At 35.3% G+C, this 57671-nt stretch carries 47 protein-coding genes and 1 pseudogene (1 of these 48 running past the window's edge); 18 read left to right on the top strand and 30 right to left on the bottom strand.

Annotated features, from left to right (window positions below; all coding sequences use genetic code 11):
* The 14 genes from OCL94_RS07325 to OCL94_RS07260 form a co-directional block, all read right to left on the bottom strand.
* Nucleotides 1–511 carry the 5' portion of a glycosyltransferase family 2 protein gene (locus tag OCL94_RS07325; protein WP_262996049.1) on the bottom strand. The gene continues 287 nt to the left of window position 1, outside the view, so the window shows 511 of its 798 coding nt (coding positions 1–511); the start codon lies at nucleotides 509–511; its stop codon lies beyond the left edge, outside the window.
* Nucleotides 501–1373, bottom strand: coding sequence for a UTP--glucose-1-phosphate uridylyltransferase GalU (gene galU, locus OCL94_RS07320; protein WP_262996047.1), 873 nt, complete (start codon nucleotides 1371–1373; stop codon nucleotides 501–503). The genes OCL94_RS07325 and galU (OCL94_RS07320) overlap by 11 nt, the downstream gene beginning before the upstream one ends.
* Before the next feature lie 18 nt (nucleotides 1374–1391).
* Nucleotides 1392–3227, bottom strand: coding sequence for a polysaccharide biosynthesis protein (locus OCL94_RS07315; RefSeq protein WP_262996045.1), 1836 nt, complete (start codon nucleotides 3225–3227; stop codon nucleotides 1392–1394).
* Between the two features lie 16 nt (nucleotides 3228–3243).
* The gene (locus tag OCL94_RS07310; protein WP_262996043.1) at nucleotides 3244–3963 is read right to left on the bottom strand and encodes a CpsD/CapB family tyrosine-protein kinase; all 720 of its coding nucleotides are present in this window, start codon (nucleotides 3961–3963) and stop codon (nucleotides 3244–3246) included.
* A 17-nt stretch (nucleotides 3964–3980) separates the two neighbouring features.
* Entirely contained in the window at nucleotides 3981–4661 is a 681-nt protein-coding gene (locus tag OCL94_RS07305; RefSeq protein WP_262996041.1) for a YveK family protein, read from the bottom strand.
* A 259-nt stretch (nucleotides 4662–4920) separates the two neighbouring features.
* The gene (locus OCL94_RS07300; RefSeq protein ID WP_262996039.1) at nucleotides 4921–6027 is read right to left on the bottom strand and encodes a serine hydrolase domain-containing protein; all 1107 of its coding nucleotides are present in this window, start codon (nucleotides 6025–6027) and stop codon (nucleotides 4921–4923) included.
* Nucleotides 6028–6310: 283 nt separating this feature from the next.
* Nucleotides 6311–7927, bottom strand: a complete 1617-nt coding sequence (locus tag OCL94_RS07295) for a glycosyltransferase (protein WP_262996037.1) — start codon at nucleotides 7925–7927, stop codon at nucleotides 6311–6313.
* Nucleotides 7927–8313 carry a hypothetical protein gene (locus OCL94_RS07290; RefSeq protein ID WP_262996035.1) on the bottom strand — a complete coding sequence of 129 codons (387 nt, stop codon included), beginning with the start codon at nucleotides 8311–8313 and terminating at the stop codon, nucleotides 7927–7929. Before OCL94_RS07290 ends, OCL94_RS07295 begins: the two co-directional genes overlap by 1 nt.
* Nucleotides 8306–9460 carry a glycosyltransferase family 4 protein gene (locus tag OCL94_RS07285; protein WP_262996033.1) on the bottom strand — a complete coding sequence of 385 codons (1155 nt, stop codon included), beginning with the start codon at nucleotides 9458–9460 and terminating at the stop codon, nucleotides 8306–8308. Before OCL94_RS07285 ends, OCL94_RS07290 begins: the two co-directional genes overlap by 8 nt.
* 17 nt (nucleotides 9461–9477) lie before the next feature.
* Nucleotides 9478–10386: an ABC transporter ATP-binding protein gene (locus tag OCL94_RS07280; protein ID WP_262996031.1), complete on the bottom strand. Its 909-nt coding sequence runs from the start codon at nucleotides 10384–10386 to the stop codon at nucleotides 9478–9480.
* Nucleotides 10379–11728 carry a glycosyltransferase gene (locus OCL94_RS07275; protein WP_262996029.1) on the bottom strand — a complete coding sequence of 450 codons (1350 nt, stop codon included), beginning with the start codon at nucleotides 11726–11728 and terminating at the stop codon, nucleotides 10379–10381. Before OCL94_RS07275 ends, OCL94_RS07280 begins: the two co-directional genes overlap by 8 nt.
* Before the next feature lie 13 nt (nucleotides 11729–11741).
* Entirely contained in the window at nucleotides 11742–12929 is a 1188-nt protein-coding gene (locus OCL94_RS07270) for a glycosyltransferase family 4 protein (protein WP_262996027.1), read from the bottom strand.
* Between the two features lie 9 nt (nucleotides 12930–12938).
* On the bottom strand, nucleotides 12939–13748 hold the full coding sequence (locus tag OCL94_RS07265; RefSeq protein ID WP_262996025.1) for an ABC transporter permease: 810 nt from the start codon (nucleotides 13746–13748) through the stop codon (nucleotides 12939–12941).
* 86 nt (nucleotides 13749–13834) lie between these two features.
* Nucleotides 13835–15094 (bottom strand): nucleotide sugar dehydrogenase, encoded by a 1260-nt coding sequence (locus tag OCL94_RS07260; RefSeq protein WP_411268491.1) that lies wholly within the window; start codon nucleotides 15092–15094, stop codon nucleotides 13835–13837.
* 413 nt (nucleotides 15095–15507) lie between these two features.
* On the opposite strand from OCL94_RS07260, the gene OCL94_RS07255 reads away from it, so the two are divergent.
* Nucleotides 15508–17526 (top strand): CDP-glycerol glycerophosphotransferase family protein, encoded by a 2019-nt coding sequence (locus OCL94_RS07255; RefSeq protein ID WP_262996021.1) that lies wholly within the window; start codon nucleotides 15508–15510, stop codon nucleotides 17524–17526.
* 81 nt (nucleotides 17527–17607) lie between these two features.
* Here OCL94_RS07255 and OCL94_RS07250 read toward each other — a convergent pair whose 3' ends face one another.
* Both OCL94_RS07250 and OCL94_RS07245 read right to left on the bottom strand, forming a co-directional pair.
* Nucleotides 17608–19062, bottom strand: a complete 1455-nt coding sequence (locus OCL94_RS07250; protein ID WP_262996019.1) for a DUF6056 family protein — start codon at nucleotides 19060–19062, stop codon at nucleotides 17608–17610.
* Nucleotides 19059–22322: a CDP-glycerol glycerophosphotransferase family protein gene (locus OCL94_RS07245; RefSeq protein ID WP_262996017.1), complete on the bottom strand. Its 3264-nt coding sequence runs from the start codon at nucleotides 22320–22322 to the stop codon at nucleotides 19059–19061. The genes OCL94_RS07250 and OCL94_RS07245 overlap by 4 nt, the downstream gene beginning before the upstream one ends.
* A gap of 107 nt (nucleotides 22323–22429) precedes the next feature.
* Here OCL94_RS07245 and tagD point away from each other — a divergent pair, with 107 nt between their 5' ends.
* Nucleotides 22430–22828, top strand: coding sequence for a glycerol-3-phosphate cytidylyltransferase (gene tagD, locus OCL94_RS07240; protein ID WP_262996015.1), 399 nt, complete (start codon nucleotides 22430–22432; stop codon nucleotides 22826–22828).
* A 198-nt stretch (nucleotides 22829–23026) separates the two neighbouring features.
* Nucleotides 23027–24718, top strand: coding sequence for a CDP-glycerol glycerophosphotransferase family protein (locus tag OCL94_RS07235; RefSeq protein ID WP_262996013.1), 1692 nt, complete (start codon nucleotides 23027–23029; stop codon nucleotides 24716–24718).
* 90 nt (nucleotides 24719–24808) lie between these two features.
* Here the strand turns inward: OCL94_RS07235 and OCL94_RS07230 are convergent, their stop codons facing one another.
* On the bottom strand, nucleotides 24809–25843 hold the full coding sequence (locus tag OCL94_RS07230; protein ID WP_262996011.1) for a glycosyltransferase family 2 protein: 1035 nt from the start codon (nucleotides 25841–25843) through the stop codon (nucleotides 24809–24811).
* Nucleotides 25840–26922, bottom strand: a complete 1083-nt coding sequence (locus OCL94_RS07225) for a CDP-glycerol glycerophosphotransferase family protein (protein ID WP_262996009.1) — start codon at nucleotides 26920–26922, stop codon at nucleotides 25840–25842. Before OCL94_RS07225 ends, OCL94_RS07230 begins: the two co-directional genes overlap by 4 nt.
* 28 nt (nucleotides 26923–26950) lie before the next feature.
* Here OCL94_RS07225 and OCL94_RS07220 point away from each other — a divergent pair, with 28 nt between their 5' ends.
* A complete protein-coding gene (locus tag OCL94_RS07220) occupies nucleotides 26951–28111 on the top strand; it encodes a glycosyltransferase (protein ID WP_262996007.1) in 1161 nt (386 codons plus the stop codon).
* A gap of 53 nt (nucleotides 28112–28164) precedes the next feature.
* Here the strand turns inward: OCL94_RS07220 and OCL94_RS07215 are convergent, their stop codons facing one another.
* Entirely contained in the window at nucleotides 28165–28983 is an 819-nt protein-coding gene (locus OCL94_RS07215; RefSeq protein WP_262996005.1) for an ABC transporter permease, read from the bottom strand.
* A 20-nt stretch (nucleotides 28984–29003) separates the two neighbouring features.
* Nucleotides 29004–29831: a WecB/TagA/CpsF family glycosyltransferase gene (locus OCL94_RS07210; RefSeq protein WP_411268490.1), complete on the bottom strand. Its 828-nt coding sequence runs from the start codon at nucleotides 29829–29831 to the stop codon at nucleotides 29004–29006.
* 256 nt (nucleotides 29832–30087) lie between these two features.
* On the opposite strand from OCL94_RS07210, the gene tagH reads away from it, so the two are divergent.
* From tagH to OCL94_RS07190, 4 genes are all read left to right on the top strand, one after another.
* A complete protein-coding gene (tagH, locus tag OCL94_RS07205) occupies nucleotides 30088–30876 on the top strand; it encodes a teichoic acids export ABC transporter ATP-binding subunit TagH (RefSeq protein WP_262996003.1) in 789 nt (262 codons plus the stop codon).
* A 71-nt stretch (nucleotides 30877–30947) separates the two neighbouring features.
* Nucleotides 30948–32156, top strand: coding sequence for an LCP family protein (locus tag OCL94_RS07200; protein ID WP_262996001.1), 1209 nt, complete (start codon nucleotides 30948–30950; stop codon nucleotides 32154–32156).
* Nucleotides 32157–32172: 16 nt separating this feature from the next.
* The gene (locus OCL94_RS07195) at nucleotides 32173–32640 is read left to right on the top strand and encodes a DUF2538 family protein (protein ID WP_262995999.1); all 468 of its coding nucleotides are present in this window, start codon (nucleotides 32173–32175) and stop codon (nucleotides 32638–32640) included.
* Between the two features lie 343 nt (nucleotides 32641–32983).
* On the top strand, nucleotides 32984–36721 hold the full coding sequence (locus OCL94_RS07190; RefSeq protein WP_262995996.1) for an N-acetylmuramoyl-L-alanine amidase: 3738 nt from the start codon (nucleotides 32984–32986) through the stop codon (nucleotides 36719–36721).
* 86 nt (nucleotides 36722–36807) lie between these two features.
* On the opposite strand, the gene OCL94_RS07185 is transcribed toward OCL94_RS07190, so the two are convergent.
* Complete coding sequence (locus tag OCL94_RS07185; protein WP_262995994.1) at nucleotides 36808–37254, bottom strand: MarR family winged helix-turn-helix transcriptional regulator; 447 nt, start codon at nucleotides 37252–37254, stop codon at nucleotides 36808–36810.
* A 191-nt stretch (nucleotides 37255–37445) separates the two neighbouring features.
* Here OCL94_RS07185 and OCL94_RS07180 point away from each other — a divergent pair, with 191 nt between their 5' ends.
* Together OCL94_RS07180 and OCL94_RS07175 are read left to right on the top strand one after the other, a co-directional pair.
* Nucleotides 37446–38435, top strand: coding sequence for an acyltransferase family protein (locus tag OCL94_RS07180; protein WP_262995992.1), 990 nt, complete (start codon nucleotides 37446–37448; stop codon nucleotides 38433–38435).
* 175 nt (nucleotides 38436–38610) lie between these two features.
* Nucleotides 38611–40194: a M20/M25/M40 family metallo-hydrolase gene (locus OCL94_RS07175; RefSeq protein ID WP_262995990.1), complete on the top strand. Its 1584-nt coding sequence runs from the start codon at nucleotides 38611–38613 to the stop codon at nucleotides 40192–40194.
* Here the strand turns inward: OCL94_RS07175 and OCL94_RS07170 are convergent.
* The gene (locus OCL94_RS07170) at nucleotides 40181–40678 is read right to left on the bottom strand and encodes a competence protein ComK (RefSeq protein WP_262995987.1); all 498 of its coding nucleotides are present in this window, start codon (nucleotides 40676–40678) and stop codon (nucleotides 40181–40183) included. The genes OCL94_RS07175 and OCL94_RS07170 overlap by 14 nt on opposite strands.
* Before the next feature lie 213 nt (nucleotides 40679–40891).
* Between OCL94_RS07170 and OCL94_RS07165 the strand changes: the two genes are divergently transcribed.
* From OCL94_RS07165 to OCL94_RS07155, 3 genes are all read left to right on the top strand, one after another.
* On the top strand, nucleotides 40892–41368 hold the full coding sequence (locus OCL94_RS07165; RefSeq protein WP_262995985.1) for a sigma-70 family RNA polymerase sigma factor: 477 nt from the start codon (nucleotides 40892–40894) through the stop codon (nucleotides 41366–41368).
* 99 nt (nucleotides 41369–41467) lie between these two features.
* Nucleotides 41468–41650 carry a YkvS family protein gene (locus OCL94_RS07160; RefSeq protein WP_262996183.1) on the top strand — a complete coding sequence of 61 codons (183 nt, stop codon included), beginning with the start codon at nucleotides 41468–41470 and terminating at the stop codon, nucleotides 41648–41650.
* 4 nt (nucleotides 41651–41654) lie between these two features.
* Nucleotides 41655–42254 (top strand): CPBP family glutamic-type intramembrane protease, encoded by a 600-nt coding sequence (locus OCL94_RS07155; protein WP_262995983.1) that lies wholly within the window; start codon nucleotides 41655–41657, stop codon nucleotides 42252–42254.
* A 56-nt stretch (nucleotides 42255–42310) separates the two neighbouring features.
* Here OCL94_RS07155 and OCL94_RS07150 read toward each other — a convergent pair whose 3' ends face one another.
* Nucleotides 42311–43168: a metallophosphoesterase family protein gene (locus OCL94_RS07150; protein ID WP_262995981.1), complete on the bottom strand. Its 858-nt coding sequence runs from the start codon at nucleotides 43166–43168 to the stop codon at nucleotides 42311–42313.
* 63 nt (nucleotides 43169–43231) lie between these two features.
* Between OCL94_RS07150 and OCL94_RS07145 the strand changes: the two genes are divergently transcribed.
* The gene (locus OCL94_RS07145) at nucleotides 43232–44725 is read left to right on the top strand and encodes an ATP-binding protein (protein WP_262995979.1); all 1494 of its coding nucleotides are present in this window, start codon (nucleotides 43232–43234) and stop codon (nucleotides 44723–44725) included.
* 276 nt (nucleotides 44726–45001) lie between these two features.
* On the opposite strand, the gene OCL94_RS07140 is transcribed toward OCL94_RS07145, so the two are convergent.
* From OCL94_RS07140 to OCL94_RS07115, 6 genes are all read right to left on the bottom strand, one after another.
* On the bottom strand, nucleotides 45002–46345 hold the full coding sequence (locus OCL94_RS07140) for a TrkH family potassium uptake protein (protein ID WP_262995977.1): 1344 nt from the start codon (nucleotides 46343–46345) through the stop codon (nucleotides 45002–45004).
* 25 nt (nucleotides 46346–46370) lie between these two features.
* Nucleotides 46371–47939, bottom strand: a complete 1569-nt coding sequence (locus tag OCL94_RS07135; RefSeq protein WP_262995975.1) for a S1C family serine protease — start codon at nucleotides 47937–47939, stop codon at nucleotides 46371–46373.
* Nucleotides 47940–48016: 77 nt separating this feature from the next.
* Nucleotides 48017–48790 (bottom strand): TerC family protein, encoded by a 774-nt coding sequence (locus OCL94_RS07130; protein WP_262995973.1) that lies wholly within the window; start codon nucleotides 48788–48790, stop codon nucleotides 48017–48019.
* A gap of 79 nt (nucleotides 48791–48869) precedes the next feature.
* Nucleotides 48870–50432 carry a peptide chain release factor 3 gene (locus OCL94_RS07125; protein ID WP_262995971.1) on the bottom strand — a complete coding sequence of 521 codons (1563 nt, stop codon included), beginning with the start codon at nucleotides 50430–50432 and terminating at the stop codon, nucleotides 48870–48872.
* Between the two features lie 10 nt (nucleotides 50433–50442).
* Complete coding sequence (locus OCL94_RS07120) at nucleotides 50443–50682, bottom strand: YueH family protein (protein ID WP_262995969.1); 240 nt, start codon at nucleotides 50680–50682, stop codon at nucleotides 50443–50445.
* Nucleotides 50672–52159, bottom strand: coding sequence for a UDP-N-acetylmuramoyl-L-alanyl-D-glutamate--L-lysine ligase (locus OCL94_RS07115; RefSeq protein WP_262995967.1), 1488 nt, complete (start codon nucleotides 52157–52159; stop codon nucleotides 50672–50674). Before OCL94_RS07115 ends, OCL94_RS07120 begins: the two co-directional genes overlap by 11 nt.
* Before the next feature lie 182 nt (nucleotides 52160–52341).
* On the opposite strand from OCL94_RS07115, the pseudogene OCL94_RS07110 reads away from it, so the two are divergent.
* The 4 genes and pseudogenes from OCL94_RS07110 to ltaA form a co-directional block, all read left to right on the top strand.
* Nucleotides 52342–53004 (top strand): annotated as a pseudogene (locus tag OCL94_RS07110) (ABC transporter ATP-binding protein); the annotation flags it as partial.
* Nucleotides 53001–54188 (top strand): ABC transporter permease, encoded by a 1188-nt coding sequence (locus OCL94_RS07105; protein ID WP_262995963.1) that lies wholly within the window; start codon nucleotides 53001–53003, stop codon nucleotides 54186–54188. The pseudogene OCL94_RS07110 and the gene OCL94_RS07105, both read left to right, overlap by 4 nt.
* Before the next feature lie 152 nt (nucleotides 54189–54340).
* Nucleotides 54341–55510 carry a diglucosyl diacylglycerol synthase gene (locus OCL94_RS07100; protein WP_262995961.1) on the top strand — a complete coding sequence of 390 codons (1170 nt, stop codon included), beginning with the start codon at nucleotides 54341–54343 and terminating at the stop codon, nucleotides 55508–55510.
* Complete coding sequence (gene ltaA, locus OCL94_RS07095; protein WP_262995960.1) at nucleotides 55488–56687, top strand: lipoteichoic acid biosynthesis MFS flippase LtaA; 1200 nt, start codon at nucleotides 55488–55490, stop codon at nucleotides 56685–56687. Before OCL94_RS07100 ends, ltaA begins: the two co-directional genes overlap by 23 nt.
* Before the next feature lie 19 nt (nucleotides 56688–56706).
* Here the strand turns inward: ltaA and galU (OCL94_RS07090) are convergent, their stop codons facing one another.
* Nucleotides 56707–57579, bottom strand: coding sequence for a UTP--glucose-1-phosphate uridylyltransferase GalU (galU, locus tag OCL94_RS07090; protein ID WP_262995958.1), 873 nt, complete (start codon nucleotides 57577–57579; stop codon nucleotides 56707–56709).
* Nucleotides 57580–57671: the final 92 nt, after the last annotated feature.

Genomic DNA, 57671 nt, shown 5'->3' with positions numbered 1-57671 from the left:
AATCAATAATAAATTTTGAATCTTCTCCCGATCCAAATTTTGTACCGCCACCAAATAATTCTGAAAATTTAATTTCACCCTTTATTATTGCTTCTTTTTTGAAAGTAATATTTACAGCTCCATATTTCAAAGCATTTTTATAATTTACTTGATGCACTTCTTTTATTTTATCCGGATCATCGTTTCTTTTAACATTAAATAAAATCAAATCAGCATATGGATATTTTTCATATGCTGATTTAATGATTTCTAAATAATTATCTAGAAATACTTCGTCGTCATCTGCTAGCACACATATTTCAGCATTACTATTTTTTAATGCCTCATTTCTAGATTTTCCTATACCACGATTAGTATTAGTATATATTGTTATATTTGATTTTTTTGTATCTATATTTTTTACATCATTATAATCATCTTGATTAATGACTATAACTTCACCTGATAAGTTTTGTTTTATCAAATTATCTTCATTTAAATATAATGCGGAAATTAATGTATTAATTTTCATATCGATATCCACAATTCATCAAATATTTTTCAATTGCATCTTTATATTTTTCATCTTGAAGAGCAAATTCTAAAGTAGTTAATATAAAGCCTGTTACTTCTCCAACGTCATACCTTTTTCCATCAAAATTATAAGCCAATACTTTTTGCACTTTATTTAACTCTTCAATTGAGTCAGTAAGCTGAATTTCTTGACCCGCACCTACTTTTTGCTCTGATAGAAATTTAAATAGTTCAGGGTTAAAGATATATCTACCCATAATAGCTAAATTTGAAGGGGGATTTGATTTTGGTTTTTCAACGAACTTTTTCACTTCATATGTGTTGCCATTTTTATTATAAAAATCTACTATCCCATAACGCTTTGTTTCTTCTAATGGTACTTCTTGTACCCCAACAACAGATTGCCCTGTTTGGTCATATACATCCATTAATTGTTTAAGACACGGTGTTTCAGACTTTACAATATCATCACCCAATAATACTGCAAATGGCTCATTGCCAATAAACTTTCTTGCACTCCACACTGCATGACCTAATCCTAATGGTTCTTTTTGACGAATATAGTGTATATTAACACTAGAAGATTGCTTAACTTTGTCTAGAATCTCTAGTTTATTGCTTTTTTTCAAGTGATGTTCTAACTCGAAATTATTATCAAAGTGATCTTCAATCGCTCTTTTTCCTTTACCAGTCACAATAATAATATCTTCTATACCAGAATTTATTGCTTCTTCAACAATATACTCAATAGTAGGTTTATCTATTATAGGTAACATCTCTTTTGGCATCGCTTTAGTAGCCGGTAAAAATCTTGTACCTAATCCTGCTGCAGGGATGATCGCTTTTTTTATTTTAGACATTTAAATAACTCCCATCGTTTATTTAGAATCAAATTGATTACCTAATCTAACAATTTCAAGTAATTTTTCTTTTAACTTACTGTCATCATATAAAACTTTGTTATCCTCTGATATTATGTCTTCTAATAATTTAAAAACGTATTCAGGTGAATGTGTTGAAACTTTTCCTACATAAATTTTTTCAAAAATTTGTTCTTCATGAATCTCATCTTCATTTAATAATTCTTCAAATAATTTTTCCCCTGGTCTTACTCCAGTAAAATCAATTCCAATTTCCTCTTCATCAAACCCACTTAAACGAATCATATTTCTCGCTAAGTCCACAATCTTAACGGGTTCTCCCATATCCAAAACGAATACTTCACCACCATTAGCTAAAGTACCAGCTTGAATAACAAGTCGTGAAGCTTCTGGAATAGTCATGAAATATCTTGTCATTTCAGGGTGAGTTACTGTAACTGGTCCACCCTCTTCAATCTGTTTCTTAAATTTAGGAATTACTGAACCTCGTGATCCTAAAACATTCCCAAACCTTACAGCGACTAATCTTGTTTCGTTAGATGTTTTATCTAATGATTGTATAATCATTTCAGCAATTCTTTTTGTTGCACCCATTACATTTGGTGGGTTTACCGCTTTATCAGTAGATACCAATACGAATCGTTTAACTTTTGCATTTATTGAAGCTTCTGCAGTATTTTTAGTTCCAATAATATTATTCTTAACTGCTTCAGCCGGATTGTACTCCATAAGCGGTACATGTTTATGAGCGGCAGCATGATAAACCACATCTGGACTATATTTTGCCATGACTTTGAACATTCTATCTCTATCCTGTACATCTGCAATAATTGGGATTAGTTCTACACTACCTAACAATCTACTTTTTAATTCTTCATGAATTAAATAAATAGAATTTTCACCGTGTCCAAGTAATATCAGTTTTTTAGGTTTAAATTTTATGACTTGTCTACAAATTTCAGAACCAATTGATCCTCCAGCACCAGTAACTAAAATAGTTTGAGCTTCAATAACATCTTTAATACCATCATCGTCTAAATGTATCGGTTCTCTTCCTAACAAATCTTCAACTTCAACCTTTTTTAATTGGGAAACTTCTAACTTTCCTGCCATTACATCATCTATATTTGGCATGATCATTACAGTAGCACCCGTTTTAATCGCGTCATCATATATTTGACGTAATTTATTTTTGTTTAAACTAGGAATTGCAATTACAATTTTTTTAATCCCATATTTTTTCACATTATTTTCAATTTCTTTAGTTGTTCCTACTACTTTTACACCATCAGAAATTTCAATTCTTTGTTTATTAACATCATCATCAATTGCAACTATAGGTTTCATTCCCATTGATGGTGTATCTACCATCTGATGGATAAGTAAATTTCCACCCTTACCTGCACCTACTATCATTGTTGGCGTTAATTTATAATCTCTTTTAAGAATATAAGTTCTTAATACACGCCAACTAATTCTTGATCCACCAATTAATATTAAATGCATCATCCAAGTTACAAACATTAATCGTAAAAACACTTCACCATTTAGTAATAATGTTATAATCAATGTAGTTATAATACTAGCAGTAACACCTTTAACTATTGCAACCATTTCTTTAATACTTGCGTATTCCCATGCTCGATGATAAAGATTAAAAATATATGCAAACACGTGATGACTAATCAATAAAGTAATTGAGGAAGTAATTAATAACTTTGATTGATAAGTACTAAAAAATGGTTGTAAGATTGAATAACAAAAGAAAATTGAAATAGATACTATAATAGAATCTAGTATTAATAACAAAAACGTTCTATTTTTTGCTGACATCAACTACACTTCCAAACTATTCGTTATTTTTTTCACCATAATAATTGTAATAGTAATAATCATCTTTATCGCTATTTTTAACGTTATTTAAAATAATCCCTAAAATATTTGCGTTAGCTTTAACTAAAATATCTTTCGTTTTTATTAAATGATTTCTATTATTATTTGCAACATTTGTAACTAGGATTGTCCCATCAGTGATTTGTGAGAGAATTGCAGCATCTGTAACTGCTAGTACTGGAGGAGTATCAATAATAATCACGTCATAGTTTACTAATAGTTCTTTAATAATCTGTTCCATATTATTTGATCCAAGTAATTCACTAGGATTTGGAGGAATTGGACCGGATGTAATAATATCTAAGTTTTCAATTTCAGTTTTTTTAATCGCTTGAATATATTCTGCTTGTTTTGTTATTAAGCTTGATAACCCAATAACATTGTTTGTTTCAAAAGTATAGTGCACTGTCGGTTTACGTAAATCTCCATCAATTAATAATACTTTTTTGTCAGCTTGTGCATATGTAATAGCAATATTCGCTGCAGAAGTTGATTTACCTGCTGATGGTGCAGCAGATGTTACAACAATCGTTCTAATTGTTTTATCAACAGTTGAGAAATCAATATTAGAACGGATCATTCGATATTGTTCACTAATTGTAGACTTCGGATATTCATGCGTAATTAATAATCTTTTTTTATTTTGTTTATCAACTTTTGATTTTTTTCTAAACATTTGAGACTCCCTCTAAACTAATTTTTTAATGATTTTTCATCAAAATGTGGTATCGAACCGATAACAGGAATATTTAAGACGTTTTGTACATCTTCATCATTTTGAATTCTCTTATCAAATACTTCTTTTAAGAATCCAATTAATATCGCTAATATAGCACCTGCAAAAAGTCCAATAATAATATTAAGAATAGGTTGTGGTTTTACTGGCAAAGCTTTATCATTTTTGATTGCCTTATTTAAAACAGTTACATTATCAACTTTCATAATTTTATTAATTTTATTTTTAAATACTTGAGTAATTTCATTTGCAATTTTTACAGCTTTCTCGTTTGAAGTCTCACTAACAGTTAGTGTAATTACTTTAGATTGCGTTGTATTTGTAACTGCGACTTTACCTATTAAATTATCTTTTAATTTAAGATTTTCTTTAACCTCATCTAAAATTACTGGTGACTTAATAATCTCGCTATACGTATTGATTAATTGAAGATCCGTTTGGTTTGCCTGAAACTCCATTTGCGAAGGTCCTTCACTCTTATTCACTAAGATTTGCGTTGAAGCAGTATAAATCGGTGTAATTAAGAAGAAACTAATTAAAGCTGCGATAATTGCACCTAAAACAGCCAGTCCAATAATAGACATCAAATTCTTCTTCAGTAAAATAAAAATCTTCTCTAAATCTAAAACCTCTTCCATAACTTCCTCCTAGGACTAATAATAATATTAGATTATTTTTTTAATCTACTCAGATTAATTATATCATAAAATATTTTCTCAACTTAGAAAAATTCCAAAATTCTATACTAATTAAGCATATTTTTGACAGATTAATTGTTTACAATAATTCTACTTAATAAACACTATTTAGTATATGCTTGTAACACTAATGTCTAAAAATTTACAATATATTTACAAAAAAATAGCCCATGCAATATAAATGCATGAGCTAACTATTTTACTTAATCTTACTCTTCAACAGAATTTTCTTGATTCCTTCCATCATCTGCGAGTTACTCAGCTTCCCTTTCACCCCAACCTTATTCGTCGCTATAACAATCGTATAATCCTTATTAAACAAACACAACAAATCCTGCGCGTACAAATACCCACGCGTTCTATAGTACCCACGCTTCACATGCATGCCGTATCGATATCTCTGCTTAATCTCCGTATAGTTCAACATTTTAAGCGTCGTCGCGCGATCAAACACATGATACGTCTTAAACGCATTCACTACTTTCGCGTAATCACTCGGTGACATATACAAATCACCAGCACCATAAAATGCACTCGGTTGCGTCGCTTCAACCTTATTCAACTTTCCATTCTTAAATTGCATCCCTTCAGCGAAATGCGATTGTAACACCGTATTTTTAGACGTCCCTGTATGCTCCAAATGATACGGCTTCACAATCATATTCTCTAAATTCGTCTCATACGGTACATGCGTTACAACTTCCAATATTTTCGCAAGCGTAATATAATTCGCATCATTATATTTATATATTCCTATTTTACTTGCGTCCAATCCTACTTGATTAATTTGCGCAATCGATTGTTCCAGTGAATTCACAGTCGGTGCCGGTTCATAAGGCTTCAACCCTGATTTATGTAACAATAAATCCATCACCGTCGCTTGTTTATTCGGAAACGCAGGTATATAATTCACAACTAAATCATTTAATGATATCTTATGCTGTTTCTCTAACTTTTTAATCATCAACGCTGTAATAAACTTATTCGCTGATCCTACTAAATACATCGTATCATTGTCATTTCTTATTTTCCCGTCAATATTTTGAAACCCATATGCATTTTTATATTCTTTACCTTTGTAATTGATATAGATTGTACCGCTATACTGATTATCAACAATCAGACGATTAATTCTTTCCGATATATTCTTCGGCAATTCACTTTCCATTTGTTTACGTGCTGATTTATAATCTTTAAACCACATATCTCTTATATTAATATGCGCACACCCACTTAACATTACCGTAAAGATGAGTAGTACGTATATTAATTTTTTGATTTTGAATTTCTTATTTAATTTCATCATTCTCTTCACTTCTTAATTTTATTATTTTTAATACATTGAACATGTATGATTATATGCATTTTTCACAATGATTGCTATTGTTTTGATAAAGAAATTATGTTCATGTTGATATGTATACAAATAGCAAATACCGAACAAAGATAATTTTAACGTTGTAACGTGTTATCAATCCCTTTGTTCGGTATTTTATTAATGTTTCAGCTTGTAATCATTGAAATAGCTGACTATGGTAATTTTTTTTAGTATGTTAATTACTTACTCAATTAATTACTCGCTACGTTAATTACTTACTACGATATTTCCAGTATTTCTTTTGAATTGATCCTAGTTTAGAATTTGCTAAATTATTGTATTTCGTACGAATACGTTTTAAATCTTTTCTTAGTCGGCGATTCTCTTTCACTAACTTATCTACATTAATATCAACTTTATTATATTGTTTCTGCACTTGATTAATTGAGAAACCTGTCTTCGATTTCGCTTGTGTCTTCGGTTTAGCCGCTTCCACTTGCTGTAATATATCAAGCAGTTGTGTCGTATCACTCGCCTCATCACTCAATGTAAAGACTGCTTTCTCACCAACGACTTTCACATCGACAATGCTGTAATGTGCGATAATATCTTTTATCGAATTCATATATTGCTGCGTTAAATACACCGCTGCTTTATTGTCTGTCTTATCGATATACACTGGCTTTTGTCTGCTCACTTGTGATATTAAATTAAATTCCTGTTCTACCTCAAATGGTAGGAACGGTAATAATCGGTTGAATGTCGCTGTAAACGAGTAGTGTGTCGCTACATCATACACATGTTTCGCCGTTGCTTCATATTGTTCAGGATTTAATATCACTTGTTCCATCACTTGATAAAATTCTGCATTGTTATTCGCAAAGTAAGGATAATCATGACCAAATATTCTTTCATGCATCGGTGTACGGTTTAATACTGGCGGCACACCTAAACTACAATATTCAAGTAACTTCGTTGATAACTCTAACGAATCATTTAAATCATCATGGCGATACGTTAACCCGACATCACATGCATTGATTAAATTCAATGTATCCTGGCGTGCTAATCCACCGACCCAGTAAACGTTCTTACTGTTCTCAATTAAATAGCGCGCATACGGTACAAACTGTTCATATTTCGGCGATTGTTTAAACTGGTCACCGGCAATATACAATTTCGCATCGGGATACAATTCAGTGATTTCTCTAAACTGCGCAATCATATCGATAATGTTCCATTCATAGGCAAACTTACCTGTATAGCAGAATGTATCGTATTTATCTTTCTTCACAAACAACGCTTCAAATGATTCCTGTTGATTCGGAATCATCGGATTTAAGTCGATAATTCGGTCTTGCTGAATGGATGTCTGACTTAATATATGTTGTTTCATTTCTTCAGTCTGACATAACAAATAACCTTGGTTACTTGTTATCTGTGTAAGTAACGCTATCAGCTGTTCATCAAGTTGTTGCGTACTTACCGTCACGCCCGTAATATACGCAAATAATTTATGTGCAATTTGTGGCTGTTGTTGTAACAAGTATTCTACAACTTCTAATGAACGAATAAAGATGGCTTCATAGTGCTCCATTTGATCAATTACATGAATTAATTCCCCATATTGTGGTTTCGTTAATTTATTGTGCTTTAAATATTCAAACTGGCTAAATCGTTCATCCGAGAATGGATCAATAATTTTCACATTGTTTAGTCGTTCAATATCCCCTAACACGATATCGCGTTCATTCGGTACAGCGAGTAACACTTCAATTTGTGCCTGTGGGTGCATCGCAAGCACTTGTGTTAAACTCGACATAAAGATTGCAGAGCCATCCAGTACGTTCGTATTAATAAATCCTGATACTAATATTTTTTTCGTCATTAATAAGCACTCTCCTCATTGAGAATATGCGTTTCATAAAAACTCGTAAAGCTCTCACTCGTATCATTTTTGATACTGATTTTAATTTTAAATGGCTCTTTAAATAATAGCTGATTAATTTTTATAGAGTTTTTATATTTCGTATGTTTTCGATATAACACTTTTTCTTTTTCATTGATAACTTCAAATAAAAATTGCGGTTTATTCCCCACAGCAATCGCTACGATTTCAAGTGTGTCGTCGATTTGATTAATTACCGTTTTATTAACATATACGTTTTGATGATTGCGTTCATCAATGATGAGACGTTGTGTCATCTTCATCATATCTAACATTTGTGATTCTAACTCAAGATATCGTTCTTTCCAGTTAATATGATCAGTCATTTAAAATCACCTTCAATTCTTTTTCAATTACGACAGATTCACTCGCGATATCACGAATCGATTGCGCAGCCTGTGCTGAAATCTTATTGAATAACACGTCATTAAAGTACAGACGTTCAATTTGATATGCAAGGGAAGCTGGAGATTCTTTATCCGCCAGTAAGCCAGTTTCATTATGCGTTACAAACTCCGGAATCGCAGTAACGTTTGACGAAACAACAACAAGTCCACTACTCATTGCTTCACACATTGAAACGCCTTGTGAGTCTAAACGCGTCGGACATAAAAAGACATCAAATTGTTTATGAATTTTTGCGATATCTTTTTGTTCTAAGAATGTATTATGTAATTTCACGTTGTCATATTTAATGAATGAATCAGTAATAGTATTGTACAGCTTCCCTTCACCATATATATGAAATTCTAAATCATTAAAGAATGGTTTCTTTGATAATAGATGAATCGCATCGGCTGTCTGATCATTCGCATATTTATATGATGCAAACGGGCGGATTGATAATACTTTCAGTTTCCCTTTACGTTCTTTCTTCACATAGTTAAACACGTTAGAATCAACGATATTTGGAATGATTTCATAGTTCAGCGGTGAGAATTTCGCATCAACGTCTGCGATATGTGTCTTAAACCACTCAGATACGTGAATAAATGTAATATCATAGTTTGTTTCTTTATACAGTTGGTTCATAAATTCAAGTTGCGTCGGATAATAATCTTCTGCTTTATCAAGAATTTGTTTCAGTTCAGCAGCACTTGATAAGAAGTTAAACCATCTTCTGTGCCATGCTTCCGCTTCAAACCCATGAATCCAGATCACAAATTTCGGATTTTTAATCGTTTCAATGATTGGATAGTACATATGTGGATTAATGAAATGGATTAAGAACGTTTGATAAATGTGCTGATTGTCCAATAAAAATTGTTTGTAATGCAACTCATTACCGAAAGTGACGTTCACGCCATCATATTGATACACTTCAACTTCAGTTGCGTTCACATGCAAATAGAATACATCTACTGTTAATCCTTTTTGTTGGTAAGCTTTCACACGGCGGTGGATAAAGCCATTGCGGTATATCGCATCTTTCGATGGATACGCGTTACATACGACTAAAAATCTTTTATTCACAATAGTACCTCCAGCTTTTATTGTATAAATTGTAACCAGGTAGCAATCATCGTAATGATGCCGAATAGTGCAATAAAGATAAAGCTTAGTTGATTTTCATTTTTCTCCTGTACTTCATATATTGGTGTGTCAGGTGTTGCTCTTTGCTTTAAATGCATTTCTGATTTATATTGCATCTGTTCTTCTTTCGTCTTCTTCTTATACTGGTTAATGTGATGAATATAATGCTCAACGACGCGGTTACACTCTCCGTATTCACGCACTTCTCCGAAATGAATCCATAGCGCCTTATCACATAACTTTCTGATTTGGCCAGCTGAATGCGATACGAAGAAGATCGTCTTGTTATTACGTTGAAATTCTTTCATCTTGTCGATACATTTATTTGAGAATGTTTCATCTCCAACTGATAAAGCTTCATCGACAATTAACACATCAGGATCAGTATGAATGGCGATCGCAAATCCTAAACGTGAGCGCATCCCACTTGAATACGATTTAATCGGTTGTTTAATAAATTCCCCTAACTCTGAGAATGCAACGATGTCATCATATTTCGCATTAACTTCCTGTTCTGTCATCCCGTGCATTAAACATTTCATACGAATATTCTCTTCACCGGTAAATTCATTGTTCAATCCAGCTGATATAGCAATGAGTGAACTTCGTCCATCAATCTCAATTGAACCGGTCGTCGGTTGTGTGACTTCTGCTAACAAGTTAGATAATGTTGATTTCCCAGAACCATTTAAACCGATAATACCGACAGATTCTCCTGCTTTCACTTTAAACGATACATTGCGAAGTGCGTAGTAAGGTTTCGCATTGGCACGTAATCGGAATGAGAATAAATCTTTAAGTTTATCTGACTTTTTATGATTTAAATCATATACTTTACTGACATTTTCAACGATAACTTTATCCATGGACTGACGCCTCACTTGTAAAGTGTGTGAAATCCTGCCACACATGTTTTTCAGGCTGTTCAGCAATTGCCTGATAATATTGTTTTAATTTTTCTTTTTCGACTTCCCAGTTATATTGCAACTTCACTTGTTTACATTGTTCACTGTATTGATTTCTCAGTGCTGGATTGTCGATTAGTGTATTCGCTGCTTCAGCTATTGCATCAACGTTATGGCTATCGACTGCAATCCCAACATTTTGATCGACGACTTTTTTAATTTCAGGGAAGTTACAGCTGACTACCGGTACGTGTGCCATAATATATTCAAACAATTTATTTGAGCTAGCTGAATAATGGTTAAAGCAAATATTTTGTAACACCTGGAAGCCGAGATATGCACCTTTCGTATACGACGGTAAATCTTTAAAGTGCACTTTATCAATAAATTTAATTCGGCCTTTCTCCGTACTATTCGCTGCCATCGTTTTTAATGTTTTTTCTAATTTGCCGTTACCGATAAAGACAAGCGTTCCTTCTTTAATCTTCGGCATTGCTTCAATTAATAGTTCCAAACCACGACCTGCCTGTAAACCACCTTGATACAGTAATATCTTCTCATCTTGCGGTAAGTTCAGTAATGCATGTAATCCTGCACTCGGTTTATCGTCTATGTTATATAACTCTGAATAGTTATATAACGTCTTTGGATAGAAACCATAAATCTTTTCGTTATGTGCTGCACGTGTATGATTCTCTACAATCATTTCGTCAACAAACTTTAATAAACACTTTTCGATGACTTTAATTGTCTTCTCATTATAGCCAGTACGTGATGTTTGCACTTCATGTGAGTCGTACACTAACTTCTTAGGCTTTAATCTGAATTTCGAACATACTATCCCTTGTGGTAATGTATTTAAATCATTCGAGTGATAAATATCTGCATTGTCTTTATAACCTTTTATAATCATACGTAATATAATCATACTGTTTACGAAATATTTCGTGAGCTTGCCGAATTTAGCACCTAATAAAGCGACAAGTAATAAACTCGCTAAATAAATTAGTAGCATCCAGTTGTAAAAGAATAATCCAGCACCGATAACAGTCGTTACGGCACCCACGGTTATCGCAAAGTTACGTTTATCTTTTTGATAGCATTCAATAATAAATGGATAACGTTTCACTCGTGATACGTTGAAATGTGGATTGATTGTTTCGCTGCGTAATACTTTATCGTCTTTCGGATCATCAATCGCAATTAAATGTACATCGAAATCTTCACTTAACGTTGTACATTCTCTATTCACACGCGCATCATTCGTAAAATGATTCCATACAAACATCGTAATTTTTTTCATTGTTTCCTCCACTTTACGCTTCAATAAAGTTTATCAGTTTATGAATATTTTTCTCCCAGATAAAATCTCTATTTTTTATTTTAATCGTATTATTTCTATGCTCTTGATACAGTTGTCTATTATGCTTGTATTCTAGTATCGCGGTCATTAATTCATCCGTTGTAGCACTTTCACGGGCGTATCCAATCTGTTCTTCGTTAATTAATTGATTCGTATCGCCACCTAAATTCGTAACGATTAATACGTTTGAGCAAATCGCATCGATCACTTTGCCAGGCATGACGTTTAAGAAGACGTCTGTGTCTTTCAATATCGATAATGCGATATGGCTTTTCGCCATGAGTTGCAAGCATTCTTGACGCGGCATCGGATCAAATACGTTAACATATTTCAATTGTCTTTCTTTCACATACGCTTTAAATTGATTCGCATTCACGCCGTAAATTATCGCATTGAACGTAATTTGTGCTTCATTTAAACGCTCAGCAATTTCGATGAGCTGGTCAATATTTTGGGCTAAACCGACATTCCCGGAATAGACAACACTAAACGATGATGATTGTGCTGGCAGTTGATTCTCTTTACTATTGATCGCATTCGGTAAATACAACATCGGCTTATTTGCGCTTAACATCTGCTTAATATGCGGTATAAACGCCGTATTATTAACGACTATCTTGTCTGCATTGTTATACATCTGGCGTTCGAGTTGTACAAGCATAGGTAGTACGGGTTTAATATTCATCGTATCCAGCGCTACGACACTATCCGGCCATAAATCACGTATTTCTAGTATGCGCTGCGTATTTGTCTTTTGAAAAAATAAAGTCCCCCAGGCTGTAAAAATGTTTGGGCTTGAGACATATATGTAATCAAACAAGTGACTTGTTTTTCGTACGAAATAATGTACTTTTAACATAAACTCTGTGTAATGGTATATGCGTGATGTCATCGAATGTTTATGTTTTTCATGACGCATGCTAATACGTGTAATTTTTGTACCTTCCAGTGCATTGATCGTTTCATCATAGTAATATTTTTTATTTTTGTACATATTTCGATTGGGATATGACGGTTCTGTCGTAAAGACGTGGACATCATAACCATTCGCTTTTAAATGCAGAAATAGATTTTTCATGCGGTTCGCTGCTGAACCGATTTCCGGATAAAAATTTTGTGTGACGAGTAATATTTTCGGCATTGTCTACTCCTATAAATAATCTACTAATTTATTTCTAAATTTAAAATGAATATGAGCACCGAGCGTTAAAATAAATAACGTAACCGCCCAGAAATAAAAATGATCATATATATTACCGTACATATGCGTTGTTCCCCTAATGAAACTGAGTCGGTATATTCCTATTAAATAGCTGAATGGATTTAAATCTGAAATCTTTGTTAATAAATGATTGGCATGTTCAACTGTCCAGAAAATTGGCGTTAAGAAGAATGCCATACGCATCACGTTCTGTAATAAATTCTTTGTATCTCTTACTAAGATGACCATCGTACTCATCACAAGAGATATCCCGAAGATGAGCATATAGCTGCTAAAGATAAAATAAATAAAGAATAAATAATGCCATGCTGGGACGAGATGCATCCACAGTGAAATAATAAATAAAATGGACGTTGTAATGATTAAATTGATTAATGCGTTCGTAAATGAAATTGATAACAACGTACTTGACGGAAACTTCATCTTTGTGACTAAGCCAAGCTTAGACTGAATCGCGCTTGCACCGGCATTGATGGATTGTGAAATAAATAACCATGGGAATAATCCACTGATGAGCATGACGATATATAGAATACCGTCAATTTCATTATGCGTACCACGCAGTCCTAATCCGAAGACGACATAGTATAAACCGACTTGCATCATCGGTTGCAGGAAATTCCAGAAGACGCCTAAATAATGGTTCGTATATTCACTTTTAATGTTATAAATGGCTAATTTGTAGATTAATTCTACATGTGTTAACTGCTCTTCTATGAGTTTGAATAATGCTTTCATAATAAACTCCTAATACACTCGATTTTTATTGTAATTTAAAAAATTTCAAACCAAATGAGGCTGGAATATAGTATCCCAACCTTAACTTATTCGTATTGATATAAATTTCCATAGTTATAGTATGCCACATCATTAAATTGTGATTTAATGACATGCTTCGTATCAAATATTACTTGATGACGCATTCCTGCGAAGTCTTTATCTGTTAACGTTTTAAACTCTGAATGATCACTTAATACAAGCACTAAATCGCTATCTTTCACAGCTACAGTTAAATCTTTCTCTACAAATGGTTTATCAACGTGTGGATCATATGCGACAACTTCCACTTGTTCTGCCTTTAACATTTCATAAATATCAAATGCTGGTGATTCACGAATATCATCAACGTCACCTTTATATGTTAAACCAAAGATCGTTACTTTTTGGCCATCGACCTTTTTAAGCATCGCTTTCACTGTGCTCACGACATAGTGAGGCATACCATTATTAATGCTGCGTGCCATCTGAATCATTTGTGAATTAATTGGATCTTTCGCAATGATGAAATACGGGTCAACTGCTAAACAATGCCCACCAACACCAGGACCTGGCGTATGTAAATTCACACGTGGATGTTTATTCGCCATCGCAATAACGTCTAATGCATTAATATCTAACGTGTTACAAATCTTAGCAAGCTCATTCGCTAATGCAATATTAACGTCACGGTACGTGTTCTCCATTAACTTACTCATTTCAGCTGTCTTCGCATCCGTTTCAATCATTTCACCTTGTACAAATAAACCGTAAATCTTCTTACCCGCTTCAATACATGCAGGCGTTACCCCACCGATAATACGGTTGTTATGAATTAATTCATGCATAATTTGACCTGGTAATACTCGTTCCGGACAGTGAACTAAATAAACATCTTCACCAATCACAAATCCTTTTGATTCGACTAACGGTTTAACGAAATCGTCCATCGTTCTTGGCGCGATTGTTGATTCAACGATAATCGTGTTGCCTTTTTCAACTAAAGGTAAGATGGATTCAACGGCGCTCATTACCATTGAAATATCACAAGACTTGAATTGATCTGCATTATTTGGTGTTGGTACTGCAATAATGAAACAATCCGCTTTCTCAGGCGTTGTCGTTGCTTTGAACTTCCCTTTCTTTAATACTGCTTCAAATGCTTCCTGTAAGCCAGGTTCTTCTATATGAATTTGACCGCTATTTAATAAGTCAACTGCTTTCTGATTAATGTCGACACCTACAACATTCGCATCATATTTACTAAACATAATTGATGTGGGTAGACCGATGTAACCTAAACCGATTGTTGTAATATTCAAAATCATTACCGTCCTTTTAATAGATGTTGTCAACAATGTTGTAATGCTTATTTGTATTAACATTTCTGTATATGTGTACTACATTTATATCTTTGAAATGATATATAAATTAATCAATTGATGCATTCATACGTACAACAATGCTGCTATTCATCAATCATAACCTATTAAAAGAAGGGTTAATATTGATTTACAAAGGTTTTACATATTCTTAATTAACCGTTTACAGTCGGTTAAAATGGTCATTAATTTATTAATATACTTTACATTAAATTTACATAATCGCGATGACTATCCTATAATAAGTTTATACGTAACAGAACATGTAGTACCATCAACACCCATAGCATCATCCTTTGTTATTACACGATCATTCACTATAATTAAGACTGAACTCTAATAGAAAGCACGTGATACGAATGCAACTTAAAAATATATTATTATTCAATGAGCCACTCCTTCAAGTAATACCAAGTGCAACAACGCTTGAACAATACATTCATACAATAGAAGAGAAACAGAAAGTGACACAAAAAGCGAAACAGAAAGAGAATCAGCAACAAGACTTCACTTCCGTACACACTGTATTAATACTGCCAGCGCAATATAACACAGTTCAAACACCATTCGAAACGTATTATTATCATCACTTTGCTGAAATGATTGATCTGTTGAATACCCTCATTACAGCAGATGATTATACGCATGTCTACTTTCCTAATGCATATCAACTGGATATGCCGTTTCATTGGCCTGTTCAATCAAGCAAAGCACTATCAAATGATTTATCTCAATATGTATTCTCTAAAGCACAAATTAAACAACACCGTTTCAATGCAAACAGTCTTTATTATTATCCGTTAGCGTTCATTTATGACATCTTGTATCCTGATATAACAGATACGGCACAGCATAATCTATACAACGATTTATTAAGTTCTCGTGATATTCCGACGTCTTATAAATGTAAGTATTTAAAGGCGTTATTACAATACGGTAGTCGTGTCATAAGCGAGCAAACGAATCAACAATGCAATCCAATCGAACTGTATATCGACCGCATATTAAAGATTCAGATGGATCCATCCAACGATGAATTATTGACGATCATTAACGTATGTAAAGAAGATTTAATAGCGTATTACCGAATAAAGCACTATCAACGTCGCTTCAACGCATTCATCCCGGCGATGTTACAACAATTGCCGGCCGTTGCGTTAATCAATGAAACCCGCACTGCATTACGTGCAGTTAAGCGCATCATAAAAGACCGTACGAAATTAGACTATACAACGTATGAAATGATCCAGCTACATTTACCAGTTCGAAATAATACATTTATCTTTGAATCTTTCAACGGACGTGGTTATTCGGATAACCCGAAATATATATATGAATATATGTATCAGCATTACCCGGACTATCAATATTACTGGGTTGTGAATGATTTAAACTCTGAAATACCCGGTCCTGCCATTAAAGTCGAGCGTCTTTCTAAAGCTTATTACGAGGCCTATGCAACGTGTGAATACTGGATTAGCAATACGAGATTACCGTCTAATTTGAAGAAAAGAGCAAATCAAACATACATTCAAACGTGGCACGGTACACCGTTAAAGAAACTTGTGCTTGATATGGAAAGTGTAAAGCTGCCGAATACGACAACTTTAGAATATAAACTGAAGTTTATGAAAGAAGCTGAACGATGGGATTATCTCATTTCACCGAATGACTATTCATCTGCAATATTTACACGTTGCTTTAACGTACCGACAGATAAAATATTAACGACCGGTTATCCGAGAAACGAAATGTTAGCGTTGCGTCAAGATGATCAGCATTATTGTACGTCCATCAGACATCGTGTCGGTATAGCAGATCATAAGAACGTCATTCTGTATGCGCCGACATGGCGAGATGCAGACTATAATGAAGATGGTGATTATGCGTTTAATTTGAAACTGGATATTGATGCATTTCTAAAACATACCGATGACGATACCGTATTGCTGCTCAGACTTCACTATTTAATCGCAGCACAACTGGATTTACCGGAACATCCACGCATTATAAACGTATCGGATTACGATGACATTGCGGACCTATATTTAATTAGCGATGTACTCATTACAGATTATTCAAGTGTGTTCTTCGATTACAGCATATTAAACCGACCGGTTATATTCTTTAGCTATGATTTAGAATTTTATAAAGATGAATTACGCGGTTTTTACATGGATTATTACACACAACTCCCAGGCCCGATCTGCACGACAAATGAAGAGCTTTTCCAGCAAATCAATACGGTGCTGAATAAAGATTATGATAATGCATTCAACCAAAAAGCCTTTTATACTGATATGAACCGCTTTGAAGATGGTCACGCCAGCAGTAGAATAATTGATGCAATATTGAAGCATAATAATCAGCATGAATAAGAGCTAAATGATTGAAAAAAAAGAAACGGAAATCAACGATCGACGTTGTTTCCGTTTCTTTTTATATTACATTTATCTTTTTTACTTATTATTTTCTGGCACTAACTTCACCGATTGAGGAATGTTTAAATTCTCTTTATAAAACTGCGTCATATACACGCTTTCAATTGGATCTGGCATTTGATGATATTCCGGATACGGTAACATCTTAATTGGTACAGATTTATTTGTTGCTTTCATATCTTTTAGTTCAGCATCACGGTGCATCTCTGTTATCTTATTTGCACTTAACGGTATTAAATATGCAATGATACCGAAGACGACTGTAAACGCTAAAATGTGATAATGATAGCGATACGTCCATGCTATTTGCGTATCGCTCATTAAATGATCAATGATGACGAGTATTATCATGATCATGAAGATTAAGCTCGCCAAAGCACAGCGGCCTCCGTACGGTGTAATGACAAAGAACGGTCCGGTTAATAACGCAAAGCCAATCAAATAAAACAATACCGTTCTAAATACGACTGCCTGCTTACGATAAAGTATGACGACCGTAAACATATAAATAAATGAACTTAACAATAATAGTGCTGATATTGAATGTAGTGTTGTCATTTCACTTGTATTGAATAACACTTTAACTAACTCGAGATTCGTGATGATATTTAAAGTAAACAAATATATCCCTGCCATAATGATGTATCGGTTTACGTTGTAACGGCGTAATAAAAGGATAAACACGACGAAAAGTATCGTTAGTAACGGTATATTATACACGCCAAATAGCGCATTCATTTGTTCAACAAAGATTTGAATCGCACGAACGATAAACGGACGATCATCTTTAATCGTTCGATACGTATCTTCACCAACAAATATCGATACATACGCTTTGTTCGTAAACATCACGATAAACCCTATTACATGCCCTACGAGTAACGCAAGTAATGCTTTATTAATACGTTTATGGTGATAATAGTATAATCCATTAAAATACAATGACATAATCAGTAAATAAAGCGATACATGTTCTACAAATAACATCGCGATGAAAGCGAAACTAACGTATGCCAATAATTTGCGGTAATTAGTGCGTTCTGTCACCGTCTGATACAGATTTAACGTAATTAACACTAACAGAATTGATATATTATAATTCACATATCCTGCAACCCATCCGTACGTCTGCGCAAACACCGGTAAAGGTAATAAACAGACCAGTATAAATGATATTAATGGATGGAGTTTAAAATGCATTAATTTATTCATATAAACAACCGTTAAAAACGACACAACCGTCATGAATAGTACTTTTAACAATGAAGCACGTACGAGTACTATTTCTAATATATTACTAATATATCGACCATTATAGTTATCAAACCACGATTGCAATCGCTCAATCCCTCGTGCAGACTTCCACGTCCAGTCATCTCCGGTTAACGGTATACACATACTCATTATTAAATAGAACAAAAAAATAAATGCAAATGCATTTACTTTTTTGTTAGTCAATTGCTTTAAATTCATAGCTTCTCCTTAAAGATAATATTTTCAACAATACTTTTCGCTGCAGTACCCGCTTCAAACTCACAATACTTCTGATAAAATGCATCATACTTATCTTTAAATTGCGTCGTTACTTGTTGGATATTGTGAATACTATCATATAATGAGGCACTATCTTTTAGCAATGGCCCCGGCGCTTCCTGCTCTAAATCCATATAAAATCCTCTTAAATTATCACGGTAATTCTCTAAATCATACGTGTAGAATAGCAGTGGCTTCTTCGTATTCGCATAATCAAACATAACCGATGAATAATCCGTAATACAAATATCACTGATCGCATACAATTCGTTAATATCTTTATAACTTGATACATTATAAACGAAATCATTATATTGCTCTGGAATCGATAACTTCTTACCGACTAACATATGTGTCTTAATTAACAGAATATACTCTTCTGCAAGCGGTCGTAATACCTCTAGATCAAATGGTAGTTCGACAACATCCTGTTTTAACTCGTCATCTCTAAATGTCGGAGCGTATAAAATGACTTTTCTATGATCTTCGATGCCTGCTTTTTTCTTAATGACATTTTGATAATCGATGAACGCTTCATCATTCAGCTGATATGCCCAGTCATTACGCGGATAACCTACTTCTAACATCGTCTTGTTAAAGTGGAATGCGCTTTTGAAACATGCACTTGCGTAACGGCTTGGTGACACTAAATAATCCCACTTTTGCGTTGCGGTATTAACACGCATCTTATACCCTTCGTCGCGCCCTTCAAATACAGCGACATCATTCAGCATTTTCTTTAACGGTGTCCCATGCCATGTCTGAATATATTCACAGTTTATATGCTTTTGAATATAATACGGGAAATTCTGATTGTTGACCCAGAAACGCGCAATTGAAATATAGTAGAAATATTCGAATGATAAACGTTTCACTGTAATCACACGTTCATCATCGAATGGATACACATTATTCGTCACCCACACAATCTTGAAATCGTGCGGATATGCTTTCAATGCGTCATAAATGACTTTCGGGCTGTCCGATACCCCTTTACCGACATTGCTTTCAAAGAATATCAGTTTCGAATCACCTGGATGAAACATCGCAAGAAATTTGTTCATTGCTTTCATCGTACTGTAGTACGCTTTTTTATTTTTACGATAACGTTTATAGAAATGCTGTACGAGTATATCGTTTTTAATATCACGTTTTACTTTTTCTTTAAATGGCACTGCTTCGTGAACAACCGCTTTAAATAGGCGTTCTGAATTGTGCTGGTCACGATGATTAATGAATTTATCAATTTTTCCTTTTAATTGCTGATTAATCTGGAAGTTCAGCGCGATAAAGTTGTTTAGTAATGTGATGACTTCGTCTTCATCGTTTGCAATCTTACCCGGTAATTCATTCTCAATATCTAAATGAGACGGTAATTTACCTAAGAAACGTTGTTTGTCATACTGATAATAAATAACAGGTTTGTACAGGAAACTAAAGTCAAACGCGACACTTGAATAATCAGTAATCATTAAGCTACTTTCTTTAATTAACTGCTGTACATCAACATCACCTTGACGAATAACGGTAATATATTCTGGTATGTCGATTAAATCTGTAAACTGCTGCATATTCGGATGCAGGCAGAAGATGATAGCATAACCTTTATTTTGAATGACTTTCAGCTGGTCATGATTTAATAAACTTTCATTACGCCATTTATATTCTGAGTCGATAAATGCCGCTTCATTCGTCAACCAGTCGCGCCATGTCGGAATGATTAATATTTGCTTCTTCGGTTGCGTTTCCATAAATAAATGATCAAATCGTGATAAACCAGAAACGATCACTTGTTCGTCATCAAACTTTAAATCACGTACAACAATTTGTTTCTCACGGTCTGAAGATACGACAAATTTATCGACATTAAAGTCATTCAGCTGATTGCCGTTGATTTGTGTTAAATTCTTCGTACCGAGTACGCCGTGTTGTAAGAAGATACGTTCTGCCTTTACTGAGCTCACATATGCTTTATTACTTAACGGGAATATCAATTCCGGATGATGTGTCGTAAAGAGTTTATCCGCGCGATGCATAATGTCGAAATGTTCTTCCGACCTGAAGTCAATCACATTTCCGAATGGCTTTACGTTATTGTATTCCGGTGAATTGAAATCGATAATATAATACGCATCAATTTCCGGATGATGTTCTCTTAAATATTTAAAGAAGAAATAACCATTATCCTGCGCTTTATAATGACGTTCTCCAATCACCCAGACAGGCTTGTCATTGTTCGGTTTATCGGCAAGTAAGACGCGTTGATACGCTATACTGCTTGCTTCACTCAGCTGCACGACTTTAAAGCTTAAGTTTCTCCCTTTTAAAGTAAAGTACGGCTCGAGAATAAACGCATTGCCGTTGACATTAACGGTTAAAGTACCTGACATAAAGCGTTCAGCTAATATTCTCGGATTACCGATCTTCACTTTTATCGGTTCTGCAAATGTGTTTAAATGCAGTTCAATATACAAATCGATAATGTCGTTATCCGGGAGTGCATGCGTTAACAACTGCGCAAAGGCATGCGTGTCGTTTACATCAAAGTAATGGGCAGTATAGACATCGTTTGCTCTTCGTTCCGTCTTGAAGATATTTAATTGCGTGCGCACAGCGATGCCCGTATGTCTTGATTCTGTGACTAAATTAGCACGTTCAACTTTACTGTTGATGACTGAGAACTTACCGGCTATAGATAATTCACTTTGCGAAAATTTAATTTTGTCGATTTGTTTGTAGTTGAAATACGTATTTAATTTGAACGTACTTAATAATGACACTGCAAATGAGCCTTTCTTATTGAAGTACGGTGTGATGCGAATGTCGTTATGGTAGACGCTGTGAAATGGTTGGACGCTAATATCGAAAGTCTTTAAATTGATGCGATTTTTGATGCGTAAATCGATATCGTCGGCTATTGGATTATCTATTTTGATGTCATCTGCACTATTTTCTTCTGCATTGTCATCATCGGCCTGGATCATTTCTTTCAGTTCATCTTTTACCAATATAATATCGATACGTTTCGCTAAAGCAAAATGTGTATCGACTAAATCATTTAAGTTTATCGTCACTGTTTGATTCGTAATCGGCAGCTCAATTAACGTCGTATTGTATTTAAGCTGGATCCATTGATAAGAAGTATCGATGTTTGATAGTATTATTCGTTCATCGATTTGTTGTATTTTAATTTGATACATGTTTTCACCTAATTCCTTAATTCATTCCCTATAAAAGTTTACAAAATCTCAATATTATATTAACATAAACTTTACAATTACACACATCTTACTGGAGGACTTTATTAATGAGACGCGTTATTACTTACGGAACATACGATTTATTACATTACGGACATATTGAATTATTGCGTCGTGCACGTGAAATGGGAGACTATTTAATCGTAGCATTATCTACGGATGAATTTAATAAATTAAAGCACAAGAAATCTTATTACGATTATGAACAACGCAAAATGATGCTAGAATCGATTCGTTACGTAGATTTAGTTATTCCTGAGAACGACTGGGAACAAAAGACGAAAGACGTTGAAAAATTTGAAGTGGATACATTTGTAATGGGACATGACTGGGAAGGCGAATTTGACTTCTTAAAAGAACAGTGTGAAGTCATTTACATTAAACGTACAGAAGGTATTTCAACGACTCAAATTAAAAAAGAATTATATGGTAATGATACGAAATAATATGATGCCATTTTTTTCTGGATGCTTAACCGAACAGACCATCGGATAAATGATGATGATTTGTTCGTTTTTTTGTATATTGCATACTATATACTGTATACTGTATACAATATACATTATGCACTATACATCATCCAATATATAATATGCAGTATAACTTTTGATTTCATAACAATAATAAAAAGGCAGGTGAAGCCATTGATAACACAACTTACGGTTTCAGCAAAGTACTTTCATGAAGATTTAATACAGCAGCTATCACACATCTCAACAAGTCATTTCATCATTACGAATGATTGCGTGCTTCACGATGCGCAATTAGCAGCAGTTCAACTTCGTGACGGGCATATATTCACGGATTATGAAATAAATGATTGCTATATTAATATGTACACGATATTTGGACAGACAATGACACAATCCATCAACATTATTCAACCGTATGTATACCCTGCAATGATATATGATCGTGTGCAAGCTTTAACTTTATTATCACAATGTAAAGTAAACAGTAGTCTTGATTTATGTGTTGCGATATTGCTGACGACAAATGATATACAAATCGATGGCCATGTTGTCTTTAATTTTAGCGCACGTAATATGTCACCACGATTATTATTACAACCCTATATTCAGCACAATATGAATGATGACGCACGTTCAAGTTACAGCATACAGCAATTGATTCAGTATCACGGATTAGCACAGGATCGACGATACAAAGTCGCACCACAATTTAAGCAGTCAGCATATACGCTACGCATTGATCAAATCAATCAATCGCTAAACTATCGTTTACCCCATCGCCTCTACCGTCAATTGTATGATTATTTATATAAGCGTAAGATTCAGCCGTATCATCATTTAATTCATGCACAAAGCGATTTAAATCAAACAGAAGGCTATATCGTCTTTATCGGCTTTGATTACGACTATCGCGGAAATAGTAAAGCACTATTTGAAGCATTACTGGACGCGATGCCTGAAACAGAAATATATTTTATTACAGATGAAACGATTCCGGCAGATAAATTAAAGCAACGGGTTAAAGTTGTCTCGCCACATGCAAACGATGCGCGTTCTATCATCAAACATGCCCGTATCGTGGTTTGTGAATCTTATCCGGATGATGATTTAGTCATGAACGGACATGTCATCAACTTATGGCACGGCACACCGATTAAACAATTGTTCTTAGATAGCCTGGAACCACAACAAAATGCATCTATATTTCTATATCGATTAAGAAAATATAATAAATTAAAGCGAATTGATACATTTATTACAGATACTGAAGCGGTGAATCATTTATTCAAGTCTTCATTTAATGTACATAATGTATTAGCAACAGGCTACCCTAGATTACAATATGCGCTGTCACTGGATAAAGATGTGATACGACAGCAATTAAGCGAACAATTGAATATCGATATAAATAAACAGTGGATCGCCTATATTCCAACGTGGAAAGATTATCAATATGAACCGATTGATTTCAGTCAACTTAATGAAGATCGTGTCATATTATATAAAGGGCATCCTGAAGAACGACAAAATCAAGGCGGGCTTACGGCTGTTAATGTCGAAACAGAACAACTCCTTGCTGCGAGTGACGCAATTGTGAGTGATTACTCCTCTGTAATCTTTGATAGTATAGCGCTTAACAAGCCAAGCTATTTAATCATGGATGATCTGGCAGAATATATGCATACGCGAGGTGTCTATCAGGATGTCATGACAACGCTCGAACCGATAACATATACGCGTCGGGATGCATTAATTGAAGATTTACGCAATGGTGTACATCATCAAGTGAAAGATCAGTCATATGTTGCACAAACGATTGCAGGCAATACACGATTAATTGCGTTGATTCAATCGTTGATGTGACCATGTTCGTTCCTACTAAGGCTCTTGCTCAGAATCACATTACACGAAAGCACCTGAAATCATGCATCGATTTCAGGTGCTTATTCATTGTTATCTTAATTGTTTCAGCTGATCTTTCACTTTTGTCTTCAATTTAAACTTTGTGTATTCATAATTTGACCACTGAATATGATGAACCGCCATCCACTCATTCAACTCCTCATTCATATGCCCATAATATTTGAAATGATAAAGCATATGCATTAACGTTGACGCTCGATATTCCGTCGTCACCATTTGCGTCATATATTCAAAGAGTTGTGCTTTCTCTTCCTGCATCAATGGTGTCGCCATCAACTTGCGTTTAACGTAATACATAATGATGAGTTCGTCCATACGATAACTATAATACTGAATAATGCGTTGCTTAGACCCTTCTGAAAGATTAGATGCTTTTATAATCGCTAATACACGCTGTCTTACTTTCATCCCATCTGACATGTATTTCGTAAATTGCTGTGTATTCGTTGTAATGGATTGTCCCGCTTCAATCGTATATAAATAGACTGGCGTATCAAACACATACACCGCTTTCATCATCACTTGTGTATTCAATGTATGTTCTTCACAAAAAATAATATCTTCATCAAACAGCCCAATATCACATTTACGATACACTTTCGCGCCGGGTCCAATTGATTGCAATAATTCTGGTTGCTCACTTAACGTCGTCTTTCCAGCTTGCAGTTGCTGTGTTACTATACGTATCGCTTTCCCATCTTTATAATGCATCATTTGCCCGATATAAACACTACACTCCGGGTGTCCTTCAATTGCTTCGAAATAACATTGCAGTGCGGTATCTGTCAGTTGATCATCACTATCCAGAAACATCACATACGGATATTGAGCATGTCGTAGACCGTTATTTCTTGCGCTGGCCGCACCTTGATTGTCCTGCTGAATCACCGTTAACGTATAATGACGCGGCATCTCTTGTTCAAATGCGTGAATCACTTCAATACTGTTGTCCGTCGATCCATCATCGACACATAATATTTCAATTGGCTTTGTACTGTTTATCGATTGTAATGCGTGCTGAATCGTTTGTGATGCGTTATAGACTGGTATAATTACGGTAATCAATGGATCACTTCCATTATATATGCCATAATCGCTTGTGTCGCATGATCGGTCTGATAATTCACCCAGCCTTGAATGTCATATTCAATATCATGCTGCATTAACTGCTGCAATTGTGCTACAGTTTGTGCTTTCTTGTGTGTCAGATTATAGTAATATTTGCTTAATCCTCTTTCCTGATTATACTGTGCTTCATCGGGTGCATAACAGTACACACGATTTCCTTTATATATTGCTTCGACTAAGAGCGAACTATAATCCGTAATAACAACATCTGCATGTTCTATTAAGTTTTCAGTTGGAATTTCCTTTGCTATTATATCGGTTTGATAATTACGGTCACTTGGATGTGCTTTTATAATTAAGTTGGGCAGCGCGTCATGTGTCAGTCTTAACTTGTCGTCTAGATGATATTCTCGGTATGTCGGGACAAATAGTGTATACGGTGCTGTTATATTGGGTAATGTGCTTCGTATGTCATTTACAGCTGTACAACGCTTTTCCAGTCGTGGTAAACCCGTCTTCAAAAAGTATTTATCATGTGCATTGAATGACTGTTTAAATATATCAATCATGTAATCCCCTGCAACGACATATGTATCCGTATAATCATATACAGACTGATATTGCTGTATTAATGGTTTATTATTTAAATCAACATGTTTATCCTGCAAACCAAATTGTTTCATTGCGCTCGTTGCATGCCAAAGTTGAATAACCGTTTGTGACGCTGACCGTTTCATACTCCCGAGCATTAAATAATACGTGTCGATAACAATTACTTTACTCGTTAATATAGCGCGCATTTGCTGAATAATTAAACGATTGCTTAACGCTATCTTCTTTGATGCCTTAAACAACTCATAATACTTGCCGTCTGGATTGAGTACCGCATGCGCATATTTCGGATGGTATAATAATGTTACGGTATAGCCTTCTTTAATACTTGCATTAGCGAGCGGGATGACATCTTCTTCAAACGTCATCAATATCGTCATATGACGCGCTTTCGGTTTCACTTTGCAAAATAAATTAATAAACTTTATGATAAATAAATAACTGAATTTAATTAACTTTCTCATATCAAAACCCTTTCGTTAGGAGCGAACTATGAAATCATTCACATTCTTATTACATAATTTATATCATATCGGTGGCACAACACGTGCTGTGACAACACTTGCTAACACTTTAAGTGAACGTGGTCATGATGTTACGATCTTAACCGTATTTAAGCTTGGCACAACACCTGCATATCCAGTCAATGAAACGATAAATATTCAATCAATCATCGATTATAGCGATAAACGTAATTTTGTGCCATTAGTATACAACCGTATACGCAAATATACACCATTGTGTAAACCGCGCATCATTATGGCTGAAGAACCCGGTATTCAGCAATTCTCAAGCTATATTGAACATAAACTGATTCAAGCCATTCAGCAAGTGAATACGGACTATCTTGTTTCAACACGCGCATCGTATAACGTCTTAGCGTCAGAATACGCTAACGTCGAGACGATTGCAATGGAACATATGCATTTCAATGCGTATAGCGAATCGGTCAAGCAGCAATTATTAAAGGCATATGCTCATGTAGATTATGTAACGACATTAACACCACAAGATCAGACGCAATACAAACAATACTTACCCGAAGATAAAGTCCTATTGCTGCCGAATATTATTCCGTTTGATGCACACCAAGCTACACAACGAAAGCAACATAAAACGAATCGCATCACCGCACTCGGCCGCTTTGAACACGAGAAAGGATTCGATTTATTGATTGCTGCAGTAAGTCATATCCAACACAAACTACGCGATCAGCAATATACAGTTCATATATACGGTAGTGGCAGTGAAAAATCAAATTTACAACAACAAATTACTAATCAGCAACTGAGCGATATGATTACATTACATGATGCGATTAACGATACTGAATCGGTGTTAAACCCGTCACGTATTACCGTTATCCCTTCGCGTAGTGAAGGCTTCGGTATGGTCATTCTTGAAGCGATGGCAGCAAATAATGCTGTCGTAAGCTTCGATGCTCCAATCGGTCCGGCAACCTTATTAACTCATGGACAGAATGCGCTTGTTGCATCATGCTTTGATACAGAATCTCTTGCCAATCATATTATCACCGCAATTGAAGATGCGTCGTTACGTGAACAGCTTATCGCGCATGGCCATGAAACACTGAAACAATACCAACCCGATGCAGTATACAACAAGTTAGCTAAACAATTGCCTTTAACATAAACGAAACCCGAACCGCGTGTTACACGCACAGTTCGGGTTTTCTGATTGATATATTACATAAAGTCACTGAATCGATTTCTAAAATGCATATGCAATATTGAACCGAGCGAGAATAAAATAACGACGATTAACACGTTGTATAAAGTAAGTGCTGGATGTGCGATAAAGAACCATTCGTGATTTAATATCGCTGCACGATAACTTTCTGCAAAGAAATAAATCGGATTTGCCTTCACGACTGTCGCAACAAATTGCATCGTTTCATTATGACTTTCATGAATCGGCCATAATATCGATGATACGTAAAATATAATACGTAATATCGACTGCACCATCATTTGTGTATCTCGAATTAATACAGCTAACGTCGATGTAATAAGCGTTACAGATAACGCAAACAAAAAGACGAACGGTACAATTAGCAAGAGCTGTACAATATAAATCGTTGGGGTAATACCACTTAATGCACATAAAATAATAACAATCGTTAAGAGTAACAGATGACCATAAAACTTACTCATTAATATATAACTTGGAATTGTTGATAACGGGAAATTCATCTTGGCGACTTGATTAAACTTAATACCAATCGATTTCGTCCCTTCCAGTATCCCTTGATTAATGAAGAACCACATACATATACCGACGAGCATCCAGTAAATGAACGGAATACCATCCACTTCCCTACTGCCTCGAATACCGAGACCAAAAACAAAATAATACACACCAATTTGTATTAACGGGTTTATAATTTCCCATGCTAGCCCTAAATAATTATCATGGTTTGAAATTTTTAACTGGAATTGTGCTAATCGTTGAATCAAATAAAAGTTTTTTATTTGTTCTTTTATCACTGCAATTATTGCACCCATTATAATCCTACTTTCTTTTTTTACGCTTTATCTTTCAAATAGTCATGCGCATCTTTTAACGCATGTTTCTGTTTAACAACTTCAGATAAGAATAGCGGTATCATGACGGATCGTTTCAATCGTTTCCAGTCTGTGATAATTCGGTAAAACCATTCTAAATTCATCTTTCTGAAGATAACCGGTGCGCGTTTAACATTACCACTAAACACATCAAACGAACCCCCAACACCCATAAATATAGTATGTTTAAAATGGTGCTGATAATAATAAATGAAGCTTTCTTGTTTCGGATAGCCCATCGCGACAAATACAAAATCCGGTTCAAACTTTTTAATCTTTAATAACGTCTTATAATCATGAATATCTTTATACCCATGCTTTGATTTAAATATAATATTTGGGTACTGTACTCGTAAATTTTTCTTACACTGTTTAACTGTTTCCTTTGAAGCCCCTAATAAAAATACTTTTTTATGATGTAAATTCGCAACTTTCAACATCTCTTCCATCAATTCTATACCAGGAATGCGTTCTGTTAAAGGTTGATTTAAATATTTTGCAGCTTTAATTATTCCGATGCCGTCCGGAATAATATAATCCGCATGCATAATACGATATAAATATTTTTCGTGCGTTTTCGCATAATATACAATTTCAGGATTTGCTGTTACAATGAATAAATTATTATCGCCCGGTTGTTGAACGAATGTATTTATTTTTTGTATCATATCAGATTTCGTGACATTATCAAACGGTACATCTAATATAGTAATCGTATCCTTATTAAAACGTTGATGTCTTTCTATAGGTAGCTGCTCGGAAATAAGTGAAATGTGTTCATCGTTCATATCACCATACTCCTGACATTTTATTAGTAATCTATAATTTACATTACTTTAATATTATTTACAATGTTTTTACATAGACGAAATAAAGAATTTACAATAGAATATAAAAGATTTAAAAATATAGATTGAAAAGATGCACAAGTCAACATCAACATAAAACGCAAACATCATAACACAATTAATAATAATAATAATAATAAAAGTAATAGAAATAGTATTAGAAATAGAAACTACAGTATAAAAGGATGAATAAATCATGCAACATTCTGTTGAATTTAAAAACGTATCAAAAGTATATAAAATATTTAGAAGCAATAAAGAACGTCTGATTGATATTATTAAACCTGCACAAACGAAGAAATTCTACGCATTAAAGGACATTTCTTTTACAGCGGATCAAGGAGATATTATCGGCCTTGTCGGCATTAACGGTTCAGGCAAATCGACATTGAGTAATATTCTGGGCGGTAGTGTGCCGGAAACGACAGGTACGGTCAGTAAAAACGGCGAAGTAAATGTTATTGCCATTAATTCAGGATTAAATTTACAATTATCCGGATTAGATAATATTGAATTTAAACTTTTATTAATGGGCTTTAACAAAAAACAAATTAAAGCATTAACACCAAAAATCATCGAATTCTCAGAGCTCGGCGAATTTATTTATCAGCCCGTAAAAAAATATTCTAGCGGTATGAAATCTAAACTCGGTTTCGCAATAAGTGTGACTGTTGACCCTGATATACTTGTCATCGATGAGGCATTATCTGTTGGAGATCAGACGTTTACACAAAAGAGTTTAAATAAAATGCAGGAATTTAAAGCAGCTGGTAAGACCATTTTCTTTGTCAGCCACAATTTAAAACAAGTGAAACAATTCTGTACGAAGATTATCTGGATTGAAGGAGGTCAATTAAAAGCATACGGCCCTACTGAAGAAGTGTTAACCCAGTACGAGAGCTTCTTACGCGACTATAAGAAGTTAACGAATAAAGAACAGAAAGCATTCAGAAAGAAACTCGACGAAAAACGATTTTTTATGTAGACACATAATAAATGGTGTTAATTCGCACTAAATTTAGTATGATTAAAGTGTAGTTTTATATTATAAAGAAGGTGACCGTTATTAATAAAGTATTTAAGTATTTCTTAATCGCTCTTAGTTTGAGTTTACTCGTATTTCCGGCAGTATTTGCAAGTGGTTTATATTCAAAAACAAAAAATGCAATCGATGCCTCGTTTTCAAAAGACATTGAGAAATCAGCATTACGTGACAAAGCAGTCGATCCTTCGATGGATCATATATCGATATTATTTTTAGGGATTGATGATAGTTTATCAAGACGTAAAAATGGTCAAAAAGAAACCGAAGCGCGAACAGACGCAATGATCTTAGCGACATTTGATCGTAGTCATAAACAAATCAGACTTGTCAGTATCCCACGTGATACGCTCGCGTATATTCCGTCAGTGAAGCAATATGATAAGATTACCCATGCGCATGCAGAAGGCGGTCCTGAAAGTTCAATGAAAGCCGTTGAAAATATCTTTAATGTACCGGTTGACTATTATGCTCGTGTGAATATGCAGGCGTTTGTTGATATCGTTGATGAATTAGGTGGTATTGACTTTAATGTACCATTTGATATTGATGAACCGACGAAGCTTGATAAAGGCCGTATTAAAGTAAAAAAAGGAAAACAACATATTAATGGCGATCAAGCCCTAGCGTTAGTTCGAAGCCGACATGTCGATACAGACTTAGGACGTGGTAAACGACAAATGCAAATGATTGAAGCTATCGTTAAGAAAGCGAAAGATACGAATTCCATTTCTAAATTAGATGACTTAGTTGAAATCGTTGGAAACAACGCGAAACATAACTTAACGTTTGACAACATTACATCACTTGCATCTTACTACACTTCAAATGATGTTGAATTTAAGCAGACACAGTTAAAAGGTACAGATTTCATGTATAACGGCATTTATTATTATAATCCGGTATTTGACCATATTTATGAAATATCGAAGCTGTTAAGAAAAGATTTACAGTTACCTGAAGGTAAAAAGGAAGACCTTCTCGACTACAAAATCATTCAGTTAAAAGGTGACCTTATCCCACTTGAAAAAATTGATTTAGATGAAATCGATAAAGCATATCAACAAAAATTAATAGAAGAAAAAGACAAGCCGAAAACAAATGAAGACGGAACGACAGTAGAAGCTGCGACGAGTGAAGCAACGAATGAAACGACAAATAGCACATCGACTGAACAAAGTACTGACAATACAACAACTGAAACTTCAACTTCGGAATTTTAATTAGGAGTGAATCCAATTGGTAACACGAAAAACGTATGAAAAGTATGAACATATTAATCGGATGTTTGATAAAATGCAGGAGATGGTTCAATCATCACGAGATGTTGCGCATATGCGTAATGCATTTTTCTACGTTAATGAATATCATCAGCAGAACTATGAAGCGCTGCGCATTTACTATTCAGAAGCCGATCAGAACCCATTGATCGACGGCGCATGTTATGTATTAGCATTACCTGAAATATTTAATCAATTGAATATATTTGATTATGCCGTGCCGTTAGACTTTGTATTTACTGAGGAAGGCTTAAGCCCGACATTTACAAACTTAGACGTGCAATTGCAATATTTAGTTGCAGCCGTATTAGAAGTGTCTGAAATACAAATTTATACGCCGTCAGGATATTCAATGGGCATGCAGCATTGGAATATGACATTAATGCAAGTGTTCTGGCAATATACAGCGATTATAAAGATGCAATAATCATAAGTAAACATAAGCAATGACACCATCAATTTCGATATATAAATTGATGGTGTTTTTCTATTTTGTTATATCCTTTAGGTAATTACCACTCATTTCCACCCGCATAATTAACAAATTCTAGTTTATTCATCATCCAAAAATAATTAAATTAAAAAATTTATTTCTGATAATTACATGCATGTCAGTAAAACTTTAGGACAAAAAGTTACAAAAAACATGTATTTATTGTTTCATTTATTAAAGTAATATTACAATTGCGTTGCAATATATACTAATGAGGAAAATGTACCTATAATAGAAGAGAATGAAATTATGCATTTAATTGAGAAAGGAAGAACATATGGATAACAAATTTTATTATAAGACGCCTGCTTTAATGTTAATGATGTTAGCTGGAACGACAACAGTAGCTTATGCTGCGGAAAATGAGGTACAAACGCCTGATACACAGAAACCTGCTACGACGACAACTGCCGCTAAGCCAACTGCAAAGACAACAACTGTGACTGCAGCGAAGCAAGCGAAACCTGTTAATGTTATTGCAACGAAAGATTTAACTAAACAACAATCTTTGACTGCACAATATTCTTTATCTCAAGTTAAAAAAAATACTAATGTACAACCTTCTGTCACAAAAACGGTAGTAAAACCAACAACTCAGCCTGTTGCGAAAACAACTGTAACGAAGCCTGTTGTCAAGACAACTACTCAACCTGTTGCGAAGACTGTTGCTACAAAACCAGTCGTGAAACCAACGGCTCAACCTGTTACGAAAACTGTTGCTACAAAACCTGTTGCCAAGACAACTGCTCAACCTGTTGCCAAGACTGTTGCTACAAAACCTGTTGCCAAGACAACTGCTCAACCTGTTGCGAAAACTGTTGCTACAAAACCTGTTGCCAAGACAACTGCTCAACCTGTTGCGAAAACTGTTGCTACAAAACCTGTTGCCAAAACAACTGCTCAACCTGTTACTGCAAAAAAAGCAATCTTAAGTACGAGAAAAGTTCGTACTTTAACAAGAACAGCACCAGTTAAAGCTAAAAATGTAGATAACATGTCTGTCAATGAATACATTAAATACAACAATTGGGCTGTACCAAAATACGAAGAAAGCTACTTTGATTCACCACAGATTGCATATCGTAACGGTGTCGGCAAACCTGAAGGTATCGTCGCACATGAAACTGCAAACCCTACTTCAACAATTGATGGTGAAATCAATTACATGAAGAATAATTACGAGAATGCTTTCGTACACGCATTTGTTGATGACAAACGTATCGTTGAAGTTGCAAACACAGATTATTTATCTTGGGGTGCTGGTCCACAAGCAAACCCTCGTTTCATCAACGTTGAATTAGTTCGAGTGTACGGTAAAGATGCTTTCAGTCGTTCTATTAATAACTATGCAGATTATTTTGCTACGAACTTATTATATTACGGCCTACCATTAGATAATGCAGATTACGATGGTGAAGGTACAGTCTGGAACCATAAAGCTGTATCAAATTTCTTAGGCGGTACTGATCATACCGATCCAATCGGTTGGTTCGAAGCGAATAACTATACGTTTGATGAATTTTATAGCTTAGTTACAGACAAATATAATCAAAAATTAAATAGTAATGTAGCTCCAACTCCAGCGCCAACACCTGTTACACCTAAACCTGTGCCAACGACACCCGCTGTGAAACCTGTTGCTGTAAGCCCTGTAAAGACTTCAACAGAGCAACGTATGGCTAAGATTAAATCTGCAACAGCTGATGTTTACACAACAGTTTCAGATAAGGCAACGACTAAAGCTGGCAATAAAGCAGATACTGCTTATTATGTTAATAAAAAAGCCGAATATAACGGTGACACATATTATGCGTTAACAGATGAAAATAAAATTCCACGTGGCTGGGTAAAAGCGAATGACACAACATCCGCTGCAATTACAAATGAAACAGCTACTTCAAAGCGATTCGTAGTCAACAGTAAAGCGACAAATATTTATACAACGCCTTGGGGTAGCGCAAAGCAAGCGAAAGCAAGCTTAAAACCATTCATCGGTAAAGATTTCGTTGCTCAAAAGACAGTGAAGGTAGGCGCTACACCATTCTATTATGGTACTGTGAATGCAATTGCTGGTTGGGTGAATTTTAGTGATTTAAGCGCTAAACTACCACCTGTTGTGAAGCCTGCAGTGAAGCCTGCAGTGAAGCCTGTTACTAAACCGGCTGTGAAACCGGCAGTAAAACCTGTTACTAAGCCAGCGGTGAAACCAGCAGTAAAACCTGTTACTAAGCCAGCGGTGAAACCTGCTGTAAAACCTGTTGCTAAACCGGCTGTGAAACCGGCAATAAAACCTGTTGCTAAGCCAGTAACACAATTAGTTAATACATCAAATGAACGTCGTATCGCAAAAATCAAATCAGATCGTGCGGACATATTCACATCAATAACTGAAAAAGCAACTGCTAAAGCAGGCAGTAAATCAAATACTGCATATTACGTTAATAAAAAAGCAGTATTTAATGGTGTCACTTACTACGCTTTAACTGATGATGCAAATATCCCTCGCGGATGGGTAAAAGCTGCAGATACAATTTCTTACGCGATTACACCAGAAACGAAGACATCAAACAAATTCACATTAAACAATAAAGCGACTAACCTATTAACAACACCTTGGGGCAGCACAAATCAAGTTAAAGCGAATGTTAAATCACAAATCGGCAAAGTATTTACTGCCTCTAAATTCGTTAAAGTCGGCACTACACCGTTCTACTTCGGTACTGTCAATACTTTAACAGGCTGGATTTCAGCAGATCAGTTAAATACCATTACACCAGTTAAAGCAAATGCTCCAATAAAAGTAACAGAAATGAAAAACGTTAAATTAATTGGTCGTACTGATGCACGCAATACAGTACTCTACCCTAACATTAATTCAACGAAAAAAGCATCAACAAAACCGGTTGATATGGCATTCTATATTAATCAATCAGCGAAAAAGAACAATGAAAAGTTCTTCTCATTATCTGATCATAAAAATAAATTTATCGGCTGGATCAGCGATACATTCATTAAAGAAAAACCGTATACAACAGTCAGCTGGACAAAAGCTGCATATAAAATTAAAAAACCTACAGGATTTATTTACACAATGCCTGACGGTTCAAAAGCACAACGCATAAAACAACTGAATGCATTAAAAACAAACATCGTTCACGTTATCCGTACTGACAAAGTTGGTCATACGTTATGGCATAAAATCTTATTACCAGATAACACGACAGGGTACGTTGCAGACAGTGACTTATTCTCACAAAACATTCAATATGTAAAAGCTCCTGAAAGCTTAAATGTTGCTGTTACAAAGCAATTACGCTTACAAAATAAAGCGATGAACACAGGACCTAAAGTCATTTACTCAACGCCACAACGTGCTTACAATGAACGCCTTGCAAGTGCAAACGAAATTAAAGCACAATTGAGTACAAAAGATAAAATGGATGATGCTCAACTGAAGTATCAATTCCTTGATTTAGGACAATCTGAAGGCATTAGCGCAAAACAATTAAATAAATTATTAATTGGAAAAGGTGCACTGGAAAACCAAGGTGCAGCATTTGCCATCGCAGCAAAACAATTTAAAATTAACGAAATTTATTTAATCGCGCATGCCATCTTAGAAACTGGTCATGGTAAAAGCCGTCTTGCCAATGGTTTAGGCATTTCAGCGGATAATAAGCATATCGTACCGAATGCTAAGAAGAAATATTACAATATGTACGGTTCTAAAGCAATCGATAACAACGTTGAGTTAGGTGGTATCACTTACGCAAAACAAAACGGTTGGGATAGTGTATCAAAAGCGATTATCGGTGGTGCAAAATATGTTCGTGAAGCTTACATCAATCAAGGTCAACGCACATTACACCAAATGCGCTGGAACCCTGAACACAGTGCCACTCATCAATATGCTACAGACATTAGCTGGGCATCACAAAACGCACGCACAATCGCACGTCTATACAATACTATCGGTATTGAAGGCAAAAACTACATCGTGCATGACTATAAATAAACACGAAAAAACCTCTTTTTTAAAAAAAGAGGTTTTTTCTTTTCATTTTTAGGTTAAAGAAAAAAATATACTAAAATCGAATATCTTTAAAATCGAAATGGTTCTCTAATTGATAATGACTGATGTATCTTTTCAAGTAGTAGAATCAAATCTTTTGATTCTTTATCAGATAATTCACGTAAGAAATTTTGAGCAATTTTTGTTTTTATTTTTTCCGAACGTTCCAATAGACTATTTCCTTTATCAGTCGGAATAAGCACTGTCGTTCGTAAGTCATAAATACTTTGCTCTTTCGTAATATATCCATTATCGACTAATTTCTTTATCGCACGAGATACCGCTGTCTGTTCCTTATTGAGCTTGTAAATCAGTTTCTTTTGTGTCATATTTTCTTCAATAATGATTAGTTCCAGCATATATAACTGTTCACGTGTTAACATGACATCAGACAACTCAGCGGATGCTATTTCATCGATTTTAGAATCTAAATAATATATTAACTGTCCAAATCTTTTTAGTCGCGTTTTGTCCATAGTCTTGTCTCCCAACATTGTTATTACATAAATTATAAGCCCAAAAATTTTGTTTGGCAACAATATATAATGATTTGATAACAAATTGCAAACTATATAATTGTTTATATACTATTTTTTGTGTTTTTTTATTTTGCAATTAATCTGAATAAAAAATATAAATTCAAATTCTGTTTAAGGAGTAATTTTTAATGAGTAAAGCACGTGTCCACTATTTTGATAATGCAAGATTTTTATTAATCGTCCTTGTCGTCTTTGGCCATTTATTACGCTCTTACATTCATGACAACCATTTCTTACAGGCACTCTACATGTTTATCTATAGTTTCCACATGCCTGCTTTCGTATTAATTTCAGGTTATTTTGCGAAAGGTATTCACAAATCTGGTTATTTAATGAAAGTTACAAAGAAATTATTGTTACCTTATATCATTTTCCAGAGTTTTTATGCATTTTATTATTACTATATTGATGATGTGAGTACGCTGGATTTAAATCCATTTGATCCGCAATGGGCGATGTGGTTCCTGCTGAGTTTGTTTACGTGGCAACTCATGTTATTTATCATTAAAGACGTTCGTCCGTGGCTCATGATAACTAGCGCATTTATCGTCGGGATAGCAGTCGGCTATTTCCCCTTTATTAATAATTTGCTCAGCTTATCGCGCACGTTTGTATTCTTCCCATTATTTTTAATCGGGTTCTACGCACAACCTGAGCAGTTTAAATATATTCGTAACAAAAAGTTTGTACCGATTTCGGTACTCATGTTAGCACTTGTCTTTGCCTTTTACATGGTTACAAACTTTAATTTCGAATGGCTGTTCGGGAGTAAGCCATATGAAACTTTAGAACATAAACAAGCCGATATTTATAGCGGTGCGAAACGTGCCTTCATATACTGTATTATTCTTATCAGTACGATCAGTTTCTTAAATATCGTTCCGAATCGTAAACTGCCACTCACTTATATTGGTTCACGCACAATGTTTATTTATTTACTACATGGCTTATTTATCGGTTTATTCCGAGTCAATCATTGGGATGACTATTTTAAAGATGGTGTTGCATCGATAATAATCTTTAGTGTGCTCGTTACGATCTTCCTCGTTTACACCTTGAGTATGAATGCGACGAAAAAGATTGCAGCACCAGTCGTGGAACTTAAAAAGCCAAGTTAAACGCATTACATTCATGTTATTCAAATTAATTTTGTAAATTTAATTTGAATAACATTTATTTATTATTTTTTATTTTTTAAGAAGATTGTATAATTGTAATTGGAGAGCATCATATGTCTGAGACAAATATAAATACATATTGCTTTTTGAAAATATGATGATGAGGAGATTACAAATGCGTTTACTTTGGCAAACACCAGAAGATCGTTTAGCGCTATTAAAAGATTTAGTACAGCATAATAGTATTACAAATACGCAAGGTGAAGTAGATTTCCCTTTTTATATTAAACAGACACTGAATCAGTTAGATTATTTCAAAGCACATGAATCACATATACAATTAATGGAGACACATGATCATAAAAATGCCGTTGCAGCAATGTATCGTTCTCATGTTACGGATGATACCATTATATTAATGAGCCACTTTGATACGGTTGATACGAACGACTTCGGACCATTTGAAGACATAGCTTTCGATTGTGATACGCTCAGTCATGCATATCAACAACATATAACTGAATTTGATGCAAATCATCAGGCTGACATTGAATCAGGCCGTTATTTATTCGGTCGTGGTGTGATGGATATGAAATCAGGTTTAATGATGCATTTAAGTATATTAGAGAAAGCGATTCATGAGGCATGGCCCATCAATATTATACTGCTGACTGTGCCAGATGAAGAAGTGAATTCATCGGGTATGCGTTCTGCTGTCGTACAATTAGCAGACTTTATTGAACAGGAAAACTTAAAATTATTGCTTATTATGAACGGAGAACCAGCGTTTAGTCAGCATCCGCATGATAATCATTACTATATTTATAATGGAACTATCGGTAAAGCGATGCCTTCTGTCTTCGTATACGGAAAAGAAACGCATGTGGGTGAACCGTTAAAAGGTATTAGCGCAAACTATTTAATCAGTCGAATTAATGCACAAGTTGAATATAATAAGACGTTAACAGAAAAATACAAAGATGAAGTCACACCGCTTCCGGTAAGTCTTTATATGAAAGATTTAAAGGAAGATTATAACGTACAGACACCCTTTATGGCAGCAAGTTATTACAATGTATTCTTATTCGAACAAAGTGCTGCTCATATCTTCAAACAATTTCATGCCATCGTTGAAGATGCAATTCATCATTGTAAGCGCGATTTACAAACTGTCTTTGATACTTTACCTGATATACAAGTCATGACGTACAATGACTTACTCGAGCGTATGACTGAGAAACATGGACAGGACGTAATTGATCATATTATGAATGCCATAACGATTCAGGATGACCGACTCTATGCACAGGCTGTTATTAAAGCATTATTATTAATGGATAACAGCAATGACTATACAGTGGTGACTTATTTAAGTGCACCGTATTATCCATCCGTTAATAGCGGTCAGGAGAAACTCATTAAATCGATTTCAAAGTACACGATTAAGCAAATGAAAAAACAATTTAATCGTGAAACGAAGAAAATCTATTATTTCAATGGTATTTCAGATTTAAGTTATGTCAATTATTCGCATGACGATCATGATGTTAACGTTTATACGAAAAATACACCTGGATTTGGCAAACATTACGATATTCCATTCCAGGCGATGAAACGATTAAAAGCACCTGTCATCAATATCGGTGCTTTCGGAAAAGATGCGCATCAATTAACAGAGCGCATTGATATTAAGAGCGTATCTGAAGAAGTGCCTTATGTATTAAATAAAATATTTCATAAATTCTTTATTGAAGATTAAGCGGCATGCGGTGATTGCTTATATGCAATTGCCGCTTTATTATTTTCGATTGCATATCCGCTAAATACAGTGCTTTCAGATGTTGTTTCTGAATAAAGGCAATGCTTTGCGGAACATCTACCTGCATATTATTAATAAAGTAAAGCGTCGTGTGATCTTTATTCCCTTCAAAATGATAAATCATACTATGCTGTACATACATTTGAAAATGCGCTTTTGACTGGTGCACCGGATAATACATCCAATGTAACGTCGGTTCAATAATGATAGGTAAATGATGCGCCTGCTGTGTTAATACTTTTGCGGATAATCTGCGTGTCTTTAAATTACTGCCGAAATAAATGAGCGTATCATCTAACAGTTTCTCCACTCTTCTTTCCACAATTGTCACTTGACCATTCAAGTTATAAATCTTCGTCTTCCCTCCTGCTTCAGGAGACTGATAAATACACATATCGGTCGTTTCAAGTGCCAGCGATAACATATGCCTCACCTCTTATCAAATTTTTTTCTTACCCATATTATAAGTAAAACATGTGAAAAACAGTGATTTTTAATTATTTTTAAACAATAAAACAACATTTATTTAATAAACAAAACATTTTTATTCAAAATGTTAATTTTCATTTAACATAACAATCCTTTATCGTAAAGTTATCCGGAAATAAATGAATATCGCGATATTCGGGCAGGTTAAATGATGTTTGAACAATTGAAAGCAGATTACGATAAAATGATTTATCACTTCATTCATAAATATAAACTGACGTATGAAAGCGATGAATATTACCAGCTCGCGTTGATCAAATTATGGGAACTGGATCAGCAATATGATGCCGTTAAAACACCGAACAAATCGCAATTCATGTATACGAAACTAAACTTCTATTTTATTGATGAAATAAGGAAGTTAAGTAAACGGACACAACGTTTCGTCGTAACAGATGATGTACTGCTAAATAATGACGGTAGTTGTAACGATGATTATGATGCGCTCATCCTACATGAATTAAAGCATCTTCTTCAACCGAAAGAATATGCCTGGTTAATATATGCAATACAAGGTTACAAAATGAAAGACATTGCAGCACAACTAAATGTCAGTGTATCTGCAGTGAAGCAATACAAAGTGAGCGCTCAGCAAAAAATCAGACACTATTATCATGCTGAATAACGTTCTGAAAATTTGTATTGAAAATTCGTGAATTAATTGTATTCAACAAGTGTCAAATTTAGTATAATAGCTATTAGCATGTTTTTACGAGGAGGAATAATCATGGCAGCAAAAGTTGGAGATATTATCGAATTTCACGAAGGTAAACAAGGTATCGTTGAAAAAGTCAATGAAAATTCTGTCATTGTCGATTGTACAATTATGGAGAACTTCGAAAAGTTAGAAATTCCTGAGAAGACCGTTATCAATCATAAACGTTATACAATCGTTGTAGAGGCGTAAACCGATGACACTCAAAAAGCCGATTGCTGGTTTTTTACTTTGGTTTATACTGTATCACTGCATTTTATTCATTATGCGCCAGGAACATCAAGTGTTCTGGCATTTATATACGGGGTTAATGTTGCTCGCATCGATCGGATATATTTATTATGAGCGCAATATTGAGTCAAAGCGTTTACTTGATTCGTTGATTACCGGCATATTAGCAAGCTTCGTAATCGTGATGTTGCACACGTTGCTTTCGTTTATATTACCTGATATTCGATATTTCCATATATTAAAGACACTTGTATCACTTGGCGTATATGTAAAATGGCAACTGATGATTACGCTTGTCATTTCAATTCCGTTACAGGAATTAATGATGCGTATATTATTACAAAATGAGCTTGATACACGCTTCAAGCCTTTAGTAACTGCACTGGTCGTTAGTCTTTGTGCAACAAGTTTATTCGTATACGCAGTGAATATCAACATTTTAATCTTTATCTTCATGACGCAAGTCATACTTGCAATGAGCTATCAGCATACGAAACGACTGATTACACCGATGACTGGACAGATCGTTGCAATCATCTTATTAATATTGATTTACCAAAATTAAAATAATTAATGATTCATGAAACACGCCAACATTTCTGTAGGCGTGTTTTTATTATATTATGATGGCTGAATATTACGTTTGAAAGCTTTCTCTTCATAATACAGCGCTTCTTGTAATAACACATCTTCCTGATAGCGCGACGTATCTACAAATTCAACTTTACTCCCTTTCAGTTCAAATGAATTCGTGCGTTCTTTAAAGGTTAACTGAATATGTAATACAGATGGTTCATCAGGCAAATACACCATTTCAGTTAAATCATGCGCAACATCATGACACTCAGAACATGTCGATAACATCATATGGATGCCTTCCGTACATAACGTCATATCACTTTCGCATAACGACTGCATTTCACCGTTATGTAGTGCAATGACGAAATCCGGACTTTCTTTATCATACATATAACGCACCCACGACTTAATACTTTGTAATGTCGGCGCTGTTAATAAATCGCCATCATTGACGATACCGGCTTCTGATAATGCAATGACACCAATTTTTATTCCTTTATATTCCTGAATGATATATGGCGTATTAAAATAAGGCTCTTTCGTCGAACGGTTTAAAATATTACATGATAGAAACGGAAATTCACTCATTGCATGGGCGCGACTAAAGTACGGTACCCCGAGACTAAAATCATGTGCACTAATATTTGTTGCATCATACTTTAACATGTTCATCATCGTAATGAGCGGAATGCGTTTATATTCTTTTAACGCAGCATAATATGCACTGATGGCTGAACCGGTAAGAAATTGCCCGTTATTGAGTAATATGACATGACCGCTCTGGCGTGCAAGTTTGATATATGTTGCGACTTTGTAAAGATTGATGTCATTTTTCTGAAACATTTCACCTTTAATGTTATTTGTTGTTATAATATGTATATTCATTAATCCTTTTTTCATCGACTCACCTCTTAAATTTATTATAGCATGAGTTGATATTACACTTGATAACCGGAGAATAAAATGACAAATTTAAAACAACAAATATTCATTAATATTATTATTACCGTACTCATTACAAGTTTATTATGGTGGTTATTCGCACGTAATGAAGCAAACCATATACGCGATGATATCCGCTCGTCGATTCGCATCCATACCGAACAAGTCGATGCTTTCTTTAGTGAAACGATTGCTGCAATTGAAAATATTGCGACGACGGTAACATATGAACAATCCATTGACAAAATTAATAATAAAATACAAATGATGAAAAATCGGGACCCGCGTATTATTAATTATTACGTATTAGATCATCAGGCAAAGGTGCTCAATTCTAATTCTGAAGCGATGATTGGCAAAACAATCGCATCAGCAGAATTCTTTAATCACCATGACAATAGGACGTGGAATAATGTAGCCATCAGTCATGTTAGTAAAAATATGATGAATAAAAATATTATATATTTATCGAAACCGATAACGATTAATCATAGGCGCAGGCTTATTGTCGCTGAAGTTGATATTAATACAATCGGGACGGTGATTGACTCACTACAAAAAGATAAAACCGTGACGATTACTGATTTCGATAAACATATTATTTTTCAGTCGAATCATCCTGTAAAGTCGAGTATTAAGGAAACACAGAAGTTCTTAAAAGTAGATTGGAACTTAACAATTAATACGAATAAAAATGTATACTTTCAAGTATTACAAAAAGCGTTATTATCCGGTTTAGTGACGTCATTATTGATTGCAACACTGCAGCTCTTCTATCGCAGCCATAAGACGCAGCTTGAAAATGAAATGTTACTTGCTGATATTAATGCGCAGAAGAAAGAATTAATTGGACAGATGGCTGCGAATACAGCACATGAAATTAAAAACCCGTTGACGTCGATTATTGGATTTGTTGAATTATTAGAATTGCAATATGATAAAGAACGAAAAAATCATTACTTCAGCATCATAAAGACAGAACTGGAACGCATCAATTTAATCGTCGGGCAGTTTCTGCTGCTCGGTAAACCAACGAAACTAGATGTAGAAGTCGTTGATTTGCGTGAAATAGTACGTGAAACGATTGCTTTTATGGATTATGATTTGACGATGCATAATATACGTACAGTGAAGAGCTATACGGATCATCAAACACTTGTGTACGTTGCAATCGATCAGTTTAAACAAATTATTATTAATTTAGTGCAGAATGCTAAAGAGGCGATTGACGCGCAGAAACAAGGTATTATAGAAATTAAAGTTGACCATACGCAGACGCAGGCGATATTAACGATACGTGATAATGGTTGTGGGATGTCGAAAGAAATACTCAACCAGTTATTTGACCCATTCTTTACGACGAAACAAACAGGCACAGGGCTAGGCTTACCTGTTTCTAAAAGTATTATCGAAGCAAATAATGGTGAAATTAAAGTGATTAGTAAAGTCGGTGTTGGTTCGACATTTATTATTAAACTACCGTTGATATCGATACCATCGGAATATGATAAATGAGAGAGGCTGTTGAACTCGCGTTTAGCCCTAAGCAAAAAAAGAAACTCAACCGTAAATCACTCTTTGATTTAGGTTGAGTTTTATTTTAGTCGAAAGGGCTGCAAGTGATGGCCGTTTAGACTATTAATCATAAGAAGTATAAACCTACCTCTCAAACGGCGTTTTCAATGCAGGGCCTCGTCAAATTTCACCCACACCATCGAAATCAAAGTGCGATTTCTTGGTGTGGGTTCCAATTTGTTCAGCCCTGGGCGCATTGAAAACAGCCTCTCCATGTTACCCTATCATAATTCTCTCTTTCGGATATCGATATTTATCTGGTTCAGCTTTACCGCCAAGCATGACAATAAACGAGATTAATCCGACACGGCCAATAAACATTAATATCATAATAACCACCTTACTGCCTGCACTTAAATCTGCAGTTATGCCTAACGATAACCCACACGTCCCAAAGGCGCTCATCACTTCAAAGAATATCGCCAGTAAATCAAAGCGATTATCTTCAAAAAACAAGATAAACAACAATCCTGCAAAGCATATAATAGTTGCGAGCACCATCACGGCAAAGGTACGCTGAATATCAATCGGATCAATTTCTTTATTAAACACTTTAATCGTCGTTCGTCCATTACTATAGTTCATTAAGAAAAGCACTAATATCGCAACTGTCGTCGTTCTAATCCCACCACCAACAGAACTTGGGCTCGAACCGATAAACATGAGTCCGCCCATAAAGAAGCGTGATGCTTCTGTCAGTTGATTTAAATCAATCGTCGTCAGTCCAGCACTTCTCGTTGATGCTGATTGAAACAACGCATAAAACAATCCTTTATGCCACGATATATCTTTGAATGCATGATGCATTTCGAATAAATAAATCACTACTGTCCCGACGATAAATAATATAAAATACGTACTCATCGTCAGTTTCGCAAATAAGCTGAATCTGAAATTCGGAATCTTATTTGTTAAATACGTCTTGATTTCAATAATGACCGGGAAGCCAATCGCACCTAACACGATTAAACACATCGTAATCGTCTGGACAAAATAGTCATCTGCAAAGCTATTTAAAGAGTCCCCTGTAATATCTAAACCACCATTCGTCGTCGCCGATACTGAAGCGAACATCCCGTGGAACAAGGCCTCTTTCACAGAACCCATATCTTTATAGAAATAGAATGCAAGTAACAGCGCGCCGCATATTTCAATAAACAACATCGCTTTAACGATTTCAAGAATCATTGTGACGACACCAGACATTTTGTTCTGGTTGTGGTCAACCATAATTAACTGGCGCTCACGCATTCCAATCTTCTTGCCGATGATAATCCATAACAACGTCCCCATCGCCATTACACCAATACCGCCTAAATTGAGAATGAGCAATATAACACACTGCCCAAATGTCGAATACGTATCTGCAATCGATACAGGTGATAACCCCGTCACACTCACGCCTGAAACAGCGACAAAGAGTGAATCAATATAGCTAATTTCAACGTTTGGTTTATGCACATACGGTAAACGTAGCAATAAAAAAGAAATGAATATCGCAACAAGGTAATATAATACGATACCTTGTTGTGGCGTCAATTTTTGAAATAACTTTAACATATCATCACTTCTTTCTCATGCTTTTTTATAATTTTACTTCTATTTGCTTTTCTGAACCATTACGAACGATCGTCATAATTATGGTATCGCCCACTTTTTTGTCAAAGAATAATATTTTTCTGAAATGTATTTTTGATTCTACATTTTTGTTATCAATCTTCTTAATAACGTCACCGACTTGTAAGCCACTCTTTTGTGCCGTACCATTTGGTTCCATTTGCGTAATTTGAACGCCTTGCTGATCGGTTGGTGAATTCGGATCATTTGGATTTGTCAGTTTACCAATATTCTCTACCATAACGCCAATCTTCGGACGTTTAATGCTGCCCTTTTGCTCAAGTTCATTTAATACGCTTTTCACATCATTCGTCGGAATACTAAATGCGATACCTTCGACGCCATTCATCGATATCTTGAGTGAATTGAGACCGACCATTTGTCCTTGCTGATTTAATAATGGACCGCCTGAATTACCAGGGTTAATTGCAGCATCTGTTTGTAATACATGCATTTCCCAGTCGTAAACCTGGTCACCATCGATATCTACCGGTACATTACGCGATAATCCAGAAATAATACCAGATGACACACTCCCTGCAAACATTTTACCTAATGGGCTGCCCATTGCAATTACAGGTTGACCCGGTTGTAATTTGCTGCTATCTGCCATTGTAATAACCGAATTTAACTTGCCTTTCGGAATGGTTAAAATAGCTAAATCCGTCCATACATCATAACCAAGCATCTTCGCTTTTACTTTCTCATCGCCGAATGACACTTCAATGTCTGGTGCTTTACCAACAACATGATAATTCGTTAATATATATGCTTTACTACCATCCAGTTTATATATAACACCTGTACCGATGCCGACCTCTTCCGGAGACTTCGCTGCTTGTGCGGTATCAATCGTATTTCCTTCTGTCTTTTGCAAGTTGGTCACGCTGACAATATTTTTCATATTTTGTTTAACCGATTGTTCTACCGTCTGTGTAACTTTGTCTGCTTGTTGTTTCTGCTGTTTACCGTTAAATAAACTCATTAACAGAATCCCTAACAGAATACCGACGAGCATACCCATTAATATTTTAGGTAAGTGAGCGAGCCATGAAAATTGATTACGGTGACGTAATCTATCGGTTTGATGCGTTGAATCTTTTGTCGGCTTAATGAAGGCTGTTTCATTAAATTCCTCCTGTTGCGTACGCTGTGCATCGTAATGATCGTGTGCTGATTCTGTAGTATGTATAGCTTGTTCAACGGGTTGATCAACTCTTTGTTTAATGTCTTGTTCAATGTCGGGTTCAGTGTGTTGTGAGGTTTCAGTAACTGCGTTGATTTGATCATGTTCCGTTTTGGCTGTTTCAACATCATTTTGTTGTTTTGCTGGTTGTTGATTAAATTGTTGACTGGATTGTTGTTCGGGTTGCTGAATTGTGTTTACTTCTGCTTCTTCCGGGGCAATGACATGAATTACATCATCTTTTTTATGTAAATATGGAAAGACGTGACGCACTTTTTGATCGTGGTAAAATAATCTTTTCGGACGATTGTAATTTCTCTTTTTAATAACAATTTTGTGTTTAAGATGCATGATTTCCTCCATAAAAAAACTTAGTGTATCTATTATAATATAGATACACTAAGTTTTATACGATATAACGCTATTTTTTAATTGTTCGTTTGCTTTTTCTTACCGCCAAACCAACCAATAGCAAGTATTAACAGTAATACACCCCAGAATGTTAACTGCCATGGTAAACCGTGTGGAAAGTCATGCGGTAATATTTGAATCGATTCATGTGCTAATACCATGACGACTAATTTCACGCCAACCCAGCCAACGATACCGAACGCTGCAGCTTCCAGTGTCGGGTTATCATGTAACAGTTTTACAAACCAAGTTGCTGCAAATCGCATAATAATTACGCCAAGCATCCCACCTGTAAACATTACTAGGAATTGCCCTAAATTCATACCACCAAACTGTGGTCCAACTTCAGGTAACGTAATCGCAATCGCAATTGCCGCAAGCATAGAGTCAATCGCAAAAGCGATATCTGCAAATTCAACTTTCGCAACGGTCATCCAGAAGCCGCTACCTTTCTTACTATACTTCTCAAGTTCCGCTTCTTCCGCTTCACTCGTTGCGTCCCCGGTCTTATAGTAATCGTACAAATTCTTAATCGACATAAAGAGCAAATAAGCAGCACCTAACGCCTGAATTTGCCAGAACTTCGCTAAGTAAGCAATTACAAATAATGACGCAAATCTAAAGATAAATGCTCCAATTAAGCCGTAAAATAAAGCCTTCTTTCGTTGATCCTCCGGTAAATGTTTCACCATTACAGCCATAACAATCGCGTTATCTGCTGCAAGTAAACCTTCCAGCACAACTAGTACAATAACAACCCACGCATAGGTTATTAATATCGACATATCCATAGACTCACTCCGTATTTCTTAATTTAATCTTTGATGTTTGTATTATAAGCGATGATTGTCAAAAAAATGAATAATTTGCTTACAATAAGCTAAACAATTTAATTTCCGGGAACTTATCTAAGAACCAGCGCGTTGCAAATTCATTCTCAAATAAGAATACTTTATTACCAAATCTGTCATCTACTAATATAGAACGACTACCGTTCATACTATCTTTAATATCTTCTTCGTTTTCAATCCAGCGCGCAATTTTGCGACCGACAGGTTCCATCACAACATCAACGTTATATTCATTATTCATACGGTGTTCAAATACTTCGAACTGTAATTGACCAACTGCACCTAGAATGATTTGATTTGTATGCAATGTACGATATAGCTGAATCGCACCTTCCTGTACAAGCTGCTCAATCCCTTTATGGAAATGCTTCTGCTTTAAGACGTTCTTTGGACTTACTTTCATAAAGATCTCCGGTGTAAACTGTGGTAATTTCTCAAATTTAAACTTCTGATTGCCACCAACTAACGTATCTCCAATCTGGAAATTCCCTGAGTCATATAATCCGATAATATCGCCACTTACTGCATGGTTAACAGTCTTCGTATCATCTGCCATAAATGACGTTGAACGTGAAATCTTCATCTTCTTATCTGTTCTTGTAAGCCTCACATCCATACCACGCTCGAATGCCCCACTGACGACACGCATAAATGCAATTCTATCACGATGCTGAGGATTCATATTCGCTTGAATCTTAAAGATAAAGCCTGAGAAACTTTCATCAAATGGTGAAACGACTTCACCTTCTTCAGTATTTCGGCCACTCGGCATTGGCGCGTGATCAACGTATGCATTTAAGAAGTTCTGTACACCAAAGTTCGCAAGTGCTGATCCGAAGAATACCGGTGTTAAGTCACCTGATAATAATTTATCATTATCAAAGTCTTCTCCTGCACCGTCCACTAACATTAATTCTTCTACAGCCTGCTCAAATGCAGAATCATTTGTTATCGGATGTTCTTCTGTCAGTTCGTAATCTTCATTTAAATGCAGTACATTCTCTTCGTCACGGAACGGTTCAATCGTTCTTTCTTTACGATCGATAATACCGAAGAACGATGGCCCCATTCCGATTGGCCAGTTCATTGGATATGTTTCAATTTCTAATGTTTTCTCGATTTCTTCTAATAATTCAAACGGCTCTTTACCGACACGGTCAAGTTTATTAATAAATGTGAAGATCGGAATACCACGCATTTTACATACTTTAAATAACTTTAATGTTTGCGGCTCAATACCTTTCGCACAGTCAATGACCATGACCGCACTATCGACCGCCATTAATGTACGATACGTATCTTCAGAGAAATCTTCGTGCCCTGGTGTATCTAATATATTAATTTTAAAGTTATCATAGTCGAACTGCATGACAGAGCTTGTAACAGAAATCCCACGCTCTTTCTCAACGTCCATCCAGTCACTCGTAGCAAACTTCCCTGTCTTCTTCCCTTTTACTGTCCCCGCTTCACGTATCGCGCCACCGAATAACAATAATTTCTCTGTTAACGTCGTCTTACCGGCATCCGGGTGAGAAATAATCGCAAACGTCTTTCTTATTTCTACTTCTTGTTTTAATGTCATATTGTACTCCTTATACTTCGCTCGTCCACTGTGCAATTGATAATGCCAGTTGATTCGCTTCTTTTTCGTCTAATATATTAAATAAATGGTGGTATAAATGATCCACTAAAGCGTCACCGTATATATCGTAACCAAACTGAATTGAGAAGAAGATATCCGGCACGCTCACTAATATTGTTTCTTCTTTTTTATTCTCATGAATATACACTTTACATTGCAATGTCTCTCCGTTATTGTTTCTAATCTTCATTATGATCTCTCCCGTATTTAGCGTAGGCTGCTTCAAGCCCGATTAAATCATCGCGATGCGGCACTTTTACGTATCCTGGCATAATTTGATACGGCTCACGTCCTTTAGATGCAAGCACGACCATGTCACCCGGTTCGCTCATTGCGATTGCATGACGAATCCCTTCTGCACGATCAAGAAAAGATACAAAGCGGTCATGTGTTGCACCTGATTCTAACGCATCCGTTAATTTCTTTGGATCATCATTTGCCGGATTATCAGGTGTAAAGATAACATAATCAGCACGGCATGCAATGGCACCCATTTCAGGTGTCTTTGTTAAATCACGTTCGCCAGCCATACCCACTAAGAATATAAGCTTACCACGTTTAAATGGTTCTACCGCATCAATCAGTTTATTCATGCCGTCTGGTGTATGCGCGTAATCAATAATTAAATCAATCGGTAACGTGCGATCCAGCACTTCTAATCGACCTTCAACTGGATTTAAATGTTCAGTTGCTTGTGCTAAAGCTTCAATTGCATGTTCTTGCGTCCACATGGCAGTGAGTGCAGCAAGCATGTTATACACATTGAATCGTCCGATATACGGACATTTAATTGTTACTGTTCCATCCGGTGTTATCATATCAAACTGGATGCCATGAATCGTTTCAACTATATTCGTTGCACGGACATCACATTCATGTTCAATGCCATACGTGATGACTTCACGTGGTGTTGCAATCGAAAGTTCTGAAGCATACGGATCATCACCATTCACGATTGCAAACTTCGGTTTCGAATAATCATTACCGAGCTGCGCGAACAGTAATGTTTTATGGAAGCCATAACGCTCCATCGTGCCATGAAAGTCTAAATGATCTTGCGTTAAATTAGTGAATATTGCAGCATCAATGTCCACACCATTCGTTCTGCCTAACGCGAGACCGTGACTACTCATCTCCATGGACATCGCTTGTGCACCTTGATTGAGTGCGTCATTTATATGATTGTTTAATGTAATCGTTTCTGGCGTTGAATTGGATCCTTTCGCCACATCTTCATTATATTGAAATCCATTCGTCCCGAGATAGGCCGAATTAATGTGTAATGCACGATGCAGATGATGAATCATCGTTGCAACACTTGTCTTACCATTCGTCCCGGTTACGCCATAAGTTGTCAGATGCTGACTTGGAAAGTCCATCAGAAACTGGGCAAATATATTAGCGACTTTAATAGTATCGCGCACGACGACTTGTCCAACATGTCCAGGTAATTCAGCCATGTAATGATCAACGACGACCATTCTACACCCTTGTGCAATTACATTCGGAATAAATTGATGACTATCTACTGTATAACCATGACTTGCAACGAAGACTGCATCTTCAGTCGCTTGTCTTGAATCAACGACGATATTATTGATTGTTTCAGGAAATTTACCGTAAAGTTGCTTCGCTTTTATTACATTCAGCAATGCTTGCGTGTCCATGAAAAGACCTCCTTTAGTTCAATTCTTTATTATACACCTTTTTAAAATTTTCGCCTATACAAGTTAGTATGTTCTTTCAAATTAAATAGCGTATAATGAACATAATCAAAACGTCAATGGAGGTTACTATGTCTGAAATTATCGTCAGCCAACTAACAAAATCATTCCATCAGCAGCATGTCTTTCAAAACATTAGCTTTTCCGTGAATAAAGGCGAAATCGTTGGGATAATCGGTGCGTCCGGTTCTGGAAAAACAACATTAATCCAATGTATGCTTGGCATATTACAACCCGATCATGGCACCGTCACGATCAATAATCAATTTATGCCGGATTTAAATGCATTACAACATATCGGGTATATGGCACAATCAGATGCATTATATGAAGATTTAACCGGATTAGAGCATTTGAAATTTTTCGGGCGTATATATCAATTAAAGAAAGCTGAACTTGTTCGTGCCATCGAACGCGTCGCTGATATTACGGATTTAACACCCCATTTGAATAAACGCGTCGCGGGCTATTCAGGTGGCATGAAGCGTCGTCTGTCTTTAGCCATCAGTTTATTACATCAGCCGGAACTTATTATACTTGATGAGCCGACAGTCGGTATCGACCCCATCTTAAAACGTAAAATCTGGCATGCCTTTAACGATTTACACGCACAAGGGACAACGATTATTATTACAACACATATTATGGAAGAAGCTGAAGCATGTGATAAGTTATTGTTACTGTATAACAATACTATGATTGGTTTCGGTGCACCAGACCGATTAAAAGCCCATTATGAAGTAGATACAATTGAAGATATCTTTATTAAAGTAGGTGAAACGCAATGAATATCTTAACGATTGCACAGCGTATTATTACGCAAATCGTACGTGATAAACGCACATTAATGTTATTGTTTGTAGCACCTGTGTTATTGCTGACGTTACTGCATTATATCTTCCAGACAGTAGACGATGGTAAAGTGAAAGTCGGTATTTACCATATTCCGAGTGCATTATCAGAACAACTGGAACAGCACAATATTAAACAAATCAAGATCAGTTCGGATGAACATATTAAACAAACGATTGAATCACAAAATTTAGACGCCGTATTGATTACGCAAGAAGATAAGACCGATGTTTATTATGAGAATATTGATCCCGCTAAAAAAATGAAAGTAAAACAAGCGATTGAAGCATATAAAATTAAAGCGAAATTCTCACAATCACAAGTGGTCATTACTGAAATGCAGCAAAAGTTTGAAGCGATGCAGCAGCAACTCGAAAAGATGCAACAACAAATTGCAAAACTTGGCCCGTTACTCAAACGTGTCGGTATTGATATGCCGGAAATGAATAAAAATGAAAAAATAAAGCAACCTGCTCAGGACGAAACAATTAAAGACCACTATATATATGGTGATCAGGATAGCAATTATTTTGACATGATTAATCCTGTATTAATTGCATTTTTCGTATTCTTTTTCACGTTTTTAATTTCAGGTATTACTTTACTTAAGGAACGTACGACAGGTACACTATATAAGTTACTGTCAACACCGATTAAACGCTCTGAAATTGTATTGGGTTATATGCTGGGATTCTCACTATTTGCAACGATACAAACCGTTATCCTTGTAATATATGCTGTATATGTGTTGAAAATTCATGTTGAAGGTAGTCTTTTACTGTTTATCATGAGCAATATTATGCTTGCGTTCGTGGCACTTGGGCTCGGTTTATTGATCTCAACATTTGCAAAATCTGAATTCCAAATGATACAATTTATTCCACTTATCATTGTACCTCAAATACTGTTTAGTGGTTTGATACCGATAGAGAATATGCATCGCCCGTTACAACTCTTAAGCTATACGATGCCGTTGAAATATGGTGCAGATAACTTAAATCGCATTATGATTAAAGGACAAGCCATTGAAATTATGCCGAATATTATTGTGTTGCTCGTCCTTTTCGCATTATTAATGGTTGCGAATATCATTTTACTGAAACGCTACCGTAATATATAATGAAGCTTCAATTGTAAAGATATCTCAAAAATATTGTAATTTTATTGTAATTATCATGATATCTTTTCACAAAGATGTGATAATAAGATAGAATTAAACTTAATGATACTGTCCTTCAGTTAAACATAAATTAAATGAATCGGAGTGTACTTATGCTGATTAAAAATAAAAAAATATTGATTTTGACTGGTTCTTTTGGCAATGGTCATATTTCTGTTACGAACGCACTTGTCAATCAATTCAATAAAATGCACTTACCGAATGTTACAGTAATTGAACACGATTTGTTTCAGGAAGCACATCCTGTAATTAATAGTATTGCTAAAAAATATTATATTAATAGCTATAAATACTTCAGAAAATCATACAAATACTTTTACTATGCAAGACCGGATAAGACGGATGCTTGTTTCTATAAATATTATGGTTTAAACAGATTGGTGAATTTAATTATTAAAGAGAAACCAGATTTAATATTATTAACTTTCCCGACACCTGTCGTATCGATATTAAAGCGTGATTTCAACATTCATATACCGGTATGTACGGTCATTACGGATTACAAAATGCATAAAAACTGGATTACTTTCAATTCAGATAAATATTATGTTGCAACAGAAAGCTTACAAAACGAACTAATGACGTTAGGTATTCCGAAAGACAACATTCAAATAACAGGAATCCCTATTCACGATCAATTTAATCAACACGTCGACCGCAATTCATGGTTAATTGAACATGGACTGAATCCTGACAAAAAGACATTGCTCATGGTTGCTGGTGCATTTGGCGTGATGGAAGGTTTCAATGAAATGCTTGCCGCGCTTGTCGATAAAAGCGACCATCAATTCGTAGTCGTGTGCGGTAAAAATGAACAACTTGTGAATACGTTGAAACAACGATTTAAAGGTAAAAATGTACTTGTGATGGGTTATACAAAACAGATGGCTGAATGGATGTCATCATGTGATTTAATGTTAACGAAACCAGGCGGTATTACGATTACTGAAAGTTTATGCAAGCATATTCCACTTGTGTTTTTCAACCCGGCACCTGGTCAGGAAGGCGAAAATGCAGTTTACTTTAGCAATAAAGGTTATGCACGCATTACGCATACGTACGATGAAACAACACACGTCATTTTAGATTTATTAAATCATGAACAAGAATTAAATCGACTGACTCAAAATATGAAACAAGATTTTCTACCAAATTCTGCACAAAACATTTGCCGTTCAATCATCGAAATTTTAAACGAATCAATCATTCAACACGAAGTTCATTCGAAAGCGAGATTATATGCGCGACTCTTCGCGAAATAGATTTGCCGGCAAGAATTTCTGGTTGATGATTTTGATTTTGTTTTTAATGGAATTTGCACGTGGAATGTATATTTTGAGTTATTTACCGATATTGCCGACGACCGCTTCTAAAGTGACTGTCGGTATCGTATCATTTGCCATTACGCTTCATTTTATCAGTGATGCATTGACCAACTTTGGCGTCGGCTTCATGTTGAAACGTTACGGGACGAAGATCGTATTAAATAGTGGATTTATACTTGCGATTGTCGGTTTGTCACTTGTGGTATTTTTTCAGAATCCATTGTCACTTATTATAGCTGCGATATTAACAGGGATTGCTGTCAGCCCAATCTGGGTGATTATGCTAAGTTCTATCGATGACGCGAAGCGCAGCAAGCATATGGGTTATGTTTATTTCGCGTGGCTTGTCGGGATGATGACAGGTATGATTATGATGAATTTAATCTTTAAAGTGCATCCGACGAAGTTTACATTCTTAATGCCTGTATTTGCATTCATTGCATGGTGCCTTTATTTGTTTGTCCATGTTGAAGTCTCATTCTTTGAGAAGAAATCACTGAAGACACAGGCATTACATATTAAACAAGTGATGATGCGTCATCTCTTACTGTTTCCCGGTATTTTGATTCAAGGTTTAGCAATTGGAATGCTTGTTCCGATATTACCGAGTTATGCGATTAATAATTTACATGTCACAACATTAGAATATACATACATATTAATCGCTGGTGGCGTTGGTTGTACTATATCAATGTTATTTATTTCAAAGTTTATGGATGACGTGTCTAACGTCTATTCATATATCGTCATATTAACCGGTTTTATCGTTTACGGTGTCGCGATTTTCTTTATGACTCAAATTTCTAATTATTATTTAGTATTAATTTCTGCGTTAGTTATCGGGATATTTTACGGCTTGTTGCTGCCAGGCTGGAATGCATTTATGGCCAGTCAAGTTGAACCGAAACTGAAAGAAGAATCGTGGGGCGTGTTTAATTCATTACAAGGCATCGGCACGATGCTTGGCCCTGTGATCGGTGGTATACTTACTGAACTCTTTCATAATACAAATGTCACGCTATTTATATCAGCGAGTTTATTTATCTTTTTAGCATTGTTTTACGGTATTTACTTTATCCGTGTTTATAGACAGAATAAGAGAGCCCATCATTAAGATGCACTCTCTTTTTTTGTTATTTATATTTGTTTAACAGTGATTCTAAAAACGGAATGAGTTGTTCTTTCATATCAGAACGCATCGCATATTCCATCGTTGTCTTAACAAATCCAATCTTATCACCAACGTCGTAACGATCACCTTCAAAGTCATACGCATAGACCGCATCATCTTCATTCACGCGTGCAATTGCATCTGTCAATTGAATTTCCCCACCTGCACCAATATTTTGCTCTTCTAAATAGTTAAAAATATCCGGTGTTAATACATAGCGACCCATAATGGCCAAACGTGAATCTGTTGTTCCTAATTTCGGTTTCTCAACTAACGTTTCGATTTCGTACAGGCGTCCATTCTGAGATTTGGATTCAATCATGCCGTATCGTTCAGTATCTTCATACGCTACAGTTTTAGCGCCGATTACAGATTTCTGTTTCTCATCGTATACATCCATTAACTGTTTGATCGCTGGCACTTCTCCGTCAACAATATCATCTCCGAGTAAGACAGCAAATGGTTCATCGCCAATAAATTGTTTCGCTGTCCAGATCGCATGCCCTAATCCTTGTGGTGATTTTTGTCGAACGTAAAAGATATTTGCTAAATGCGTAGAATGCTGAACTTTCTCAAGTAAGTCTAATTTGCCTTTTTCTTTCAAGTTAAGCTCGAGTTCCATTTGAGCATCGAAGTGATCTTCTATCGCACGTTTATGCTTTCCTGTAACAATAATAATATCTTCAATACCTGCTGCAACCGCTTCTTCAACGATATATTGAATGGTCGGTTTATCTAATATCGGAAGAATTTCTTTCGGCATCGCTTTCGTCGCAGGTAAAAAGCGCGACCCGATTCCCGCAGCTGGAATAATTGCTTTTCTAACTTTTGACATATGAATAGCCACCTTTAATTCAAATTCATTTTACTGTTATGTATGTATATTTATTTAAGTTTAACATAATATGAATAAAAAATAATATGAAA

Origin of the sequence: Macrococcus capreoli, from assembly GCF_025628935.1 — a bacterium.
GTDB lineage: Bacteria > Bacillota > Bacilli > Staphylococcales > Staphylococcaceae > Macrococcoides > Macrococcoides capreoli.
This window is presented reverse-complemented; position numbering and strand designations above follow the sequence as displayed.

Coding starts and splice junctions, on each gene's coding strand:
- OCL94_RS07220 (WP_262996007.1), top strand. CDS start 26,951: ATGAAATCATTCACATTCTTATTACATAATTTATATCATATCGGTGGC.
- OCL94_RS07170 (WP_262995987.1), bottom strand. CDS start 40,678: ATGTTATCGCTGGCACTTGAAACGACCGATATGTGTATTTATCAGTCT.
- OCL94_RS07300 (WP_262996039.1), bottom strand. CDS start 6,027: ATGATGAAATTAAATAAGAAATTCAAAATCAAAAAATTAATATACGTA.
- galU (WP_262995958.1), bottom strand. CDS start 57,579: ATGTCAAAAGTTAGAAAAGCAATTATTCCAGCTGCGGGAATCGGGTCG.
- OCL94_RS07310 (WP_262996043.1), bottom strand. CDS start 3,963: ATGTTTAGAAAAAAATCAAAAGTTGATAAACAAAATAAAAAAAGATTA.
- OCL94_RS07215 (WP_262996005.1), bottom strand. CDS start 28,983: ATGGGTGCAATAATTGCAGTGATAAAAGAACAAATAAAAAACTTTTAT.
- OCL94_RS07105 (WP_262995963.1), top strand. CDS start 53,001: ATGAATATCTTAACGATTGCACAGCGTATTATTACGCAAATCGTACGT.
- galU (WP_262996047.1), bottom strand. CDS start 1,373: ATGTCTAAAATAAAAAAAGCGATCATCCCTGCAGCAGGATTAGGTACA.
- OCL94_RS07125 (WP_262995971.1), bottom strand. CDS start 50,432: ATGACATTAAAACAAGAAGTAGAAATAAGAAAGACGTTTGCGATTATT.
- OCL94_RS07165 (WP_262995985.1), top strand. CDS start 40,892: ATGATGTTTGAACAATTGAAAGCAGATTACGATAAAATGATTTATCAC.
- OCL94_RS07180 (WP_262995992.1), top strand. CDS start 37,446: ATGAGTAAAGCACGTGTCCACTATTTTGATAATGCAAGATTTTTATTA.
- OCL94_RS07245 (WP_262996017.1), bottom strand. CDS start 22,322: ATGTATCAAATTAAAATACAACAAATCGATGAACGAATAATACTATCA.
- tagH (WP_262996003.1), top strand. CDS start 30,088: ATGCAACATTCTGTTGAATTTAAAAACGTATCAAAAGTATATAAAATA.
- OCL94_RS07100 (WP_262995961.1), top strand. CDS start 54,341: ATGCTGATTAAAAATAAAAAAATATTGATTTTGACTGGTTCTTTTGGC.
- OCL94_RS07145 (WP_262995979.1), top strand. CDS start 43,232: ATGACAAATTTAAAACAACAAATATTCATTAATATTATTATTACCGTA.
- OCL94_RS07120 (WP_262995969.1), bottom strand. CDS start 50,682: ATGAAGATTAGAAACAATAACGGAGAGACATTGCAATGTAAAGTGTAT.
- OCL94_RS07155 (WP_262995983.1), top strand. CDS start 41,655: ATGACACTCAAAAAGCCGATTGCTGGTTTTTTACTTTGGTTTATACTG.
- OCL94_RS07250 (WP_262996019.1), bottom strand. CDS start 19,062: ATGAATTTAAAGCAATTGACTAACAAAAAAGTAAATGCATTTGCATTT.
- OCL94_RS07225 (WP_262996009.1), bottom strand. CDS start 26,922: ATGAGAAAGTTAATTAAATTCAGTTATTTATTTATCATAAAGTTTATT.
- OCL94_RS07135 (WP_262995975.1), bottom strand. CDS start 47,939: ATGCATCTTAAACACAAAATTGTTATTAAAAAGAGAAATTACAATCGT.
- OCL94_RS07210 (WP_411268490.1), bottom strand. CDS start 29,831: ATGAACGATGAACACATTTCACTTATTTCCGAGCAGCTACCTATAGAA.
- OCL94_RS07275 (WP_262996029.1), bottom strand. CDS start 11,728: ATGAAAAAAATTACGATGTTTGTATGGAATCATTTTACGAATGATGCG.
- OCL94_RS07255 (WP_262996021.1), top strand. CDS start 15,508: ATGCAACTTAAAAATATATTATTATTCAATGAGCCACTCCTTCAAGTA.
- OCL94_RS07175 (WP_262995990.1), top strand. CDS start 38,611: ATGCGTTTACTTTGGCAAACACCAGAAGATCGTTTAGCGCTATTAAAA.
- OCL94_RS07315 (WP_262996045.1), bottom strand. CDS start 3,227: ATGTCAGCAAAAAATAGAACGTTTTTGTTATTAATACTAGATTCTATT.
- OCL94_RS07140 (WP_262995977.1), bottom strand. CDS start 46,345: ATGTTAAAGTTATTTCAAAAATTGACGCCACAACAAGGTATCGTATTA.
- ltaA (WP_262995960.1), top strand. CDS start 55,488: ATGCGCGACTCTTCGCGAAATAGATTTGCCGGCAAGAATTTCTGGTTG.
- OCL94_RS07150 (WP_262995981.1), bottom strand. CDS start 43,168: ATGAAAAAAGGATTAATGAATATACATATTATAACAACAAATAACATT.
- OCL94_RS07130 (WP_262995973.1), bottom strand. CDS start 48,790: ATGGATATGTCGATATTAATAACCTATGCGTGGGTTGTTATTGTACTA.
- OCL94_RS07265 (WP_262996025.1), bottom strand. CDS start 13,748: ATGAAAGCATTATTCAAACTCATAGAAGAGCAGTTAACACATGTAGAA.
- tagD (WP_262996015.1), top strand. CDS start 22,430: ATGAGACGCGTTATTACTTACGGAACATACGATTTATTACATTACGGA.
- OCL94_RS07115 (WP_262995967.1), bottom strand. CDS start 52,159: ATGGACACGCAAGCATTGCTGAATGTAATAAAAGCGAAGCAACTTTAC.
- OCL94_RS07270 (WP_262996027.1), bottom strand. CDS start 12,929: ATGCCGAAAATATTACTCGTCACACAAAATTTTTATCCGGAAATCGGT.
- OCL94_RS07305 (WP_262996041.1), bottom strand. CDS start 4,661: ATGGAAGAGGTTTTAGATTTAGAGAAGATTTTTATTTTACTGAAGAAG.
- OCL94_RS07280 (WP_262996031.1), bottom strand. CDS start 10,386: ATGGATAAAGTTATCGTTGAAAATGTCAGTAAAGTATATGATTTAAAT.
- OCL94_RS07190 (WP_262995996.1), top strand. CDS start 32,984: ATGGATAACAAATTTTATTATAAGACGCCTGCTTTAATGTTAATGATG.
- OCL94_RS07185 (WP_262995994.1), bottom strand. CDS start 37,254: ATGGACAAAACGCGACTAAAAAGATTTGGACAGTTAATATATTATTTA.
- OCL94_RS07290 (WP_262996035.1), bottom strand. CDS start 8,313: ATGACTGATCATATTAACTGGAAAGAACGATATCTTGAGTTAGAATCA.
- OCL94_RS07295 (WP_262996037.1), bottom strand. CDS start 7,927: ATGACGAAAAAAATATTAGTATCAGGATTTATTAATACGAACGTACTG.
- OCL94_RS07260 (WP_411268491.1), bottom strand. CDS start 15,094: ATGATTTTGAATATTACAACAATCGGTTTAGGTTACATCGGTCTACCC.